This window comes from Belnapia sp., from assembly GCF_059504005.1.
The window spans coordinates 1-55,359 of the sequence record NZ_JCACHU010000166.1 but is presented as its reverse complement, the minus strand read 5'-3'; the positions used below and the strand labels follow the sequence as shown (position 1 = coordinate 55,359).

Here is a 55,359-nt window from a genome sequence, read left to right as displayed (position 1 = left end):
CGACCAGGCCGCCCGTCTCGGACAGGTACCGGACATAATGGTCCGCATCGCCGAACATCGCGTCGTTCACCGTCAGCCGCTTGAAGTAGTGGCCGGCGGCATATTCGATGGTCATGGCGATGCCGCCATGCAGCTGGATGCTCTGCTGCCCGACGAAGCGCGCCGAGCGGCCGATCTGCACCTTCACCGCCGCCATCGCCTTCCGCCGTTCCGCCGGGTTGCGCTCGGCCGCCGACATCGCGGCGAAATAGGACATGGACCGTGACTGCTCCAGCGCCACCAACATGTCGGCCGCGCGGTGCTGCAGCGCCTGGAAGCTGCCGATGGGCCGGCCGAATTGCTGCCGCGTCTTCATGTAGTCGATGGTCATGTCGTGCGCCGCCTGCATGGCGCCGACCGCCTCGCCCGCCAGCGCCGCGATGCACTCGTCGACCACCTGATCGACCAGCGGCAGCCCGTCCTCCGGATTGCCGAGCACGGCGATCGCCCGTGCGTCGGAGAATTCGATCTCCGCCGCCCGCTGCCCGTCGACGGTGCGGTAGCCGCGCCGCTCGACGCCCGGCCCCTTGGCATCGACGAGGAAGACGCCGATGCCCTTGAGGTCGCGCTGGCCGCCGGCGACGCGCGCGGTGACGATCAACCGGTCGGCGCTGTCGCCATGCACCACATAGCCCTTGCGGCCATTGATGACCCAGCCGCTGCCGTCCTTCTTCGCCGTGCTCGCCACGTCGAAGAGGTCGTAGCGCGACTGGCGCTCCACCTGGGCGAAGGCCAGCAGCATTTCGCCTGAGGCGACCTGCGGTACCAGCTCGCTCCTGAGCTCCTGCGAGGCGCCGTGACGGAGGAAGCCGCCGCCGATGACGACGGTGCTCATCCAGGGCTCGAGCGTGATGGCGCGCCCGACTTGCTCGGCGACGATCAGCGTCTCGACCGGCCCGCCGCCGAAGCCGCCCTCATCCTCGCCGAAGGGCAGGCCGAGCAGGCCGAGCTCGGCGAACTGCGCCCAGACCTCGCGGCTCCAGCCATCGGCCGACTTCATATAGGCCTTGCGCTGCTCGAAGCCGTATTTGTCGCCGAGCAGCCGCGCCACGCTGTCCTGCAGCAGGCGCTGCTCTTCCGTCAGGTCGAAGTCCATGTTCCCTCAGAGCCCCAAAAAGGCCTTGGCCATGATGTTGCGCTGGATCTCGTTCGACCCGCCATAGATGCTCTGCTTGCGCCAGTTGAAGTAGACGCCAGCCAGCCCGAAAGCCCAGTCGGGCGCCACGTCGACCTCGTTGCTGCCCTCCTCCTCGTCCGGGTCGCCATCGGCCCAGGCATAGGGGCCGGCCGCCTTCATCAGCAACTCGGAGCACATCTGCTGGATCTCGGTGCCCTTGATCTTGAGCACGGAGGTCGCAGGGTCGGGCTTCTTGTCCTTGCGCTTGGACTCGGTGGCGATGACGCGCATGACGGTCATCTCCAGCGCCTTCAGCTCGACCTCGATCTCCGTCACCTTGCGGCGGAAGTCGGGGTCCTGCATGAGCGGCTGCCCGCCATCCATGCTCTCCTGCGCGATCACCTTCAGCCGGCGGATGCGCTCGCGCGAGGCGCCGACGCGGGCCTGGCCGAAGCGCTCGTTGCCGAGCAGGAACTTGGCGCAGTCCCAGCCCTTGTTCTCCTCGCCGATCAGGTTCTCCGCCGGGATCTTCACGTCGTCGAAGAAGACCTCGTTCACCTCATGCCCGCCCTCGATGGTGATGATCGGGCGGACGGTGATCCCCGGCGTCTTCATGTCGCAGACGAGGAAGCTGATGCCCTCCTGCTTCTTCGCACTCGGGTCGGTGCGGACGAGGAGGAAGATCCAGTCGGCATGCTGGGCGAGCGTGGTCCAGGTCTTCTGCCCGTTGACGACGTAGTGGTCGCCCTCGCGCACCGCCCGGGTCTTGAGCCCGGCCAGGTCGGAGCCGGCGCCAGGCTCGGAGAAGCCCTGGCACCACCAGTCGTCGAGGTTCAGCATGCGCGGCAGGAAGCGCTGCTTCTGCTCCTCCGTGCCGAACTCGATGATGACCGGCCCGCACATGTTGATGTTGAAGCCGAGCGGGGACGGCGCCGGCGCCTGCTGCAGCTCCTCGCGGAAGATGTAGCGCTGCGCCAGCGTCCAGCCCGGCCCGCCATGCTCCTTCGGCCATTCCGGCGCCGCCCAGCCGCGGGCGTTCAGCTTCCGCTGCCAGTCCACCACCTGCTGCTTGGTGGGTGAGCGGCCGGCGGCCATGCGCTCGCGGGTCTCGGCCGGCAGCTCCCTGGCGATGAAATCGCGGACCTCCTGGCGGAAGGCGATTTCCTCATCGGTGAAGCGGAGGTCCATCGGGTCTCTCCTGTTGAAGGGGTCAGGCGGCGCGCTTGAGGGTGGCGAAGCTGCCGCCCTCGGCCGCGAGTTTCTCGATCAGGGCTGCGGGCTGCAGGTTGCGGTCGCCCGTCGCCTCGGCGTAATGCGCCAGCCGGTCGCGCACGGACTTCAGTCCCATACGATCGGCCCAGAACATGGGCCCGCCGCGGAAGGCCGGCCAGCCGAAGCCGTTGACGAAGATCACGTCGATATCGACTGGGCGGTAGGCGATGCCCTCCTCCAGGATGCGCGCGCCCTCGTTCACCATCGGCAGCAGCAGCCGCTCGAGGATCTCCTGGTCCTCGATCTTCCGCCGCCGCACCTGCATCTTCTCGGCGGTATCGAGGATGATCCGCTCGACCTCCGCCGACGGCATGCGCTTGCGGTTCTCGTCGTAGTCGTAATAGCCCTTGGAGGTCTTCTGGCCGAAGCGGCCCTGCGCCACCACGGCATCGGCGATCGGCGCCACCGTGCCGCGGGCCTTCCGCACCGCCGCGCCGATATCGAGGCCGGCGAGGTCGCCCGTCGCCAGCGGCCCCATCGCCATGCCATAGCCTTCCATGACGCGGTCGATGTCCTGCGGCAGGCAGCCCTCGAGCAGCAGCTTCTCGACCTGCGGGCCGCGCTTGCCGGTCATGCGGTTGCCGACGAAGCCGTCGCAATTGCCGACCAGCACCGGCAGCTTGCCGATCCGCTTGCCGACCTCGGTCGCTGTGGCGATCGCCGTCGCATTGGTCGCCGAGCCGCGCACATTCTCCAGTAGCCGCATAACATTGGCCGGGCTGAAGAAATGCATCCCGATCACCAGCTCGGGCCGCTGGGTAGCGGAGGCAATCCCGTCGATGTCGAGCGTCGAGGTGTTGGAGGCGAGTACCACGCCCGGCCTCGCCGCCTTGTCGAGCCGCGCGAAGACCTCTTTCTTCACCTCCATGTTCTCGAAGACGGCCTCGATGACGAGATCCGCCTCACCCACCGCCTTCTCGAACTCGGTGGTGCCGGAGAGCAGCGCCCGCCGCTTCTCATACTCGGCCTGAGACAGGCGGCCGCTCTTCACGGTGCGCTCCCAATTGGCCTCGCAGCGCTTCAACCCCTTGTCGAGCGCTTCCGCCGAAGTTTCGACGATGGTCACCGGCAGACCGAAATTCGCCGCCGACATGGCGATGCCGCCGCCCATCGTGCCGCCGCCGATCACGACCAGCTGCTCCACCGGCAGCGGCCTGGCATCCGCCGGCAGGTCCGGCACCCGCTGCGCCTCGCGCTCGCCGAAGAAGATATGGCGCAGCGCCTGGCTCTGCTCGCCGGCGACCAGGCGCTGGAACTGGTCGCGCTCGACCTTCAGCCCCTCCTCGAAGGGCATGGTGAAGGCGGCCCGCACCGCCTCGACGCAGCCGAGCGGGCTCTCCTGGCCGCGCGTCCGTGCCGTCAGCGCCTTGGCCGCGGCGTCGAAGGCGGCCGCGTCATAGCCGGCGATCTTGTCGCCGCGGTTCCGCGCCAGGGTGAAGCTGCGCCCGGCATTGGCCCGTGCCCATTCCACCGCGGCCTTCTCGAGCGGCCCCTCCACCACCGCATCGACGAAGCCGAGCGTCACCGCCTGCTCGGCGCTGACCGGCTCGCCGCCGACGATGATCTTCAATGACTCGGGCCCGATCAGCCGCGGCAGTCGCTGCGTGCCGCCGGCGCCGGGGACGAAGCCGCGCTTCACCTCCGGCAACCCGACCTGCGCGCCGGGTGCGGCGACGCGGGCATGGCAGGCGAGCGCCAGCTCCAGCCCGCCGCCCAGTGCGTTGCCGTGGATCGCCGCCACCACCGGCACCGGCGAGGCCTCGATGGCATCGAAGACATCGGTCAGCGAGGGCGGCACCCGTGGCTTGCCGAACTCGGTCATCTCGGCACCGGCGCTGAAATTGCGCCCCGAGCCGATGATGAGGACGGCCTTCGCCCCGGACGCGGACTTCAGCCCCTCGACCAGGCCGGCGCGCACCTCCGTCCGCAGCGTGTTCACTGGGGCATTGGCGATGCGCAGCACGAGCACATCGCCATCCCGGGCGTGCTCGACGAAACGGGGCGCTTCGGCCATGGGCGTTCCTCGTTCTTGGCAATGATTGGCCGCGCATCCTGTTGCCCGGCGCCATCCCCTGTCAACGGGGACCGATAGCAGGCTAACGGCCGATGGCGCCCGCCTGCTGCAAGACGACATAGAGCAGCGCCACCACCGCCATCACGGCATAGGGGCTGGCGCCCCGCAACAGGGCGATGGTGCAGGTAAGAAGCGTCGCCACCTCCATCCAGCCCGCACCGTCCGCCCGCAGCAGCGTATAGACGCCCGCGAAGATGAGCCCGACCGCGACCGGCGCCAGCCCACGCTCGATCACCCGCCGCACCGGGCTGTCGCCGCGCCTGCGCCACCAATGCCCGACCGCCAGCAGCAGGCAGGAGGAGGGCAAATAGAGCCCGAGCGCCCCCGCCAGCGCGCCCGCGAAGCCCGCCGCCTGCCAGCCGACCAGGGCGCAGATCAGGGAGCCGGGCCCCGGCGCCGCGCGGGAGATGGCGAATAGGTCGGTGAACTGCCCCGCCGACATCCAGCCATGCACCTCGACCGCCTGGCGCTGCATCTCGGCAAAGATCGATGGCCCGCCGCCGAGCGAGACCAGCGAGAGCGGCGCGAAGACCAGCAGCAGCGCGAAGAGCCGCTCAGCCACGCGCCCGGCCCTCCGCCCAGGCGAGGCCGATGCTGGCCGGGATCAGTACCGCGACCACCGGAATCATCGGCCAGCGCAGCAGCCCTATGGCGATGAAGGTGACGCCGACCACCGCCCAGGGCGAGGCCCCCTTCATCTGCCGCGCCGTGCGCAGCCCGGTCGTCAGCGAATTCGCCAGCCCCGCCGCCGCCACGCCCGCGAGCACCACGCCGAAGCCCGCCACCCCCATCCCCCAGCCATAGAGCAGCGCCAGGCCGAGGATGAGGAGGAAGGGCGGGCCGAGGATGCCGAGGAAGGCCATCGCTGCGCCCGGCGTGCCGCGCAGCTGCTGGCCGATATAGAGGGCGAGGTTCACGCTGTTCGCCCCCGGCAGCACCTGGCCGAGGGCGACACCGGTGAGGAAGGCCTCCTCGCCCATCCAGCGGCGGCGCTCGACGACCTCGCGGTGCATCCAGCCGGCGAGGCCGCCGCCGAAGCTCGCCAGCCCCATGGCCGCGAAGACGCGCAGGATATCGAGCAGCCTGGCCTGCGGCGGGTCCGGTTCGCGCACCACATCCCCCGATGGTTACACCGGGCAGTCTTCCGCCCTTCCCTGCCCGTGTCGAGGCCGCTGCCCCGGCTCTGCCATGCGGCCGCCACGCCCCGGCCTCATCTGCGACGGTTGATGCAGCCTTGCCGGCCGTCGCGCGTTGCGAAGGCGGATCGGAGGCAGGATGATCATGACACCGAAGCTTTGGCTGACGGCCCTGGCGGCGCTTTCCCTTTGCGGCTGCGTCGTGCAGCCTACCCCCTATTACGCGGCCCCGTCCTCCAGCACCGCGGCGGGGGCGGTGACCGGCGCCGCGGCGGGCGGGCTGCTCGGCGCCGCGCTCGGCCGCGGCGGCGGTTCGATCGTCGGCGGCGCCGCGGCAGGCGCGCTGGTCGGCGGGCTGATCGGCAATTCGGCGGACCGGCGGGATGAGGCGGCAGCGCAGGGCTACTACGCCCAGCCGCAATACCAGCAGCCCCAGTATCAGCAGCAGTACCAGCAGCCCTACGCCGACCCCTATGGCCGGCCCTATGCGGAGCAGCCGGCGGAAAGCTGGTAGCCGGCGCGCTTCCCTCGGCCGGCCGCCGCCGGCATGATCCCCGGCAAGACGATACCGGAGGATCGCCCATGCGCCGGCGCCACCTGTTGGCAACGGCCGCCGCCCTGCCCGTCCCGGCCGGGGCCCAGCCGGCTTGGCCCAACCGGCCGATCCGGCTGATCGTCCCCTTCCCGCCCGGCGGGCCGAACGACATCATCGCCCGGCTCTACGCCCAGCCGCTGACGGCGATGCTCGGCCAGCCGGTGGTGATCGACAGCCGCCCCGGCGCCGGCGGCGTCATCGGCGTCGACGCCGCGGCCAAGGCACCGCCCGACGGACACACGCTGGTGCTGACCAGCAGCGGCGCCCTAGTCATCATCCCGCATGTGACGAATACCGTGCCCTACCGGGTGCCGCAGGACCTCACCCCCATCAGCATCGTCACCCTGGTGCCGGAGGCGCTGGTCGCCGCGCCGAGCCTCGGCGTCACCGACCTCGCCGGGCTCCGGGCGCTGGCGAAGCGGCCCGGCTCGCGGCTGGCAATCGGTACCGCGGGGGCGGCCGGAATCTCCCATTTCGCCGCCGAGATGCTGCGGCTGCAGAGCGGGATGGAGCTCACCGTCGTTCCCTATCGCGGGGCGGCGCCGGCGGTGACGGACCTGCTCGGCGGGCAGATCCAGCTGCTCTTCGCCGACCTGCCGGTGGTGCTGCCGCATCTCAGGAGCGGAGCGCTGCGGGCCCTGGTCCTGGCCAGCACCCGGCGCAGCCCCATGCTCCCCGAACTGCCGACCACCGCCGAGGCCGGCCTACCGGAGGTGCTGGCCGACAACTGGTACAGCCTGCTCGGCCCGGCCGGCCTGCCCGCCGCGGTGGTCGATCGCCTCTCCTCCGCGCTCAAGGAGGCGAGCGGGACGCCCGCGGTGCGCGACGGCCTCCGCGAGCAGGGCGCGACGGCGCATTGGACCAGCCCCGCCGCCTTCGCCGCCACCATCGCCGAGGAATCCGCCCGCTGGCAGCGCGTCGCCGAGGCGGCGCAGATCAGGCTTGACTGAACAACCCCGGCCGGTGCAGCAGCAGCATCGCGCCGCCCGCCAGCAGCCCCCAGAAGGCACCACTGATGCCGAAGACCGAGAGGCCGGAGGCGGTGACGAGGAAGGTGATCACCGCCGCCTCCCGCTGCGCCGGCACCGCGACGGCGCCCTGGATCGCATTGCCGAAGGCGCCGAGCAGCGCCAGCCCGGCCACCGCCTGGATCAGCACCGGCGGCGCCGCCGCCATGAAGGCCACCGCCGCCCCCGCCAGCAGGCCGAAGCTGACATAGGCCAGGCCCGCCACCACCGCCGCCCACCAGCGCCGCGCCGGGTCCGGCTCCGCCTCTGGGCTCGCGCAGATGGCCGCGGTGATGGCGGCGAGGTTCACCGCATGCCCGCCGAGCGGCGCCCCGGCCAGCGTGAAGAGCCCGGTCATCGCGAAGAGCGGCCCCGCCTCCGGCTGGTAGCCGTTGGCGTTCAGCACCGCCATGCCGGGAATGTTCTGCGAGGCCATGGTGACGATGAAGAGCGGCACGCCGATGCCGATCGCCGCCGCCAGGCTCATGCGCGGCATGACCCAGACCGGCACCGGCCCCGCCGCCGCGAGGATGCCGGGCGGCAGCTCGATCGTCGCCAGGATCACCCCGACCGCCACCAGCAGCGCCGCCGGCACCGCCAGCAGGCGGTTGAACCGCCCGACCAGCGCCCAGGTTAGGATGATGGCGAGGCCCGCCACCGGCGCCTCCGCCAGCGCCCGCACCGGCGCCAGGCAGAGCCCGAGCAGCACCCCGGCCAGCATGGCATTGGCCAGCGGCGAGGGGATGGAGGCCACCGCCCGCCCGAAGGGCCGCCAGAGCCCCGCCAGCACCAGCAGCGCGCCGCTCACCAGGAAGGCCCCGATGGCCGTCGGGAAGCCGCCCTCCGGCGTCGCGGAGGCGGCCAGCAGCGCCGCCCCGGGCGTCGACCAGGCGACGCTGATCGGCATCCGCCGCCAGACGCTCAGCACGATGCCGCAGAGGCCCATGGCGATCGACAGCGCCATGAGCCCCGAGGCGGCCTCGGCCGGCCCGGCGCCCATGGCGCCGAGGCCCTGCAGGACGACGGCGAAGGAGGAGGCGAAGCCGACGAAGCCGGAGAGCAGCCCGGCCGCGAGGGCCGGCAGGGAAGGCATGCGGTCATGTCCCGGTCAGCGCTGGCGCTGCCGGTAAAGCATGCGAGCGGCGCCGGGACCAGAGCGCGTTCCGCCCGGCCTGGCTCACGGAAGGCGCTCCAGCCTGTGCTTGGCCAGGCACGTCACCCCGATCGGATGATCCCGTCCGACCGGAGTTTGGTCTAGCCGCCCCGCTTCGTCGCTTCGCCCGCTACCGCTCGCGGCGGCTGCGCCTGGCCGCCGAGTTCCCCCAGCGCCCTCGCCAGCATCGCCGCCCCCATCGGCGGGACGAAGATCTGGGTCATCGCCGCCGCGGCATGGCGGAATTGCAGCAGGATGCGGCCGTCGGCGGCGAGGCTCGCCATGCAGCCGGTGGTGTCGAGCGGTGGCCGGTCGGTCGGCACGATCGCGGTGCGCAGCCCATCGCCCCGCTCGATCCGCTGGCGATGCGCGTCATCCGTGCCCGAGCGCAGGACGAGCAGCAGCCGCTCCGCCATCAGGAGGGGAATGGTGAGGGCGAGCGGCCCACCTGCCGTCTCGAGGGTGATGCGGACCCCATCCGCATCGGCCATCACCTCGTCCGAGAGGCCGATGACTGGGTGGTCGCTCATGGTGATGTCCCGGGCCTTTGCTTTGGTTGGCCGGACAGGATGCGCTTCGACTCCCGCTCCGATCCAGCCTTAAAGCGGGGCGTAACGTCCGGGTTTCGGAAGGCCGAGGTTTGGTGAGCCGGGTGGGATTCGAACCCACGGCCACGAGATTAAAAGTCCCGTGCTCTACCAGCTGAGCTACCGGCTCACATGCGCAGGATGATGCGCGGGCGCCCCCCAAAACCCTGAGGACGCCCGCCTGTCAAGCCTCAAGCGGCAGCGGGGGCATCCGCCGCGATGCTCGCCTTGATCAGCTTGTCCGGCCCCTGGACCATGCCGTTGCCGCCGGAGCCGCGCTTGATCTTGTCCACCGCCTCCATGCCGGAGACGACGCGGCCCCAGATCGTGTACTGGCCGTCGAGGCTCGGCGCCGGCCCGAACATGATGAAGAACTGGCTGTTCGCGCTGTCCGGGTTGTTGGTCCGCGCCATGCCGCAGGTGCCGCGCACGAAGCGCGCCTTGGCCGGCGGCGAGAACTCGGCCGGCAGGTCGGCATGGCCGGCATCGCGGGCGCCGCCCGTGCCGGTGCCGGTCGGGTCGCCGCCCTGGGCCATGAAGCCCTCGATCACGCGGTGGAAGGGCGTGCCGTCGTAGAAGCCGGCGCGCACCAGCGTCTTGATCCGCTCCACATGCTGCGGCGCCAGGTCGGGCCGCAGCTCGATCGTCACCTTTCCGTCCTTCAGCTCGAGGATCAGCATGTTCTCCAGCGCCGGATCGGGCGTGGCGGCTGCAGGCGCCGCGGCGGCCTCGCCGATCGGGGGCTCGCCAGGAATCTCGGCGGGGCTGCCGGCTTCGTCGCTCATGTCTCTCTCCTTGAAATTCGGGTCAGGCGGTGACGATGCGGGCGCGGACCAGCTTGTCCGGGCTCTGCACGATCCCGTTGCCGCCGCTGCCCCGCTTGATCTTGTCGACCGCATCCATCCCGGCGACCACCCTGCCCCAGATCGTGTACTGGTTGTCGAGGCTCGGCGCCGGGGCGAACATGATGAAAAACTGGCTGTTCGCGCTGTTCGGGTTGCTGCTGCGCGCCATGCCGCAGGTGCCGCGCAGGAAGCGGTATTTGTTGGTAAACTCCGCCGGCAGGTCCGGCAGGTCCCGCGCGCCGCCCGTGCCGGTGCCGGTCGGGTCGCCGCCCTGGGCCATGAAGCCCTCGATCACGCGGTGGAAGGGCGTGCCGTCATAGAAACCGCGGCGGACCAGCAGCTTGATCCGCTCCACATGCTTCGGCGCCACGTCCGGCAGGAACTGGATGGTGACGGTGCCGTCCTTGAGGTCGAGCAGCAGCCGCTCCTCGGCCTGGGCGAGGGCGGGGGTTGCAAGGCTGCTGGTCGTGGCGAGGGCGGCAAGCCCGGCCAGGTCGCGTCGGCGCATAAGTCTCTCCCGATATGGGCCGGTCAGCCCTGCTGAGGCCCGCGGACCCGGGCCAGGGTCCGCTGCAGCGTGAGTTTCGGCACGAAGCTGCTGATGTCACCCCCCAGCCGGGCGATCTCCTTCACCAAACGCGAGGCGACGAATTGGTTCGTCTCACTGGCCAGGAGGAAGACCGTCTCGATGCCAGGATCCAGCCGGCGGTTCATCCCCGCCATCTGGTACTCGTAGTCGAAGTCGGTGACGGAACGCAGGCCGCGCAGGATCATCCCCGCCCCGACTTGGCGCGCGAAGTCGACCACCAGCCCCTCGAAGGGCAGCACCTCGATCCGGGCGCCGGTGAGTGCTGCGACCGGCGCGGCCTCGGCCCGCACCAGCTCCACCCGCTCCTCGAGCGGGAAGAGCGGGCCCTTGCCGGTATTGACCGCGACGCCGATCACCAGCCGGTCGAGCAGCCGTGCCCCCCGGCCGATGACGTCGAGATGCCCGTTGGTGATCGGGTCGAAGGTGCCGGCATAGAGGCCGACCCGCTCAGGCATCGGAGGGCGTCTCCGGCTCCGTCGCGGCCAGCGCGCCGGTCTGCGCGGCGCCGGAATCCGGCCCCGCCTCGCCCTGGTCGTCGACGACCGGGAAGCAGCTCGTCACCCGCTCCCCCTCGTTCAGCCGCAGCATCATCACGCCGAGGCCGCGGCGGCGCGTCAGGCGCACCTGGTCGGCCGGGAGGCGGATCAGCCGCCCGGTATCGGTGACGAGCATCACGTCGTCGCCCGGCCGCACCGGGAAGGTGGCCACCACCTCCCGCCCCGTGCGGCGGCTGAAGACCATGTTCTCCAGCCCCTGCCCGCCCCGGCCGGTGATGCGGTAGTCATAGGCGAGGCTGCGCTTGCCGAAGCCGCCATCGGTGATGGTGAGGATGATCTCCTCCGCCTCCTCCAGCTCCCGTGCCCGCTCGGGCGTGAGGGTGATCTCGGCGACGCCCTCCTCCTCGCCCTCCTCGCTGGCGGGGACCGGCGCCGCCTCCATCTCCTCGGCGCCGTTGCCATTGGTGCGGCGGCGCTGCGCGGCGTTGCGGATCGCCGCCTCGCGCTCGGCAGGACTGGCATCGACATGGCGCAGCACGGAGAGGGCGATCACCTCGTCGTCCTTGGCGAGGCGGATGCCGCGCACGCCGCTGCTGTCCCGGCTGGCGAAGACGCGGAGCACGTCCTCGGTCGCCTGGAAGCGGATGGCGCGCCCCTTCCGCGTGGCGAGCAGCACGTCGTCGCCCTCGCGGCAGGTCTGCACGCCGATCAGGTTGTCGCCGTCATCGAGCTTCATGGCGATGAGGCCGGCCGCCCGCACGTTGCGGAAATCCGACAGCCGGTTGCGCCGGACGCCGCCCGAGGCGGTGGCGAAGACGAGGTGCAGCCCGTCCCACAGGCTCTCATCCTGCGGCAGCGGCAGCACGGCGGTGATCTGCTCCCGCTCCTGCAGCTGCAGCACCTGGCGGAGGCTGCGCCCCTTGCCCTGCGCGCCGCCCTCGGGGAGCTGCCAGATCTTCTCGCGGAAGGCGATGCCGCGGCTGGTGAAGAACATCACCCACTGATGCGTATGCGCGATGAAGCTGCGCACCACCACGTCGTCCTGCCGCGTCCCCGCCGCGCTGCGCCCGCGCCCGCCGCGATTCTGCGCGCGGAAGACGTCGAGCGGCGTGCGCTTCACATAGCCGTCCCGCGTTAGGGTGACGACCATCATCCCTGGCTCGATCAGGCTCTCGTCGTCGAGGTCGGCGACATGGTCGACGATCTGGGTCATGCGCGGCGAGGCGATCTGGTCGCGCACCGCCCGCAGCTCTTCCGACATCACCTCCATGCGCCGCACATGGCTGCCGAGGATGTCGAGCAGCTCGCGGATGCGGCCGCCGACCTCCTCGAGCTCGGCCGTGATCTTCTCGCGCTCGAGACCGGTCAGCCGGTTCAGGGTGAGGGCCAGGATGCCGCGGGCCTGCGCCTCGGTCAGGCGCACCGTGCCCTCCGGCGTCACGACATTGCCGGCATCCTCGATCAGCGCTAGCAGCGCGCCGACATCTCCGGCTGGCCAGTCCCGCGTCATCAGGGCAAGGCGCGCCTCCGTCCCGTCGCGGCTGGCACGGATGACGCGGATGACCTCGTCGATATTGGCGACCGCGATGGCGAGGCCGATCAGCAGGTGCCCCCGCTCTCGCGCCTTGGCCAGGCGGTAGCGCGAGCGGCGGAGGATGACCTCCTCGCGGAAGGCGATGAAAGCCTTGAGCGCCTCGATCAGCCCCATCTGCCGTGGCCGGCCGTTGTCGAGGGCCAGGAAGTTGACCGCGAAGGAGGTCTGCAGCTGCGTCATGCGGTAGAGCTGGTTCAGCACCACTTCCGCCGTCGCGTCGCGCTTCAGCTCGATGACGACGCGCATGCCGTCGCGGTCGCTCTCGTCGCGCAGGTCCGAGATGCCCTCGATGGCCTTGGCGCGGACGAGCTCCGCGATCTTCTCGATCAGGTTGGCCTTGTTGACCTGGTAGGGGATCTCGGTGGCGACGATCGCCTGGCGGCCGCCGCGCATCTCCTCGATCTCGCACTTGGCGCGCAGCGGGATGGAGCCACGCCCGGTCTCGAAGGCGTTGCGGATGCCGCTGCGGCCGAGGATGAGCCCGCCGGTCGGGAAGTCCGGCCCAGGCATGATCTCCATCAGCTGCTGGAGCGAGGTATCCGGATCGGCGATCAGCGCCAGCGTCGCGTCGATCACCTCGCCCGGATTGTGCGTCGGGATGTTGGTCGCCATGCCGACCGCGATGCCCTGCGCGCCGTTGACCAACAGGTTCGGGAAGGCGGCGGGCAGGACCCGCGGCTCGCTCTCGCTCTCGTCGTAATTCGGCTGGTAGTCGACGGTATCCTCGTCGATCCCCTCCAGCAGCGCCGAGGCGGACTTGGCCAGCCGCACCTCGGTGTAGCGCATGGCCGCCGGCGGATCGCCATCGACCGAGCCGAAATTGCCCTGGCCATCGACCAGCGGCACCCGCATGGAGAAGGACTGCGCCATGCGGACCATGGCGTCGTAGATCGCGGAGTCGCCATGCGGATGGTACTTGCCCATGACGTCGCCGACGACGCGGGACGACTTGCGGTGCGGCTTGTCCGCCGTGTAGCCGCTTTCCTGCATCGCGTAGAGGATGCGGCGGTGCACCGGCTTCAGCCCGTCCCGCGCATCGGGCAGCGCACGGGAGACGATCACGCTCATGGCGTAATCGAGGTAGGAGCGGCGCATCTCCTCCTCGAGCGCCACCGGGGCGGTGTCGCCTGGCCCTCCGTCAGCGCCGTTCTGGGTTTCGCTCACGCGTCTCGGTTTCCTTGGGGCTCGGCCGGCCCCGCCGGAATGGCAATGGCCGGGCGCCCGGCGGGCCTCGGCCCGCGGGTTCCATCGGCTCCTTATATAGGTGCTGCGGGGCCGTAAGCCAAATCGCAGGCCGCATCCGGCCCGGCTTGCGGCCGAAAAATCGGGCCCGGCCTAGGGGCATCCAGGGCGCCTGCCCAGCCTCCGCCGCGGCAGCCGGTGCCGGGCCTGTGAGGGTCGGTTTGTTCTTGATTCGTTCGTTTTCCTCCGCCATCGTCCGCGGCGATGCGCTCTGCCGATTCTCCCGCCTCCGCCGCGCTCGACCAAGCGGCGATACTCGCCGCGCTGCGGGCCCGGCTGGAAAGGCTGGAGGGCGGCGGCCGGGCCGTGGCGGGGCTCGTCGCCATCCCCGGCCTGCCGGGCGGCGGGCTGGCGCGGGCGGCGCTGCATGAGGTGCTGGCCGCCGCCCCCGGCTGCGGCGCCGCCTTCGCCGCTGTGCTCCTCGGCCGCAGCGGCGGCACGGTGCTGTGGATCGCAAGCGCCGCGGATGGGCTGCAGGCCTGGCCGCCGGGCCTGGCCGGCTGCGGGCTCGACCCGGCCGACCTCACCCTGGTCCGGGCCGAGCGGCCGCAGGATGCGCTCTGGGCCATGGAGGAGGCGCTGCGCTGCCCGGCGGTGGCCGGGGTGGCGCTGGCGCTGGCCGGCGGCCTCCCGCTGACGGCGACGCGGCGGCTGCAGCTCGCCGCCGAGGCCGGCCGGGCGCTCGGCCTGCTGCTGCGGCCCGAGGCGATGGCCGCCGAGCCCAGCGCGGCCCTCACCCGCTGGCGGGTGGCGCCGCTGCCCGCCGCCGATTCGCCGCGCTGGCGGCTCGAGCTGCTGCGGGCCAAGGGCAGCGCCCCGGATGGTCCCTGGACCCTGGCCTGGCAGGCGGCGGCGCAGCGGCTGCGGATCGAGGGCCCCCCGGCCGCGCACCGGGCCGCCCGATGACGGGCCGCTTCCTCGCGCTCCACCTGCCGCATTTCGCCACCGACCGGATCCGTCGGGCGGAGCGCGGCCTGCCTGCCGGCCGGCCGCTCGCCGTCTGGGCCGCGCAGGGCAGCCGCCGCCTGCTCGCCGCGGTGGATGCGGCCGCCGCGGCAGCGGGGCTGCGGCCCGGCCAGCCGCTCGCCGATGCCCAGGCGATGCTGCCCGCGCTGCTGCTGCGCCAGTCCGACCCGGTCGGCGAGGCGCGGGCCCTGGCCGACCTCGCCCTCTGGGCCCGGCGCTACACCCCGCTGGCCGCCGCCGACCCGCCGGACGGGCTGCTGCTCGACATCACCGGCTGCGCCCATCTGCAGGGCGGCGAGGCGGCGCTGCTGGATGAGGCGCTGCGGCGGCTGCGCCGCGCCGGCATCGCGGCGCGCGGCGCCATCGCCGGGGCGGCCGCCACCGCGGGCGCCTTGGCCCGCGCCCGGGGCGACAACCCGATCGCCGTCTCCGGCACCGAGGCGGCCGTCGCCGGGCCGTTGCCGCTGGGCCTGGCGCTGCGCCTGCCCTCCGCCATGCTGGAGCGCCTCGCTTCGCTCGGGCTGCGGCATGTCCATGCGCTGGCCGACCTGCCGCGCGGCCCGCTGGCCCGCCGCTTCGGCCAGGACCTGCTCGACCGGCTGGATGCGGTGACCGGTCGGCGCCCCTCCCCCATCCAGCCCGCCCTGCCGCCGCCCGAGCTCGGCGCGGCACGGGAGATGCTGGAGCCGATCGTCACCCGCAGCGGCATCGACGCCGTGCTGGACCGGCTGCTCGACGAACTCTGTGACCGGCTGCGCGCCGCCGGGCTCGGGGCGCGGCAGCTTGCCCTGCTGGCCTGGCGGATCGACGGGGCGGTGCAGGAGGTAGCGATCGGCACCGGCCAGCCGATGCGGGAAGTGGCGCATCTCCGCCGCCTCTTCGCCGAGCGGCTGGATCGGCTGGAGCCCGGCCTCGGCTTCGAGCGGATGGCGCTCGAGGCGCGCGCCACCCAGCCCATGACGGCCGGGATGCAGCCCGGCCTCGCCATCGGCGGCAGGCGGGAGGAGGCGGATGCCGGCCTCGCCCTGGTGCAGCTGCTGGACCGGCTGGGGCAGCGCCTGCGGGTGCGCCGCGTGGCGCCCCGCGCCAGCCATTGGCCGGACTACGCCGTCGCCGCGCTCGACCCGCAGATCCGCCCGCCGCCGATGCCGGAGGGCTGGGCGGCCCCGGCCTGGCCGGTGCTGCGGCTGCGCCGGCCGCAGCCGCTCGAGGTGGCGGCCGCCCTGCCGGATGGCCTGCCCTCCCTCCTGCATTGGGGCGGCCGCACCCACCGGCTGCTGCGGCTGGAAGGGCCGCTGCGGCTGGAAGCCGAATGGTGGCGGCCGCAGCCGGGCCAGGCGCGGCGCGACTACTACCGCGTGGAGCTCGACTCCGGCCTGCGGCTCTGGCTCTGCCACGCCGAGGGCCGCTGGACGCTGCACGGCCACCTGCCATGAGCGGCTTCGCCGAGCTCGGGGCGCGGTCGAATTTCTCCTTCCTCGACGGCGCCTCGCACCCGCATGAGCTGGTGGAGCGTGCCGCCATGCTGGGCATGGCCGGCATCGGGATCTGCGACACCAACAGCCTCGCCGGGGTGGTGCGCGGCCATGTCGCCGCGCGGCAGGCGAAGCTGCGCTTCGCCGTCGGCTGCCGGCTGGTGCTGGCCGATGGCAGCGCCTGGCTCGCCTGGCCGACCGACCGCGCCGGCTACGGCCGGCTGACCGCGCTGCTATCCCAAGGCCGGATGACGGCGCCGAAGGGCGAGTGCCGGCTGCACCGGGCCGACCTGCTCGCCGCCGCCGAGGGCTGGGCGCTGGCCGCCATCCCGCCAGCCGGGGCGGATGCCGCCTTCGCCGAACGGCTGCACGCCGATGCCGCGGCGCTGCGCGGCCGGCTCGCCCTGCCGCTGCTGCTCGCGGCGTCCTGCCCCTTCCTCGGCGAGGACCAGCGCCGGCTCGACCGGCTGGCGGCGATGGCGGAGGCCGCCGGCGCCGGGCTGCTCGCCACCAACGACCCGCGCTTCCACGACCCGGCACGGCGGCCGCTCGCCGATGTGCTAACCGCCATCCGCCTCGGCACCACCGTCGATGCGCTCGGCTATGCGGCGGAGCCCAATGCCGAGCGGCACCTGAAATCGCCGGCGGCCATGGCGCGGCTCTTCGCCCGCCATCCGGAGGCGCTGGCCAATACGCTGCGCGTGCTGGAGGCGAGCGCGGGCTTCTCGCTCGACCAGCTTCGCTACGAATATCCTGAGGAGGTGCTGGAGCCCGGCCGCAGCGCGCAGGAGACGCTGGAGACACGCCTCGCGGAGGCGGCGACGCGGCGTTGGCCGGGCGGCGTGCCGGCGAAGATCGCCGCGCGCCTCGACCATGAGCTCCGGCTGATCGGCCGGCTCGGCTACGCACCCTATTTCCTGACGGTGCACGAGATCGTCCGCTTCGCCCGCGGCGAAGGGATCCTCTGCCAGGGCCGCGGCTCGGCAGCGAATTCGGTGGTCTGCTTCGTGCTCGGCATCACCGCCGTCGACCCGGCGAAGCATGACCTGCTCTTCGAGCGCTTCATTTCGGAAAGCCGGGGCGAACCGCCCGACATCGATATCGACTTCGAGCATGAGCGGCGCGAGCGGGTGATCCAGCACCTCTACGCGCGCTACGGACGGGACCGCGCGGCGATCTGCGCCACCGTCATCCGCTACCGCACGCGCAGCGCCATCCGCGAGGTGGGCAAGGCGATGGGGCTGAGCGAGGACGTCACCGCGCGCCTCGCCAAGGCGAGCTGGGGACCGGGGCGGGAGATGCCGCTGGCGGAGCTCGCCGCCTCGGTGGGGATCGAGCCGGGCGATGCGCGGCTCGGCCTGGCCCTGGAACTGGCCGAGGAGCTGCTCGACTTCCCCCGCCACACGGCAACGCATGTCGGCGGCTTCGCCATCACCCGCGGCAAGCTGACGGAACTCGCCGTGGTCGGCCGGGCGGCAATGGACGGGCGCACCGTCCTCGAATGGGACAAGGACGACATCGACGCGCTCGGCATCCTCAAGGTGGATGTGCTGGGGCTCGGCATGCTCTCTTGCCTCCGGCGCGGGCTCGAGCTGCTGCGGCGGCACCGGCTGCGGGATTTCAACGACCTCGCCGCGCTGCCGCAGGACTGCCCGCAGACCTATGGAATGCTGAGGCGGGCGGACAGCCTCGGCGTCTTCCAGGTCGAGAGCCGGGCGCAGATGAACATGCTGCCGCGGCTGAAGCCCGAGCAATTCTACGACCTCGTCGTGCAGGTGGCGATCGTCCGGCCGGGGCCGATCCAGGGCGACATGGTGCATCCTTACCTGCGGCGTCGGCAGGGGCTGGAGCAGGTTGCCTACCCCTCGCCCGACCCGGAGCATGGCGAGCCGGACGAGCTGAAGCAGGTGCTGGAGAAAACGCTCGGCGTGCCGCTCTTCCAGGAGCAGGCCATGCGCCTTGCCATCGTCGCCGCCCGCTTCACCCCGGAGGAGGCCGACCAGCTCCGCCGCTCCATGGCGACCTTCCGCATGACGGGCGGCGTCAACCGCTACCGCGACCGGCTGGTGGACGGCATGGTGCGGCGCGGCTATGCGTGGGACTTCGCCGAGCGGGTCTTCTCGCAGATCGACGGCTTCGGCAGCTACGGCTTCCCCGAAAGCCACGCGGCGAGCTTCGCCCTGCTCGTTTATGCCTCGAGCTGGATCAAGTGCCACCACCCGGGCGTCTTCGCCTGCGCCCTGCTGAACAGCCAGCCGATGGGCTTCTACGCCCCGGCGCAAATCGTCCGCGACGCGCGGGAGCACGGGGTGGAGGTGCGGCCCGTCGACGTGAATGCCAGCATCTGGGACTGCGCGCTGGAGCCGGCGGCGGCGGGGCCGGACCGGCTCGCCCTGCGGCTCGGCCTGCGGCTGGTGGCGGGGCTGGCGGAGGCGGAGGCGGAGGCAATCGTCGCAGCCCGCCTGGCGCGGAACGGGGCGCCCTTCGAAACAGTCGAGGACCTTGCCTGGCGCGGCGGCCTCGGGCGCCGGGCGATCGAGGCGCTGGCCGCGGCGGATGCCTTCGCCGGCACTGGGGTGCCGCGGCGGCAGGCGGCCTGGGCGGCGCGCGGCATCGCCAGCGGGCCGCAAGACCTGCCGCTCTTCGCCATCGCCCGGGATTCACCCGAAGCCGCCATGGCCGGCCGCGCCGGGCTGCTGCCGGAGCCCGAGGTCCCGCTCGCTGCCCCGGAAGAGGGGGAGACGGTGGTCTGGGACTACCAGTCGACCGGCCTCACCCTGCGGCGCCACCCCTTGGCCCTGCTGCGGCCGCGGCTGGAGGCGCTGCACCTGGCCGATACGCGCCAGCTCGGCACGGTGCGGGCCGGGACGGTGCTGCGCCTGCCGGGGCTGGTGCTGATGCGGCAGCGGCCGGGCTCGGCCAAGGGCATCGTCTTCCTGACCGTGGAGGACGAGTTCGGCACCGGCAACCTCGTCGTCTATCCCGACATCGTCGCGCGGGACCGGGCGGCGCTGGTCGCCGGCCGGCTGCTGGTGGCGGAGGGCAGGGTCGAGCGGGAGGCGGAGCGCGCCGAGGTGCCGATCATCCACCTGGTCGTCCGCCGGCTGGTCGACCGCTCCGACCTGCTGGATGGGCTGGTCAAGGCGGGAGACGCCGCCTGGGCGGAGCGCAATCTCGGCCATGCCGACGAGGTGCGCCGGCCGGAGCCGGGCAACCGCAGGCCGAAGGCGCCGCTGCCGGGCAGCCGCGACTTCCGCTGACGAGGCGCAGAATCAGAAGGGGATGTCGTCGTCGAGGTCGCTCGCCCCGCCCTTCGGCTTGTCCCAACCGCCACCGCCGCGCGAGGCACCGCCCCCGCCGGAACGCTCGTATCCGCCCGAGGACCGCCCGCCGCCGCCGAAGCCGCTGCCGCCGCCCTCGCCCATCTCGCCGCCGGCGCCGCCGCGGCCGTCGAGCAGGGTCAGCTCGCCGCGGAAGCGGCTGAGCACCACCTCGGTGACCTCGCGCTCATTGCCGTCCTTGTCGGTGTATTTCCGGCTCTCGAGCTGGCCTTCGAGATAGACCTTGCTGCCCTTCTTCAGGTACTTCTCGGCGATCTCGCCGAGCTTCTGATTGAAGATGGCGATCCGGTGCCACTGGGTCTTCTCCTTCCGCTCGCCCGAGGCGCGGTCGGCCCAGGACTCGCTGGTGGCGATGGAGAAACTCACCACCCGGTCGCCCGACTGCATGTTGCGGACCTCGGGGTCACGCCCCAGATTGCCCACGAGGATCACCTTGTTGACGCTGCCGGCCATGCCGTCCGAATCCCTGGAACCTGAAGGGGAAGGACCATGCCTGCCGAAAGCCCTTCCCGCCAGTCCCATATAATGTCATCACTGCCAGAACACAAGGCGAACGCGGGCCGCGCGCCCCGTGGAGCACCACCTCGCATGGTCACCCCCACCCCCCTCTCAGGCGCCGGCTCCCTCCGCATCCGCGGCGCACGCACGCACAACCTGAAGAATCTCGACCTCGACATCCCGCGCGGCACGCTGACGGTCATCACCGGCCTGTCCGGCTCCGGCAAATCCTCGCTCGCCTTCGATACGATCTATGCCGAGGGGCAGCGCCGCTATGTCGAGTCGCTGTCCGCCTATGCGCGGCAGTTCCTGCAGCTCATGCAGAAGCCGGACGTGGACAGCATTGAGGGGCTGAGCCCGGCCATTTCCATCGAGCAGAAGACGACGAGCCACAACCCGCGCTCGACCGTCGGCACCGTCACCGAGATCCACGACTACATGCGCCTGCTCTGGGCCCGCGTCGGCGTGCCCTACAGCCCGGCGACCGGATTGCCTATCGAGGCGCAGACCGTCTCCCAGATGGTCGACCGCGTCATGGCGATGCCCGAGGGTACGCGGCTGCTGCTGCTCGCCCCCGCCGTCCGCGGCAAGAAGGGCGAGTACAAGAAGGAGCTCGCCGAGTTCCAGCGCCGCGGCTTCGAGCGGGTAAAGGTCAACGGCACGCTCTACCAGATCGCCGAGGTGCCGGCGCTCAGCAAGAAGCTGAAGCACGACATCGAGGTGGTGGTGGACCGCATCGTGGTCCGCGAGGGCATCGCGCCGCGGCTCGCCGACAGCTTCGAGACCGCGCTCGCCCTCGCCGACGGCATCGCCTATGCCGAGAACGCGGATACCGCCGAGCGCACCGTCTTCAGCGCCAAATTCGCCTGCCCCGAATCTGGCTTCACCATCGAGGAGATCGAGCCGCGGCTCTTCTCCTTCAACAGCCCGCAGGGCGCTTGCCCGACTTGCGACGGGCTCGGCACCCAGACCTTCTTCGACCCCATGCTGGTCGTTCCCGACGATCTCCGCACGCTGGCCGAGGGCGCCGTCGCCCCCTGGTCCGGTGCGCAGTCGCCCTATTACGACCAGACGCTGGAAAGCCTCGCCCGCCACTACAAGGTCTCGACCGCGACGCCCTGGGGCGACCTGCCGGCCAAGATCCGCAACGCCATCCTGCACGGCACGGGCGAGGAAGTCGTCACGCTCCGCTACAAGGACGGCCTCCGCAGCTATGACGTGAAGAAGCCCTTCGAGGGCGTGCTGCCGAACCTCGAGCGCCGCTACCGCGAGACGGACAACCCCTGGGTCCGCGAGGACCTCTCGCGCTACCAGGCCGCCAAGCCCTGCCCCGCCTGCAACGGCTACCGGTTGAAGCCGGAAGCGCTCTCGGTCAAGGTCGCCGGCCGCCATATCGGCGAGGCGGCGCGGCTCTCCATCCGCGACTGCGAGCAGTGGTTCGGCACCGTCTTCGACACGCTGACGCCGCAGCGCCAGGAGATTGCCCGCCGTATCCTGAAGGAGATCGCGGAGCGGCTGAAATTCCTCGTCGATGTCGGGCTTGACTACCTCTCCCTCGGCCGCTCCTCGGCGACGCTCTCCGGCGGCGAGAGCCAGCGCATCCGCCTCGCCTCACAGATCGGCAGCGGCCTCACCGGCGTGCTCTACGTGCTGGACGAGCCGAGCATCGGCCTGCATCAGCGCGACAACGAGCGGCTGCTGACGACGCTTCGCCGCCTGCGCGACATCGGCAACACCGTCCTCGTCGTCGAGCACGACGAGGATGCGATCCGCGCCGCCGACCACCTGGTCGATATCGGTCCCGCCGCCGGCGCCGGCGGCGGCCGCGTCATCGCGCAGGGCACGCCCGCCGAGGTGGCCGCCAACCCTGCCAGCCTCACCGGCGACTACCTCGCCGGCCGGCGGCGGATCGAGGTGCCGGCGGCGCGCCGCAAGATCGACCGCAAGCGCGCGGTGAAGGTCGCCGGCGCGACCGGCAACAACCTGAAGAACGTCACGGCGGAATTCCCGCTCGGCACCTTCACCTGCATCACCGGCGTCTCCGGCGGCGGCAAGTCGACGCTGGTGATCGAGACGCTCTACAAGGCGGCTGCCCGCCGGCTGATGGGCGCCGGCACCGTCCCCGGCCCGCACGAGAAGATCGAGGGGCTGGAGCAGCTCGACAAGATCATCGACATCGACCAGTCGCCGATCGGCCGCACGCCGCGCTCCAACCCGGCGACCTATACCGGCCTCTTCGCCCCGATCCGCGACTGGTTCTCCGAGCTGCCGGAGAGCCGCGGCCGCGGCTACAAGCCCGGCCGCTTCAGCTTCAACGTGAAGGGCGGCCGCTGCGAGGCCTGCTGCGGCGACGGCCTCGTCAAGATCGAAATGCACTTCCTGCCGGATGTCTACGTCACCTGCGACGCCTGCAAGGGCAAGCGCTACAACCGCGAGACGCTGGAGGTGAAGTTCCGCGGCAAGTCCATCGCCGACGTGCTGGAGATGACGGTGGACGAGGGCTGCGAGTTCTTCTCCGCCGTCCCCGCCATCCATGAGAAGCTGAAGGTGCTGCGCGAGGTGGGCCTCGGCTACATCCATCTCGGCCAGCAGGCGACGACGCTGTCGGGCGGCGAGGCGCAGCGCATCAAGCTCTCGAAGGAGCTGTCGCGCCGCGCCACCGGCCGCACCCTCTACATCCTCGACGAACCGACCACGGGCCTGCATTTCGAGGATGTGCGGAAGCTGCTGGAGCTGCTGCACCAGCTGGTCGATGCCGGCAACACGGTGGTGGTGATCGAGCACAACCTCGAGGTCATCAAGACCGCCGACTGGCTGCTCGACCTCGGCCCCGAGGGCGGCGACGGCGGCGGCCGCATCGTCGCGGCCGGCACGCCGGAGGATGTGGCAGCGACGGAGGAGAGCCATACCGGCCGCTTCCTCGCGCCGCTGCTGGCGCAAGCCGCACCGGTGAAGAAGCGGAAGCGGGCCTAGCCGGGGAGCCTGCTCCGCTTCGCCCCCATCCCCCGCATGAACCGGTCGCGGATCTGCGGGGGATCGCGCTCCGTCTGCGTCACGGGCGGCTGGTCATCCAGCTTCACCGCGATGAAATGCGGTCCGTCGGTGGCGAGGCAATTCGCAACCTGCCGCTCGAAATCCGCCTCGTCCGCCGCCCAGGCCGCGCCGGCAAGGCCGCAGCCCCGGGCGATGGCAGCGAAATCCGCTCGCGCCGCCGGCGTCTCCTGCCCGCCAGTGATCTGGTACATCCCGTTGTCCAAAACGAGGATCGCCAGGTTCCTCGGCGCCAGCGTGGCGACGGTGGCGAGGCAGCCGAGCTGCATCAGCAGCGAGCCATCGCCCTCCAGGGCGAAGACCTTGCGCTGCGGCTGTGCCAGCGCCACGCCGAGGGCGATCGGCACGGCGAGCCCCATACTGCCCAGCATGTAGAAATTCTGCGCCCGGTGCCCGGCGGACCACAGGTCGAAATTGGTGTTGCCGATGCCGCCTATCACCGCTTCCTCGTGCTCCAGCCGGGCCACCAGCCGCTGCATGAGGTCGAAGCGGTACATCCGCTTGGCATTGTGCGCCGCAATCATGCCACCACCTGCCGCGTCACGGCCTTGCCGCCGGTCAGCAGCGGCGAGAGGATCAGCGCCGCCGGCATCTGCGTCAGATGCGCCTGGCGGATGGTGCGGTCCATGACGAACTCGCACTCGTCGAGTCGGGTGACCACGTGGTGCTCCATCGCCAGCGCCTCCAGCGTCGGCCGCATCGTCCGCCACACCGCCGCCTGGCCGAGGTTGAACTCGCCCATCGTCCCCCGCTCGCTGATCATCAGCAGCACCGGGATCTGGAAGGCGCAGGGCAGGCTCGCCAGCACATTGGCGAGCGTGGCGAAGCCGCTCGTCTGCATCAGCACCATGCCCCTGGTGCCCGCCATCCAGGCCCCGGCGACGATGCCCACCGCCTCCTCCTCCCGCGCCACGGTGAAGGCGTGGAAGAAAGGGTCGGCATGCAGCGCCGCGATCAGCGGCTTCAGCACATTGTCCGGCACATAGGGGATGAGGCGGACATCGTTCGCCTTCAGCACCTCGAGGGCGATCTGGTGCCAAGCCCGCTCCATGCCGCCTAAGCCGTCTCGCTCGGCGGGTAGTTGAGCTCCACCGCCACCCCATCCGGGTCGAAGAGGAAAAGCTGAGTCTGCCGGTCGCGCGGGATCACTCGTTCCTCATGCTCGATACCCCGGGCAGCCAGCCTCGCCTTCATCTCGGCAAGTCCCGTGCAGGAGAAGGCAATGTGGTCGAGCAGCCCTGTCGGCCCCGGCTCGCGCGCCAGATGTGCATCCCGCTCCCGCGGGCCGATGAGGTGGACGGTGGGCTCCCCGCCGCAATAGAGCCAGTAGCCCTCGAAGCCGAGCGGCGGCCGGTAGCCGATCTCGAGGCCGAGGACGTCCACGTAGAAATCCTTGGTCCGCTCCAGGTCGGTCGTCCGGATGGTGTAGTGGTTCAGCCCGTGCAGCGGCATGGCGCCCCTCCCTTGCCAGGCAGTCGGTCGTTCGACCATATCTCGATACCCGGCGCCGCCCCTGTCAAGGCGCGCCGGCGGAGCAGAGGGGCCGCGTTGACCGACAAGCCGAAGCCTGCCGACGCCGCCCCCAGCGCGCGGGAGCGGATCCTCGACCGAGCCCAGGCGCTCTTTGCCGAGCATGGCTATGCCGCTGCCTCCACCCGCGCCATCGCCCAGGCCGCGGGGGTGAACCTCGCCCAGCTCCACTACCATTTCGGCGCGAAGCGGGAGCTGTTCAAAGCCGCCTATCGCCGCGGCGCAGAGCAGGTCACCGAGGCCCGCCGCCGCGCCCTTGCCGAGGCCCGGGCGCAATACGGGCCGGCGCTGATCCCGCTGGAGGCGCTGGTCCGCAGCTTTGTCACCCCCTTCATGCTGAACGGCCGGACGCCGGAGGGCCGCGCCACCATGCGCATGCATGCCCGGCTGCACACCGAGCCGGACGACATCGCCAAGGAGGTGCTGAGCGCCGTCTATGACGAGACGACGCTCGCCTATGTGGCGGAGTTCGCCCGCATCCTGCCCCACCTGCCGCATGAGGTGCTGTGCTGGCGCCTCTACTTCATGATGGGCGCCTATCGCTACACCCTGCTCCGCACCGGCCGGCTCGAAGCCATGTCCGGCGGCGCCTGCGACAGCGGCGATTTCGAGCGCGCTGTGGCGGAAATCCTGCCCTTCCTCTGCGCGGGGCTGTCGGCGCCCGCCTAGGCGGCCTTCGCCTGCGCGACCACCTTCACCAGTGCCCCGAGCAACTCCTTCGCCACGCGGATGCGCTGCGGCAGCTCCATCTCCCGCAGCAGGGCCAGCTTGTGGTCCGGCCGCAGCTTCACCAGCCCCTTCTGCGCCGTCACCCAGGCGATCAGCCCGCCCGGGTTGCGGAACTGGTTGCGATGGAAGCTGAGCACCACGCCCTTCGGTCCCGCATCCAGCTTCTCGACGCCGGCGGCGCGGCAGAGCGACTTGATGGCGACCACCTGCAGCAGGTTCTCCACCTCCGCCGGCAGCGGCCCGAAGCGGTCGGCGAGCTCGGCCGCCATCGCCTCCACCTCCGCCTCGCCCGCCAGCGAGCCGATGCGCCGGTAGAGGCCGAGCCGCACCGGCAGGTCCCGCACATACTCCTCCGGGATCAGCACCGGCAGGCCGAGATTGATGTTCGGCGTGAACTCCCGGGCATAGTCGCCCTCGGACTTCTTCTTCCGCCCCTGCCCCGCCTTCAGGTCGGCGACGGCATCCTCCAGCATCTGCTGGTAGAGCTCGATGCCGACCTCGCGGATATGCCCGCTCTGCTCGTCGCCCAGCAGGTTGCCGGCGCCGCGGAGGTCGAGGTCGTGCGAGGCGAGGGTGAAGCCGGCGCCGAGGTTGTCGAGCGTCTGCATGACCTCCAGCCGCTTCTGCGCCGCGGCCGAGAGCCGGTGCGAGGGCGGCCAGGTGAGATAGGCATAGCCCCGCTGCTTGCCGCGCCCGACCCGCCCGCGCAGCTGGTAGAGCTGGCCGAGGCCGAACATGTCGGCCCGGTGGATGATCAGCGTGTTCACCGCCGGCATGTCGAGCCCGCTCTCGACGATATTGGTCGAGAGCAGGATGTCGTGCTTGCCGTCGCCGAACTCGGTCATCACCTGCTCGAGCCGGGTCGGCGCCATCTGCCCATGCGCCTCGACGATGCGCGCCTCGGGCACGATCTCCCGCATCCGGTCGGAGACCTTCGCCATGTCCTCGAGCCGCGGCACCACGCAAAAGATCTGCCCGCCGCGGAAGCGCTCGCGCTGGATCGCCTCGCGCAGCACCACGCCGTCCCAGGGCATGATGAAGGTGCGCACCGCCAGCCGGTCGACCGGCGGGGTGGCGATCAGGCTCATCTCCCGCACGCCGGTCAGCGCCAGCTGCAGGGTGCGCGGGATCGGCGTCGCCGACAGCGTCAGCACATGCACGTCGGTCTTGAGGTTCTTCAGCCGCTCCTTGTGGGCGACGCCGAAATGCTGCTCCTCGTCGACGATGACGAGGCCGAGATCGGCGAACTCCACCCCCTTGGCCAGCAGCGCATGGGTCCCGACGACGATGTTGATGGTGCCGTCCTGCAGCCCCTGTTTCACCTTCGCCGCCTCCTTCGCCGTCACCATGCGGGAGAGCTGCGCGACGTTCACCGGCAGCCCGGCAAAGCGGGCCGAGAAGCTGCGGTAGTGCTGCCGTGCCAGCAGCGTGGTCGGCACGACGATCGCGACCTGCACGCCCGACATGGCGACGACGAAGGCCGCCCGCAGCGCCACCTCGGTCTTGCCGAAGCCGACATCGCCGCAGATCAGCCGGTCCATCGGGCGGCCGGAGGCCAGGTCCTCCAGCACGTCGGCAATGGCGCGCTGCTGGTCCTCGGTCTCGGCGAAGGGGAAGCGGGCGCAGAATTCGTCGAAGCTGCCTTCCGGCGGCGTCGCCAGCACGCCCTCGCGCAGCTGCCGCTCGGCGGCGATGCGGATGAGCTGCCCGGCCATGTCCTGGATCCGCTGCTTGGCCTTCGCCTTGCGCGACTGCCAGGAGGAGCCGCCGAGCTTGTCGAGCGCAACCCCCGCCGTCTCCGTCCCGAAGCGCGACAGCACCTCGATGTTCTCGACCGGGACGAAAAGCTTGTCGCCGCCGTCGTAGAGCAGCCGCAGGCAGTCATGCGGCGCGCCGTTCACCTCGATGGTCGAGAGCCCGTCATACCGCCCGATGCCATGGTCCTGGTGGACGACGAGGTCGCCCTGCTCGATCCCCGTCGCATCGGCGATGAACTGGTCCGCGCGCTTCCGCCGCCGCGGCGGCCGGGCGATGCGCTCGCCGAGCAGATCCTGCTCGCCGACGACGGACAGGCCGAAGCCGAGGCCCGTCGCCTGCGGCGGCGCCAGGAAGCCCCGCTCCAGCCCGAGGACGGCAAGCCCCACCACGCCCTTCGGCAGCCTGCCCAGTTCCGCGAGGCTCTCCACCGGCTCGGCGGCGACGCCGTTCTCCCGCAGCAGGTTGCCCAGCCTCTCCCGCGAGCCCCGGGTCCAGGCCGCGACCACCGGCCGCCGGCCCTGCTTGACCATCGCCTCGGCGTGCTCGGCATAGGCGGCGAAGACGTTATGCCCCGCGGTGCGGGCCTCGGTGAAGAGCCGCCCCGGCCGCCCGCCGGCCTCGACCCCCTCGGAGCCGTCAGCCTGGCCGAAGGGCGAGAAGCGCAGGAGCGGCCCTTCGGCCAGCATCCCGTCCCAGCCGCGCCGGGTGAGGTAGAGCGTCCCCGGCGGCGCCGGCCGATAGGGCACCTCCCCTTCATGCGCCCTGACCGGCGCGCGCCGCGCCTCGTAATGGTCGGCGATCATCTCGAGCCGCGCCGCGAGCACATCCTCCGACTGGTGGTCGAGGCTGACCGAGGCGCCGGGCAGGTAGTCGAGCAGCGTCTCCATCCGCTCATGGAAGAGCCCGGCCCAGTGCTCCATGCCGGGGTGCTTCCGCCCCGCGCTCACCGAGACATAGAGCGGGTCCTCGGCGGCGGCATTGCCGAAGAGGTCGCGCCAGGCCGCGCGGAAGCGGCTGATCGAATCGGCGTCGAGGAAGACCTCGCCCACCGGCCGCAGCCAGAGCTCCGCCAGCGCCGCGCCGCTCCGCTGCGTGCCGGTGTCGAAGCGCCTCAGGCTGTCGATCTCGTCGCCGAACAGGTCGAGGCGGATCGGGTCCGCCTCGCCGGCCGGGAAGAGGTCGATGATCCCGCCGCGCACCGCATACTCGCCCGGCTCCATCACGGTGCCGGACCGGCCATAGCCGTTGGCCTCCAGGAAGGCGGTCAGCGCCTCGGGCTTCACCCGGCCACCCCTCCGCAGCAGCAGCGTCGCCCCGGAGAAGGCCGCCCGCGGCGGCACCTTCTGCACCAGCGCGTTGACCGTGCTGACGACGATCCGCGGCCGCTCCCCCGTCTCCAGCAGCCGGGTCAGGGTCGAGACCCGCTCGGCGACGATTTCCGGATTGGGCGAGACCCTGTCATAAGGCAGGCAGTCCCAGGCCGGGAAGCGCAGCACCTCGACATCCGGGGCGAAGAAGGCCAGCGCCTCGATCAGCCTCGCGGTGCGGGCGTCGTCGCGGCAGACATGCAGGATCGGCGCCTCGGACTCGGCCCGCCGCCGCGCCAGCAGCAGGGCGTCGAACCCCTCCGGGGCGCTATGGACGGTGAGGCCGCGGGTTGCCGTCTCCGCCTCGCTCATGGCCGGCGCAGGCCCGCCGGCAGGCCGGCGCCCGGGCTGGCGCATTCGACGGCCATGCGATCCAGCATCGGCGTCCGGCACTCCTCCGGGATCGGGCGGCGGCCGGTGAGCCAGTCCGACAGGTCGACATCGGGGTATTCGAGCACCGCCTCCAGCTCATCCAGCTCCGTCTCGGAGAAGCCGGCGACCAGACGCTCGACGAAGGCACCGATCATCAGGTCGGCCTCCTTCGTGCCGCGGTGGCGGGCGCGGAAGAGCAGCCGGCGGCGCCGGGGATCGAGCTCGGTCGGTACGGAGGCGGAGGGATCGCTGGGCATGTCGCTGTCTGGCCTGGGGGCTGGCATATAGAGGCGCATGGGAATCCTGTCAGCCCGACGCGGCAGCCGCATCAGCGGTTCCATGCGATGAATCCGGAAGAGCAAGACCTTACCCCGCTCCTCTCCCCCTTGGGCAGCCTGCCGGGCGTGGGTCCGCAGATCGCCAAGCGCATGGCTGAGGCGGTGGGCGGCGGCCGCGTGCTCGACCTCCTGTTCCATCTGCCGGAGCGCTACGCCACCCGCACCCGCATCGAGAGCCCGGCCGACGCCCCGCCCGACGCCGAGGTCATCCTCCCCGCCCTGGTCGTCGGCCACCGCGCCGCCCGGTCCCGCACCGGCCGGGGCTATGTGGAGGTCCGCGCCGAGGCCGGCGGCAAGCCGCTGCTGGTCCGCTTCATCAACGGCCGGCTCGAATGGCTCCGCCAGCTCATGCCGGCGGGCACGGAGCGCCTTCTAGCCGGGAAGGTGAAATCCGAGGCCGGCGCCTATTCGATGATCAATCCCCTTACCGCCACCGGCCCGGAGGGGCTACCGGAGCTCGAACCCGTATGGCCCCTCGTCCAGGGCCTGCGCACGGGCCAGGTCGCCAAGGCGATGGGCCCGGCCCTCGACCGCATCCCGCCCATGCCGGAATGGCACGACCCCGCCCTGCTCCGCCGCGAGGGCTGGCTCGGCTTCGCCCCGGCGCTGCGCGCCGTGCAGGCCCCGGAGAGCGCGCCGCCCCCCATCCACCGCACCCGCCTGGCCTATGACGAGGCCCTGGCCGGGCAGGTCGCCCTTGCCCTGGTCCGCCGCCGGGTCCGCCAGCGCCCCGGCCGCAAGCTGGAGGGCGACGGCCACCTCCGCAGCCAGGCGCTGGCCGCCTTCGGCCATCCCCTCACCCCCTCCCAGGCCCATGCGCTGCGCGAGATCGATGCGGACCTCGCCGCCCCGCACCGGATGCTTCGCCTGCTGCAGGGCGATGTCGGCGCCGGCAAGACGCTGGTGGCGGCGCTGGCCATGCTGCGCGCCGTCGAGGCCGGGACCCAGGCGGCGCTGATGGCCCCGACCGAGCTCCTCGCCCGCCAGCATGCCCGCACCCTCGGCCGCCTCTGCACCCCGGCCGGCGTTCGGGTGGAGCTGCTGGCCGGCAGCGTGAAGGGCGCCCAGCGCAGGCGCGTCCTCTCCGGCCTCGCCAGCGGCTCCGTCCAGATCGCCATCGGCACCCACGCCCTGTTCCAGGAGGGCGTCGCCTTCCGCGACCTCGGCCTCGCCGTGGTCGACGAGCAGCACCGCTTCGGCGTCGCCCAACGCCTGCTGCTGGCCGAGAAGGGCGGCGAGGCGGACATGCTGGTGATGACGGCGACGCCCATCCCCCGCACCCTGCTGCTGACGCAGTGGGGCGAGATGGCCGTCTCCCGCCTCGCCGGCAAGCCGGCCGGGCGCCAGCCCATCACCACCACCCTGCACGGCCTCCGCAGCCTGCCCGAGGTGGTCGCCGGCATTGGCCGGGCGATGGAGCGCGGCGCCCGGGTCTACTGGGTTGTCCCCCATGTCGCCGAATCGGAGCTGGTTGACATGGCCGCCGCCGAGACCCGCTTCGCCGAGTTGTCCGAGCGCTTCCCCGGCCAGGTCGGCCTCGCCCATGGCCGGCTCGACCCCGACATCCGCGAGCAGGCCATCCGCAACTTCGCCGCCGGCCGGACCAGGCTGCTGGTCGCCACCACCGTCATCGAGGTCGGCGTCGACGTGCCGGAGGCGACGGTGATGGTGGTGGAGCATGCCGACCATTTCGGCCTCGCCCAGCTTCACCAGCTGCGCGGCCGGGTCGGCCGCGGGGCCGAGGCCAGCTACTGCATGCTGCTCTATGATGAGGCGCTCGGCCTTGCCTCCCGCGAGCGGCTGCTGATCCTCCGCGACACGGAGGATGGCTTTGCCATTGCGGACGCCGATTTCCGCCTGCGCGGCGGCGGGGAGGCGCTTGGCACCCGCCAGTCCGGCGCCCCCGTCTTCCGCCTCGGCCTGCCGGAGGCGGAGGCGCAGGACGGCCTCGTGACCATGGCCAACCGCGACGCCGCCCTCCTCCTCGAAAAGGACCCAACGCTGACCGCCCCCCGCGGCCAAGCCGTCCGCCTCTTGCTTCGCCTCTTCGGCAAGGAGGCGGCGATGGAGACCTTGCGGGCAGGTTAAACCGCAGGGGTCTTGCAAAGCCGGTACATCCCGGTAAGTCCCGCCGCCGGGTGCATAGTGGGGGTTCCGCCTTGGCCGCGCTGATTGAGATCGAGCGCCTGACGAAACGCTTCGCCGGCTTCACCGCGGTGGACGACATCTCCTTCAGCGTCGAACGGGGCGAGGTGCTCGGCTTCCTCGGCCCGAACGGCGCCGGGAAATCGACCACCATGCGGATGCTGGCCGGCTTCATGCCCCCCACCGCCGGCACCGCCCGCATCTGCGGCGCCGATGTGGTGGACCAGCCCGTCCAGGCGAAGCGCAACCTGGGCTTCCTGCCCGAGGGCGCGCCGACCTATCCGGAGATGACGGTCGGGGGCTTCCTCGCCTTCACCGGCCGCATCCGTGGCTACCGGGGGGGCGAGCTCGCCGACCGGACCGCCCATGCCATGGCCCTCACCCAGCTCGAGGGCGTCCGCCTGCAGCCGATCGAGACCCTCTCCAAGGGCTTCAAGCGCCGCGTCGGCCTGGCCCAGGCCCTGCTGCACGACCCGCCCGTCCTGGTGCTGGATGAGCCGACCGACGGCCTCGACCCCAACCAGAAGCACGAGGTGCGCGCGCTGATCCGCCGCATGGCGCCTGAGAAGGCCATCGTCATCAGCACCCACATCTTGGAGGAGGTCGGCGCCGTCTGCACCCGCGCCATCATCATCGCCCGCGGCAGGCTGGTGGTGGACGCGCCGCCCTCCGTGCTGGAGGAGCGGGGACGCAGCCTCGACGACGTCTTCCGCCGCCTGACCCTCGGGCAGGAGGCCGCCTGATGCGCGCGGCCCTGATCGTCGCCCGGCGCGAGCTGGCCGGCTACTTCGCCACGCCCGTCGCCACCGTCTTCATCGTCATCTTCCTGGTCCTGGCCGGGGCGCTGACCTTCACGCTGGGGAATTTCTTCAACCGCGGCCAGGCCGACCTCATCCCCTTCTTCTCCTTCGTGCCCTGGCTCTTCCTCTTCCTCGTCCCGGCGCTGACCATGCGCCTCTGGGCGGAGGAGCGCCGCCTCGGCACTATTGAGCTGCTGCTGACGCTCCCCATGCCGCAATGGGCCGCCGTGCTCGGCAAGTTCCTCGCCGCTTGGGCCTTCTGCGGCATCGCGCTCGCCCTGACCTTCCCACTGGTGATCACGGTCAACCTCCTCGGCTCGCCCGACAATGGCGTGATCCTCTCGGGCTATGTCGGCTGCCTGCTGGTCGCCGGCGCCTACCTGGCACTCGGCGCCGCCATCTCGGCGCTGACGCGGAACCAGGTGATCGCCTTCGTCCTCGCTGTCGCCTTCTGCTTCGTCTTCGCCGCCGCCGGCAGCCCGGTCGTCACCGAATTCCTCGACAGCCGCCTGCCGGTGCTGGCCGAGATCGCCCGCGGCCTGTCGGTGGCCGATCGCTTCGGCGGCTTCACCCGCGGCATCATCGCGGCGCGGGACATCATCTACTTCGCCAGCTTCATCGGCTTCTTCCTGTTCCTGAACGCCGTCCTGCTCGACCACCGGAAGGCGGACTAGCACCATGAGCGAGACTACCCTGCCTGCCCCGCGCCGCGGCAGCCGCCGCCTCGGCACCTCCGCGCTCGGCCTTCTGGCCGCCGCCGTGCTGGCGATCGGCGTCAACATGCTGGCCGACCGGCTGCTGCCGCGCGCCCGCATCGACCTGACGAGCCAGGGCCTCTACACCCTCTCCGGCGGCACGAGGCAGATCCTCGCCGGCCTGCAGGACCCGATCACGCTGCGCCTCTTCTACTCGCGCCGCCTCGGGGCCGAGGTCCCGATGTACGGCGCCTATGCCGACCGGGTGCGGGAGATGCTGGCGGAATACGTCTCGCTCTCGAACGGCAAGGTGAAGCTCGAGGTCCTCGACCCCGAGCCCTTCTCCGAGACCGAGGACCGCGCCATGGCCTATGGCCTGCAGGGCGTCCCCGTCGACCAGTCCGGCGAGCAGGTCTATTTCGGCCTGGCCGGCACCAACCTCGTCGATGACGAGCGGGTGCTGGCCTTCTTCCAGCCTGACCGCGAGCGCTTCCTCGAGGCCGACCTGACGCGCCTGGTCTACGAGCTCTCCAACCCGCGTCGCCCGACCATGGGCGTCATGTCGCCCCTGCCGCTGAACGGCGACCCGCGCGCGCTGATGCTGCGCCAGCCCCAGCTCGCCCAGCCGGCCGCGGTGATGACGCAGCTCCGCCAGTACTTCACCGTGAAGGACATCCCGCTCGACACGCAGGTGATCGAGCCGGAGGTGCAGGTCCTTCTCCTCGCCCATCCGCAGGGGCTGGGCGATGCCGCGCAATACGCCGTCGACCAGTTCGTCATGCGCGGCGGCAAGCTCTTCCTGCTGGTCGACCCGCATTCCGAGAGCCAGGCCGCGCGCCCCGGCCCGACCGGCCAGCCGCCGGCCAACACCGCCTCCTCCCTCGACCGCCTGCTGAATGCCTGGGGCGTCGACGCGCCCTCCGACAAGGTGGTGCTCGACCTGCGCGGCGCCTGGCGCGTTCGCGCCGGCCCCGGTGACCGCGTCCAGGCCGTCGACTACCTCGCCTGGTACAACCTGCAGGGCGACAGCCTGAACCGCTCGGAGGTCTCGATCGCCCAGCTCGACCAGGTCACGGTCGCCTCCGCCGGCGAGCTGCGCAAGCGCGAGGGCAGCACGGTGGAGTTCACCCCGCTGCTCACCTCCTCCGCGCAGAGCATGGTGGTGGACGCCGCCCGCGTCAGCCAGGACCCGAGCCCGGCCCGCCTGCTGGCCGACTTCCGGGCCGATGGCACCCGCCACGTCATCGCCGCCCGGCTGCGCGGCGAGCTGCCCTCCGCCTTCCCGGACGGCCCGCCTGCGCCTGCCGAGGGCCAGCAGCGGCCGGAGGGCTTCCCCGCGCATCTCGCCCGCAGCCAGGGCGCGGCCAACCTCGTCGTCATCAACGACAGCGACATCCTGGAGGACCGCTTCTGGGTCCGCATGCAGGACTTCTTCGGCCAGCAAATGGCGACGCCCATCAGCGGCAACGGCGCGCTCGTCGCCAACATCGCCGACACGCTCGGCGGCTCCGACGCGCTGATCTCGCTGCGCTCCCGCGGCGAGAGCCTCCGGCCCTTCGAGCTGGTGGAGGACATCCGCCGCAACGCCGACGCCCAGTACCGCCAGACCGAGCGCCAGCTCACCCAGAAGCTGGAGGAGACGGAGCGCCGCCTGCGCGAGCTGCGCCAGGGCACGCCCACCGCCCCCGGCGCCGAGCGCAACGCCAACCAAGCCGTCATCACCCCCGAGCAGCGCGCCGAGATCGACCGCGCCCGCGAGGAGATCATCGCCACCCGCCGCCAGCTCCGCGCCGTGCAGCTCGAGCTGCGCCGCGACATCGAGGGGCTGGAGACGACGCTCCGCCTGGTCAACATCGCCCTGGTCCCGGCGCTGCTGACGGCCTTCGCCATCGGCCTCGCGGTGCTGCGGCAGCGCCGCCGCGCCGCGGCCCGGGCCTGAGGAGAGAGGCATGCAACGCCGGACCCTGCTGCTGCTCGGCGGCGGCGCCATCGTGACGGTGGGCGCCGCCCTGCTCCTCACCCCTCAAGCCCTCCGGCAGGAGGTCGCCCCGCCCGCCGCCAGCCTTGCCTTCCCCGACCTCGCCGCCCGGCTCGCGGAGGCGGCGAAGGTGGAGATCCGCAAGCAGGATACGGTGCTGACCCTGCTCCGCCAGGGCGAGGCCTGGGTGCTGCCCCAGAAGGGCAACTACCCCACCCGCCCCGAGCGCGTGCGCGAGCTTCTGGTCGGCCTGACCGAACTGCGCCTTGTCGAGCCCCGCACCGCCGATCCAGGCCAGCACGACCGCCTCGGCGTCGAGGACCCGGCCCGTCCCGGCAGCACGGCCCTGCTGCTGCGGGTGCTGGCCGCCAACGACAAGCCGATTGCCGAGCTGGTCATCGGCCGGCGCCGCGTCCGCACCCAGGGCAATGTGCCGGAAAGCGCCTATGTCCGCCGCCCCAACGAGAGCCAGGCCTGGCTCGCCGAGGGCCGCCTGCCCGCCGATGCCGATGCACAGCTCTGGCTCGACCGCGACATCGCCAACATCGCCGCCGACCGCATCCGCCGCGTCACCATCCGCCGGGGCGGTGAGCCGGCGCTGGTGCTCGCCCGCGGCGACGAGGCGGATGCGAAGCTTCGCCTCGAACAGCCCGAGGATCCGCGCCCGCTCGACGATGTCTCGCTCGACGAGGTGGCGCGGGGCTTCGAGTTCCTCACCTTCCTCGACGTGAAGCCTGCCGCCGAGGGCCCCGGCGCCGCATTGGGCGAGAGCCGCTTCGACCTCATCGACGGCATGGCCGTCACCATCGCCCCGAGCCATGACGGCGAGACCGTCTGGATTCGCCTCGCCGCGGAGGGCCCGGGCAGCGAGCCGCTCAATGCGCGCTGGCGGGACTGGGCCTACCAGGTCGGCGCCTGGAAGGAGAAGGCCTTCATCCCCCGGCTCGAGGACCTGCTGCCGCGTCCCGCGCCTTCCCCGCCGCCCGCCCGATGAGCGTCCGCGAATACCCGGATCGCCCCTGGGTCGGCATCGGCATCATCGTCTTCGACGGGGACCGTGTGCTGCTCGCCCGCCGCGGCAAGCCGCCGCGCGTCGGCAGCTGGTCCCTTCCCGGCGGCGCCCAGCATCTGGGCGAGCGGGCCGAGGCGGCCGCCCGCCGCGAGCTCTTCGAGGAGACCGGCATCGAGGCCGGCCCGCTGCAGCTGGCCGCCGTGGTCGATGCCATCACCACCGACCCGGGCGGCGCCACGCGCTACCACTACACCATCATCGATTTCTGCGGCCGCCGCGCCGGCGGCGAGGGCCGGCCGGGCGACGACGTCTCCGCCATCGCCTGGGCGCTGCCGGAGGAGCTTCCCGCCTACGACCTGACGCCGGACGTGCTCAGGGTTATCGCCGAGGCCCGCCAACGGCTGTAGCCTTCCGCCAAACAGGAGGCCACGCCATGCCGGGACGTCGCAGCATCCTCTCCGCAGGCGCCATGCTGGTCGCCGCCCCTGCCCTCGCCCAGCCCAATCCGGGCGGCCGCCCCTTGCGGCTGATCGTGCCCTTTCCGCCCGGTGGCGCCGTCGACATCCTCGGCCGGCTGCTGGCGGAGCGGCTCGGCCACGCCCTCGGCCAGGCCGTCATCGTCGAGAACCGCGGCGGCGCCGGCGGCAACATCGGCACCGATGCCCTGGCGAAATCTCCGGCCGACGGCTCCATCATCGGCCTGGTCGGCGCCTCCAACCTCTGCGCCGCGCCTTTCCTGTACAAGTCGCTGGCCTTCGACCCGCAGCGGGACCTGGCACCCATCTCCAACGTCACCACTGGCCCGGTGCTTTGCGTGGTGAATGCCGAGACGGCGGCGAAGCACGGTTGGAGCGACTTCGCCGCCCTCATCGCCTGGTCGAAGGCCAATCCGGACCGGGTAACCATGGGCTCCTCCGGCACCGGCACCACCAGCCACCTGACCATCGCCGCCGTGAACCAGGCGACCGGCGCGCGCATCACCCATGTCCCCTATCGCGGCGGCGGCCCGGCCATCTCCGACCTGCTCGCCGGCACCATCGACATGATGTTCGACGTGATGCCGGCGCTGATGCCGCATGTGGAGGCCGGCCGCTTCAAACCCCTCGCCGTCAGCAGCGCCGAGCGCCTGCCCTTCCTGCCCGACGTGCCGGGGATGAGGGACCTCTCTTCGCTCGGCCTCGGCGATGTCGACATCCAGAGCTGGAACGCCGTGATGGCCGCCGGCGGCACGCCCCCGCCGATCCTCCTGCGGTTGAACGAGGCGGTGCGGACGGTAGCCGCCGACCCGGCGCTGGTCGAGCGCCTCCGCCCGCTCGGCTACCGGGTGCTCACCAGCGAGACGCCGGAGGCGCTCGCCGCCCGAATCCGTGCCGAGACCCCGCGCTGGAAGCGCCTGGTCGAGATCTCGGGCGCCAGGCTCGACTAGGGCACCCTCCCATCCGGCCGATTCCCTGATGGAAGTGCTTTGCCCGCCTGAACGACAGGGCGAATCACCTCACGACCAAGCCACTAGCCCCAGAGCCGCTCCCGCTGCAGGCCGCCGTAAAGCCCAGCGACGAACTCGCCATAGCCGTTGAAGAGCTGCGTCGGCACCCGCTCGCCGGTGCCGAGCACCCGCTCGCTCGCCTGGCTCCAGCGCGGATGCGGCACCTCGGGATTGATATTGGCCCAAAAGCCGTATTCCTGCGGCTGGATCGCCTCCCAGAAGCTCTTCGGCCGCTCGGCGACGAGGCTGATCCGCGTCAGCGACTTGCCCGCCTTGAAGCCGTATTTCCAGGGCTGGTGGAAGCGGATCGGCCCGCCGTTCTGCGCCTGCAGCGCCTTGCCATAGGCGCCGACGACCAGGAAGGAGAGGTCGTTGCCCGCCTCCTCGATGGTGCAGCCCTCCACATAGGGCCAGGGGTACCAGGACTGCCGCAGCCCCGGCATCACCGCCGGCAGCGCCGCCGTCTCGAAGCGCACGTATTTCGCGCCCGACTGCACGCCGACCGCCGCGAGCAGCGCCGAGAGCGGGAAGCCCGTCCAGGGCACCACCATGGACCAGGCCTCGACGCATCGCAGCCGGTAGACCCGCTCCTCGACCGGCATGGCCTTGACCAGGTCCTCGACCGAGAATTCCCGCGGCCGGTCCACCAACCCATCCACCTTCACCGTCCAGGGCGAGAGCGGCAACTTCTGCGCCGCGCGGTAGATGCCCTTGTCGGTGCCGAACTCGTAGAAGTTGTTGTAGGTGGTGGCCTCGCGCTCGGCGGTGATGGCGCGCCCCGGCTCGTAGCGGGGATTGCGCGCGGCCGCCGGAACGTCCGCCGCCCGCGCCAAGCCGGGGAGCCCGATGGCGGCCAGGCCCGCCGCCCGAAGCGCCGCCCGCCGGCCGAAAACAAGCGCTTCCGGCGTCACTGCGCTGTCCGGGATCTCCCAGCCACGGCGCTTGTGAATGAACATCGTCATACTCCTGGTCCAGGGAAGGGCCCTGCTTGCCCCGCCGATCTGGCATCGCCCAGGTGTTTCGCCAGAGCCACAGCAAGGGTTACCGGTACACGCATCACGCGAATTGGATTGTATTCCATATCCTGCACACTATCCTGTGATCGCCAACGGCCTCCCAGACGACCCACCGGCGGAGCAGAGCATGCATATCCTTCTTGCCTCCCCTTCGGCCAATGCCGCGATCCTGGTCGCCGGCCTCGCCGATCTCGGCTTCCGCTGCGACGACATCGACGCCCTCGACGACCTGCCCTCCGCCCTCGCGCTGAGCGGCCCCTATGACGGCCTCGTCCTCCGCATCGACGGCCCGATGCGCGCGGCCCAGGCCGCGATCGCCGAGCTCCGCCGCCGTGGCCTCAACCTGCCCGTCGCCGTGCTTTGCGGCCGCACCCCACAGCCGGCCGAGGAGGAGGCGCTGCTGCATGCCGGCGCCGACGACGTGCTGGCCAACCCGATCCATCTCCGCGTGCTCGCCGCCCGCCTCCAGGCGCTGGCCCGGCGCGCCCGCGGCCATACCAGCGCACGCCTTGTCTGCGGCAACGTCACGCTCGACCAGGCGCAGCACGCCGCCGTCGTCGATGGCCGCCGCGTCAACTTGACGGCGCGCGAGTTCGACTTCCTCGAGACGCTGATGCTGCACAAGGGCGTCCTCCTGACCAAGGAGCGCTTCATGAGCAGCCTCTATGCCGACGGCATGGCGCCCGACTCCAAGATCGTTGACGTCTTCGTCTGCAAGCTCCGCCGCAAGCTCGCCGATTGCGGCGCGGCGGAGATGATCCGCACGGTCTGGGGCCGCGGCTACGTCGCCTTCGAGCCGAGCCAGGCCGCGGTCGAGACCGCCCGCAACGCCCGCCGCCCGGAAGCGGCGATCGACCCGGTGCCGCGGGGCTGGACGCGCCGCAGCCAGGTGCTGGCCACGGCCTGACGCAGCGAGGAGGGCGCCGCCCTCCTCACGCCCTCCCGCCACGGGCCGAAAGACCCCTGGGCCCCACAGCCGCCGGCGCCTTCCCCGGCCTGGCACGCCCCTTGCGCTGGCCTCTCCGCCGCCCGCACGCCGCGGGCCCGGGATGCCGAGCGATGCCCTGCCGCCTTCTGTTCCTCTGCGTAGTCCTGCTGCAGCCCCTCGCCTCCGTCGCGGCCGCGGGCCCGTGCGACGCCGCCGTCGCCGCGGCGGAGCGCGAGGCCGGCCTTCCGCCCCGCCTCCTCGCCGCCATCGCCCGCGTCGAGTCCGGCCGCCGCGACCCGGCCACCGGCTCCGTCGAGCCCTGGCCCTGGACCATCAATGCCGAGGGCCGCGGCAGCTTCTTCCCCGACAAGGCGGCAGCAATTGCCGCCGTCCGGTCGCTCCAGGCCCAGGGCGTGCGCTCCATCGACATCGGCGGCATGCAGATCAACCTGCGCCACCACCCGAACGCCTTCGCCAGCCTGGAGGAGGCCTTCGACCCGCTCGCCAATGCCCGCTACGCCGCCCGGTTCCTGACCGAGCTGAAATCCACCCGCGCCGACTGGATGGCGGCGGCGGCCGCCTACCACTCCCAGACGCCCGAATATGCCGAGCCCTACCGCGCCCGCATCGCCGCGGCCTGGTCGCAGGAGCAGGCGCGCCCGGCCGCGCCCGCGCCCCAGGTCGCGCTGCCCCTGTTCCGCCCGAGCCAGCCCGGCGGCGGATTCATGCTCTCGAACGGCGCCGACCGCGCCCCCGTCCTCGCCAATGCCGCGCCGGGCGGCGGCCGCGGCCGCGGCCTCTCGGCCTATCGCGCGGCGCCCATCCCGCTCGCCGGCCGGGTGGCGATGCTGCCCTCGCGCCTCTAGGGCAAGCTGCCAGGAGCTGAAATCGCCTGATGGCGCTGACATGCCCGCTTGAACGGCAGGCTGGGCGGCTTCCTCGCGCCAAGGCGAACGGAGGCCGACCTACTCCGCGGTGCCGAAGATCCGCTGGATTACCCGGTCGCCGACGCGCAGCCCCAGCCGCTCCGCCGTCCCCGCCGCCAGCTCGAGCGTCGCCCGCACCGGCCCGCGGCTGTCGATGGCGGCGAGCGAATAGGGCACCGTCCGCTCCGCGATGCGGTGGATCCTCCCGTCGGCCGTGATGAAGACCATGTCGAGCGAGGTGACGGTGTTGCGCATCCACATGCTGGACTCGCGCGGCCGGCCCCAGTCGAAGAGCATGCCCTCATCCGGCCCGACGCTCGGGCGGAACATCAGCCCGACCATCTGCTGCTCCATGGTCACGGCCATCTCCACCCGGAACTCGTGGCGCTTGCCGTCGCGGGTGACGATGACGAGCGGCTCCTCCGGCAGCCGCGGCTGCGGGTCGTTCTGCGCAAGGGCTGGCGTGGCGAGGAGGAGGCCTGCAAGGCCGAGCAGCGGGCGTCGAAGCATGGCCTCCAGCTTGGCACTGCCGCAGCGCGCCGACCATACTCCCCGGATGGACGTCCTCCGCACCCTCCGCACCTCGCGGCTCGAGATCGCCTATGGAGAGGCCGGCCCGCCCGATGGCCCGCCCGTCCTCCTCCTGCACGGCTTCCCCTATGCCCCGCAGGCCTATGCGGAGGTCGCTCCCCGCCTCGCCGCCGCCAGTCGGCGCTGCATCATCCCCTATCTGCGCGGCTACGGCCCGACCCGCTTCCTCTCGGCAGCGACGCCGCGCTCCGGCCAGCAGGCCGCGCTCGGCCAGGACCTGCTCGACCTGCTGGATGCGCTCGCCATCCCCCGTGCCACGCTGGCCGGCTATGACTGGGGCGGCCGCGCCGCCTGCATCGTCGCGGCGCTCTGGCCTGGGCGGGTCGCAGGCCTCGTCTCCTGCACCGGCTACAACATTCAGGACATCGCGGCCTCGGTCAGGCCCGCTCCGCCCGAGCAGGAGCACCGCCTCTGGTACCAGTACTACTTCCACACCGAGCGCGGCCGCGCCGGGCTGGAGGCCGACCGGCGCGGCATCGCCCGCCTGCTCTGGCGCCTGTGGTCGCCCGAATGGCGCTTCGACGAAGCCGGTTTCGCCGCCAGCGCCGCCGCCTTCGACAACCCGGACTTCGTCCCGGTGGTGATCCAATCCTACCGCCACCGCTTCGGCTATGCCGAGGGGGACCCGGCATTCGAACCGATCGAGGCCGCCCTCGCCCGCCAGCCCCGCATCACCGTGCCGACCATTGCCCCGCATGGCGGCGCCGATGGCGTCGGCCCCGCCGAGGCCTCTGCCAGCCATCACCGCTACTTCACCGGCCCTTACGAGCGCCGAGTCCTGCCGGGCATCGGCCACAACCTCCCGCAGGAGGCCCCGGAGGCCTTCGCCCGCGCCGTGCTCGACCTGCCCACGGCCTGAGCCGTCATCCCGCGGCGGCGAGAACCGGCCTTTCCTCGGCGACCAGCCGCAGCCGCTCCTCCAGCGCCGCGACGCCTTTCAGCTCGACATTGGCGAAGGCGATCCGCAGGTGCCGTTCCGTCCCGGCGAAGGCGGGGCCGGGCAACGCCATCAGCCCATGCTCGGTCGCCAGGTGCCGCACGACGTCCCAGGCCGAGGCCTCGCCGAAGGGATGCCGCACATAGGCGAAATAGGCGCCGAGCGCCTCGACCCGCCAGCCCGGCAGCCGGGTGAAGGCCTCCCGCACCGCGCGCACCCGCGCATCCAGCTCCGCCCGCTTCGCCTCGCGCCAGCCCGCCAGAGCCTCAATCCCCCAGGCCACCGCCGCCTGGGCCGGACGGTTGGCGCAGATCTGCACGCAGTCCATCACCTTGCCGAGCTGCGGCAGCAGCACCTCCGGCGCCGCCAGCGCGCCCAACCGGTGCCCTGGAATCGCGAAGGATTTGGAGAAGCTGTAGAGCTGGATGACGTTCTCCGGCCATTCCTCCCGCCCCAGCAGGCCATGCGGCGCGCCATGCCCTGGCGGCAGGAAGTCCCGGTAGGTTTCGTCCAGCACCAGCCAGATCCCCCGGCGCCGGCACAGGGCATGGAAGCGCGCGATCAGCTCCGGCGGATAGACCGCCCCGGTCGGGTTGTTCGGCGTCACCAGCACGATCGCCCGGACCCGCCCGTCGATCAGCGCCTCGGCCGCCTCGGGCTCCGGCAGGAAGCCCGGGCCGCAGGGCAGGCCGCGGGCCTCGATGCCCAGCATGTCGAGGGTCATGGCATGGTTGAAGTACCAGGGCGTCGGCACGATCACCGCGTCGCCCCGCCCGGCCAGCGCCATCATGGCGACGAAATAGGCCTGGTTGCAGCCGGCGGTGATGGCGACATGGCCCGCCGTGCAGCCCCCGCCATAGAGGCCGCGGAGATGCGCGGCATAGGCCTCCCGCAATGCCGTGTCGCCCTGGATCGGCCCGTAGGCGGCTGCCTCCGCGCTGCCCGCCGCGGCGGCAAGCCGCTCCAGCATCTCCGGCGGCGGCGGGTAGGCGGGCACCGCCTGGCAGAGATTGACCAGGGGCCCATGCCGCCCGTCATAGCGCCGGCCCCAGGCCTGGATTTCGGGAATCGGGGGACTACCGGTATCGATCAGACGGGGGTTGAGCCTCGGCATAAGGGATCCTGTTGCAGGGAACGGGCCCTCAACGTCCCGGCGGCGCGAAGGTGTCCAAGTCCCTGGTCACGGCTGCCGCAACCCGCTGCACCGCCGCCCGCACCACCCCCGGCCGCGGCGCATCCCGCAGCGTCGTGAACCAATGCTCCGGCGGACTCCGCCCCGCCGACCGCCCGAAGCGGAGGGCGCGCAGCACGTGCTCCGCCGCCGGCGGCAGCCGCTCCGGTATCGCGTCGCCGTTGAGGGTCGCCCATACCCCTGCCCAGCACCGCCCGACCGTCCAGGGATTGTACCCCCCACCCCCCAGCACCAGCAGCCGCGGCGCCAGCCCCATCAGCGCCCGCACCACGCCCCAATGCGCGTTGTTGGAGAGCGAGAGCTTCGAGAGCGGGTCCTCCTCCAGCGCATCCGCCCCGCATTGCAGCATGATCGCCTGCGGCCGCAGCCGCCGCGCGACCGGCAGGATCGCCTGGTGCAGGACCCAGAGCATCTCGGAATCGTTGAAGCCCGGCGGCACCGGCAGGTTGCGCGCCGCCCCGCCCGCCCGGTCCTCCACCGCCCCGGTCTGCGGCCATCGCCCGGCCTCATGCACCGAGAGGGTGAAGACCCTCGGATCGTCGTGGAAGGCGTCCTGCACCCCATCCCCATGATGCGCGTCGATGTCGACATAAAGGATGTTGTCCAGCCCGGCATCGAGCCAGGTCAGCAACCCGAGCACCGGGTCGTTGAGGTAGCAGAAGCCGCTCGCCCGATCCGGCCGCCCATGATGCGTCCCGCCGCCCGGGCAGTAGACCGCGCCGCCCCCCACCGTGAGCCGCGCGGCCAGCATGCAGCCCCCGGCGCTGGTTGCCGGCCGGGAGAAGACCTCCCGGTAGACCGGGTTGCCATGCGCGCCGATATGGTAGCGGGCCTGGTCCTCGGGCGTCGCCCGCTGCGTCGCCTCCGCCCGTTGCAACGCCGCGATGTAGTCCGGCGCATGGAAGCGTGCGAGCTCCGCCGGCGTCGCCATCGGCGCCTCGATCCAGCCGCCCGGCGGCTGCCAGCCCAGCGCCTCGATCAGGTCGAGGGCAGTCGAGACCCGGGGGATCGCCAGCGGATGCTTCGGCCCGTAGGAGGAGTGCCGGTAGATCTCCGAGCCGATGAGCAGCGGCGTCACGCGGCGCCTGGCACCCCCGCCGCGATGGCCAGGAAGTCCGCCGCGACCAGGCTCGCCCCGCCCACCAGCGCCCCGTCGACATGCGGCAGGGCGAGGATGCCCCTGGCATTCCCCGGCTTCACCGACCCGCCATAGAGGATGCGCAGCCCTGCCGCCCCGAACCGTGCCTCGAGATTGGCACGGATGCAGGCATGCATCGCCGCGATCTCCACCTCGGTCGGCGTCAGCCCGGTGCCGATGGCCCAGACCGGCTCATAGGCGACGACGCCGCCCGCCGCCGCGAAGCCTTCCGGCAGGCTGCCATCGAGCTGCAGGGTGACGACCGCCTCCGCCTCCCCCACCAGCCGCTGCGCCTCGCTCTCGCCCACGCAGACGATCGGCGTCAGCCCCGCCGCCAGCGCCGCCTCTGCCTTGGCCCGCACCACGGCGCTGGTCTCCCCGTGATCCGCCCGCCGCTCGGAATGGCCGAGGATCACGTAGCTCGCCCCGACATCCCGCAGCATGGCCGCCGCCACGTCGCCGGTATGGGCGCCCTTGGCGGCCGCATGGCAATCCTGCCCGCCGAGCGCGACGCCGCCGCGGAGGGCGGCGGCCACCGGCACCAGGTAGGGAAAGGGCGGGCAGACCAGCAGCTCCGCCTGCGTGCGCGCCGCGCCGGCCCGCACCGCTTCGGCCAGCGCCCCGGCCTCGCGCAGGGTGCCGTGCATCTTCCAGTTGCCGGCGATCAGCGGGCGCACTCCGGGGGTCATGGCGGTATCCTCTCTGTTGGCTGCAACCGGGTATCCGCGGCCAACAGGTTTGGCAACGGCCGGCGCCTCCGCTATTCACCCCGGCCGGATCACAGACGGACCATCATGCTCACCGCACTCCGCCGGCTCGCCTCGACCTGGGTCGCCAAGCTGCTCTTCGTCCTGCTCATCGGCTCCTTCGCCGTCTGGGGCATCGGCGACACCATCACCAGCTTCGGCCGGGACAACGCCGTGGCCCGGGTCAACGGGGCGCCGATCGAGATCGAGGAGGCGCAGGCCGCCATCCGCCGCGAGATGCAGCGCCTCTCGCGCCAGCTCGGCGGCCAGTTCGACAACGACCCGCGCATCCGCCGCGCCGTCGCCCAGCAGGCGATCGAGCAGCTGGTCCTCGACCGCGTCCTCCGCGCCGAGGCGGCCGATCTCGGCATCGCCGTGCCGGACTCCGCAGTGCGGGAGTTCATCTTCTCGATCCAGGGCTTCCGCGGCCTCAGCGGCCAGTTCGAGCGCCCGGTCTTCGAGAATTTCCTCCGCAGCAACGACCTGACGGAGGCCGGCTTCCTCGCCCTGGTCCGCGCCGACCTGGCCCGGCAGCAGCTGGTGCTGGCCGTCCGCGCCGGCGCCGCCATCCCCGACACCCTGGCCAACCCGCTGGTGCAATGGCAGCAGGAGCAGCGCAGCGCCAGCCTCGTCACCCTCCCCCTCGCCGCCGCGCCCGAGCCGCCGGCGCCTGAGGAGGCGCAGCTCCGCCGCTTCCACGAGAACAACCCGGACCGCTTCTCGAGCCCCGAATACCGCGAGGCGAGCGTCGCCGTGCTGACCGCCGAGCGCATCGGCCGCGAGGTCGAGGTCACCGACGTCGACCTCGCCGCCGCCTACGAGGCGCGCCGCGGCCAGTACGAGACGCCGGAACGCCGCAAGCTCGAGCAGGTCCTTGTCCAGGACGAGGAGAAGGCCAAGGCCATCGCCGCCGCCTGGTCCGGCGGGGCCGATTTCGCCGCGGTGACGCAGCAAACCGAGGCAGCCGGCGGCCAAGCGGTGGAGCTCGGCGCCATCGACCGGGCCGGCCTGCCCTTCCCGCAACTGGCCGAAGCCGCCTTCTCCGCCGCCCCCGGCACCGTCACCGCCCCGGTGAGGACCGATTTCGGCTGGCACATCCTCAAGGTCGAGTCCGTCGAGCCCGGCACCACCCGGCCGCTCGCCGAGGTGCGCGACCAGCTCCGGCAGGAGCTCGTCGCCGAGAAGGCCGCCGACCTCGCCTTCGAGCGCGCCAACCAGGTCGAGGACGCGCTGGCCGGCGGCGCGACGCTGGCCGAGGCGGCCCAGCGCTTCAACCTCGGCTTCGCCACCATCCGCACCGATGCTGATGGCCGCGACCCGGAGGGCAATGCGGTGGAGCTGCCCGTGATCGAGGCCTCCCGCGCCCCGCTGCTCCGCGCCATCTTCAACACCGAGAAGGGCGCCGCGCCCCGCCTGGCCGAGAGCGAGGCCGGGTTCGTCGCCGTCGACGTGAAGGAGATCACGCCCCCGGCCCTCCGCCCCTTCGAGAGCGTGGAGCCGCAGGTCCGCGAGGCCTTCATCGTCGAGGCGAAGCGCCGGGAGATCGAGGAGCGCGCCGCCGGCCTGCTCGCCGCGGTGAAAGGCGGCAAGAGCCTGGCCGATGCCGCCCGCGAGGCCGGCTTCGGCGCCCGCGAGGTCGGCGCCATCACCCGCGACCAGCGCGACGGGCCGGTGCCGGCCGAGATCCTCGCCCCGCTCTTCGAGCTGAAGGCGAACGAGCCCACCATGGCGCGGACGCGGGACGGCTTCGCCGTCGCCCAGCTTCTGGAGGTCACCCGCCCCGACCCCGCCGCCGACCCGGCCGCCGTCAACCGCCTCAAGACCGAGGCGAGCGTCGCCATGGCCGGCGATTTCGAGACGGAATACGTCGCCGCGCTGCGCAACCGGGCCGATGTGCGGATCAATGCCCGGCTGCTCGACTCCCTCGCCCAGCCCTGAACCCGGAGCACGCGCCATGCCCTCCCCCGATTTCGCTGCCTTCAGCGCTGGTCTTGCCGCCGGGCAGGCCCAGGTGCTGTGGCGGGAGCGGGTGGCGGACCTGGACACGCCGGTCGGGGTCTTCCTCAAGCTCGCCTCCGGCAAGCCGAACAGCTTCCTGCTCGAGAGCATCGAGGGCGGCGCCGCCCGCGGCCGCTATTCCGCGGTCGGGCTGGAGCCGGACCTGATCTGGCGCTGCCGGGGCGGCCAGGCGGAGCTGAACCGGCACGCCCTGGCCGCGCCGCACGCCTTCGAGCCCGCAGGCGAAGATGCGCTGGAGAGCCTCCGCGCCGCCATCGCCGCCGCGCAGATGACGCTGCCCCCGGGCCTGCCGCCCATCGCCGTCGGCCTCTTCGGCTATCTCGGCTACGACATGGTCCGCCTCATCGAGCGCCTGCCCGCGACGGCGCCCGATGTCCTCGGCATCCCCGAGGCGGTGCTGGTGCGCCCGACCCTAGTCGCCGTCTTCGACCATGTCCGCGATGCGCTGAGCCTCTTCACCACCGCCTGGCCGCAGCCGGGGCTCGACCCGCAATCCGCCTGGGACGCCGCGGAGGCCCGGCTCGACGAGGCCGAGGCCGCGCTCGACCGCCCGCTGCCGCGTCCGGCCGCCCCGGTCAGCCTGCCGCGGCTGCCCGAGCCCGCCAGCAACTTCACCCGCGAGGGCTTCGTCGCCGCGGTGGAGCGGGCGAAGGACTACATCCGCGCCGGCGACTGCTTCCAGGTCGTCCCCAGCCAGCGCTTCTCGGTGCCCTTCGCCCTGCCGCCCTTCGCCCTCTACCGGGCGCTCCGGCGGATCAACCCGGCGCCCTTCCTCTTCTTCTTCGACTTCGCCGGCTTCGCCGCCGTCGGCGCCTCGCCCGAGATCCTGGTGCGGCTGCGCGACGGCGAGGTGACGATCCGTCCGCTCGCCGGCACCCGCCGCCGCGGCGCGACGCCGGAGGAGGACAAGGCGCTCGAGGCCGAGCTGCTGGCCGACCCGAAGGAGCGCGCCGAGCACCTGATGCTGCTCGACCTCGGCCGCAACGATGTCGGCCGCGTCTCCGCCATCGGCACGGTCCGCGTCCCCAGCCAGTTCCAGATCGAGCGCTACTCGCAGGTGATGCATATCGGCTCCGAGGTCCGCGGCCGGCTGCGCCCCGGCCTCTCGGCGCTCGACGCGCTGGCCGGCGGCTTCCCGGCCGGCACGCTGACCGGCGCCCCCAAGGTCCGCGCCATGCAGATCATCGAGGAGCTGGAGCCCTCCCGGCGCGGCATCTATGCCGGCGGCTTCGGCTATTTCGGTGCCGATGGCGGCATGGACACCTGCATCGGCCTCCGCACCGCCCTGGTGAAGGACGGGGTGATGCATGTCCAGGCCGGCGCCGGCGTCGTCGCCGACAGCGACCCGGTCGCCGAGTATGAGGAGACGCAGCAGAAGGCCCGCGCCCTGTTCCGCGCGGCGGAGGAGGCGGTCCGCTTTGCCGCCGGCCGCCGCGGGTGACGCGCCCCTGCCCCGGCGCCCGCGCCGTCACCAGCCGCCCCCGCTGGCAGCCGCCGGCGGGCGCGACCGACTGCCACATGCACTTCTTCGGCCCCTACGCGCGCTACCCGCTCTCCTCGGGCCGCTCCTACACGCCGCCCGAGGCCTCGCTCGCCGCCTACCGGGCGATGGCCGCCACGATCGGCATCGAGCGCACCGTCATCGTCCAGCCGAGCGTCTACGGCACGGACAATGCCGTGACGCTTGATGCGGTGGACGCCCTCGGCCGCGACCGCACCCGCGCCGTCGTCGTCATCGACGAGGGCTTCGACTTCCCTGCGCTCCGCGCCATGGCGGCCCGCGGCGCCTGCGGCATGCGCATCAATGCGGTGAGCGGCAGCAACGCCCTGCTGGTCCGGCTCGAAGCGCTCGGCGCCCGCCTCGCCGAGCTTGGCTGGCACCTGCAGGTCTATGCCCACCCTGCCGAGCTGCTGGCGCTGGAGCCGGTGCTCGCCCGCCTGCCCTGCCCGCTGGTCCTCGACCATATGGGCGGCGTGAAGGCCGACCGGCAGGGCGTTGAGAACCCTGCCTTCCAGGCCCTGCTCCGCCTGCTGCGGGGCGGCGCCTGGGCCAAGCTCTGCGGCTACCGCTCCTCCATCGCCGGCGCGCCCTATGCGGATGTCGCCGCCATGGCCCGCGCCATGCTCGCGGCCGCGCCCGGGCGCTGCGTCTGGGGCACCGACTGGCCCCACCCTTCGCTCGCCTCGCCGGAGGAGGTGCCGGATGACGGCGTGCTGATGGACGCGCTCGGCGACTGGGCGCCGGAGGCGGCGCAGCGCCAGGCCATCCTCGTCGACAACCCGGCGCGGCTCTACGGCTTCTGATCGCGCTTGCACCGCGCGCCGCAGCATGGCACGACTTCGGCCATGGTGCAGCGCGCGATCCCCGCCACGCGATTTTGGTACCGCTGGTACGAACCGGCGGCCTAAGGATCAGCGCACCCTCGCAGACCTCAGAAGCCGCCACCCGCTGGCGGCTTTTGCGTCTCTGCACCTTCGCCAGCGGTGCCGGCCCCCACCCCGAAGGAGGCCCGACATGCAACGCAGCGATTTCGACTTCGACGTCATCAGCGGCCCGGCCCTGCCGCCGGTGCGCCCGCCCGCGCCCCCGGCCCCGCCGCCGCCCGCGCTTGACCCCGCCGCGAGCCGGCCCGAAAGTCCTAAGCCATGATCCTGCTGATCGACAACTACGACAGCTTCACCTTCAATCTCTATCACTTCCTTGGCGACCTTGGGATGGAGATCGAGGTACGGCGCAATGATGCGCTGACCAGCCAGGAAGCGCTGGCCATGCAGCCGGAGGCGATCCTGCTCTCCCCCGGCCCCTGCACGCCGAACGAGGCCGGCATCTGCCTGCCGCTGATCGGCGCCGCCGCCTCGGCCGGCATTCCGCTGATGGGCGTGTGCCTCGGCCACCAGGCGATCGGGCAGGCCTTCGGCGGCACCGTCATCCGCGCGCCCGATCCGGTCCATGGCAAGGTCTGGGACGTGCATCACCGCGGCTCCGACCTCTTCGCCGGCCTACCGAGCCCGGTCCGCGCGACGCGCTACCACTCCCTCGTCGTCCGCCGCGACGACCTGCCGCCCGAGCTCGAGGTCACCGCCTGGACCGAGGACGGCCTCGTCATGGGCCTCGCCCATCGCAGCCTGCCCATCTGGGGCGTGCAGTTCCACCCGGAGAGCATCGCCTCGCAGCACGGCCACGACCTGCTGCGGAACTTCCTGCTGCTCGCCAAGGCGCGGGTGCCGGCGTGAACACGCTGAAGCCGGTCCTCGCCCGCCTCGCCGCCGGCGAGCGCCTGGCGGAGAGCGAGGCGGAGGCCGCCTTCGGCATCATCATGGCGGGCGAGGCGACGCCGGCCCAGATCGCCGCCCTGCTCATGGCCATGCGCGTCCGCGGCGAGACGGTTGCCGAGATGACCGGCGCCGTCCGCGCCATGCGCGCCCGCATGACGGCGATCGACGCGCCGCACGGCGCCATCGACATCGTCGGCACCGGCGGGGACGCCTCTGGCAGCCTCAACATCTCGACGGCGACGGCGCTGGTCGTCGCCGGCTGCGGCGTGCCGGTGGCGAAGCACGGCAACCGCGCCCTCTCCTCCCGCTCCGGCGCCGCCGATGCGCTGGCTGCCCTCGGCATCGATCTCGACGTGCCGCTCGACCGGCTGGAGGCGGTGCTGCGGACGGCTGGCATGGTCTTCCTGATGGCGCCGCGCCACCACGCCGCGCTCCGCCACGCCGCCGGGCCCCGCGTCGAGCTCGGCACCCGCACCATCTTCAACCTGCTCGGCCCGCTGGCGAACCCGGCCCGGGTCCGCCGCCAGCTCACCGGCGCCTATGACGCCGCCTGGCTGCGCCCCATGGCGGAGACCCTCGCCCGCCTCGGCACCGAGGCCGCCTGGCTCGTCCATGGCCAGGGCCTCGACGAGATCGCCCTATCCGGCGAGACGCAGGTCGTCGCGCTCCAGGGCGGCGCGATCCGCGAATTCACCATCGCCCCGGAGGATGCCGGGCTCCGCCGCGCCCCGCCCGAGGCCATCCGCGGCGGCGAGCCGGCCGAGAACGCCATCGCCCTCACCGCGTTGCTGGAGGGCGCCCCGGGCCCCTACCGCGACATCGTGCTGCTGAATGCTGCCGCGGCCCTGGTCGTTGCGGGTCGCGATACCGATCTTGCATCCGGCGCGGCGCGGGCCGCGGCGGCCATCGACAGCGGGGCCGCTTCTGCCGTACTGGCCCGCCTGAAGGACGCCACTGCAGCATGAACGCCCCCCATATCATCATCCCCGAGCCCCAGGCCGTGTCGGGCACGCTTTCCCGCATCCTCGCCGACAAGTACGAGGAGGTCCGGGCCCGGTCCGCCGCCACCATGCTCAACGAGATGGAGCGCCAGGCCCGCGCCGCCGCGCCGCCCCGTAATTTCGTCACCTCCCTTTGCGAGGCCGTGGCCGAGGGCCGGGTCGGCCTCATCGCCGAGATCAAGCGCGCTTCCCCCTCGGGCGGGCTGATCCGCGACCCCTTCGAGCCGGCGCGCCTCGCCGAGGACTATGCCCGCGCCGGCGCGAGCTGCCTTTCGGTCCTGACCGACGCCCCCTATTTCCAGGGGCATGCCGACCACCTGAAGGCCGCCCGCGCCGCCTGCGCCCTGCCGGTGCTGCGCAAGGACTTCATGGTCCATCCCTGGCAGGTCTTCGAGGCCCGGGCGATGGGCGCCGACTGCATCCTGCTGATCATGGCCGCCCTCTCCGACCAGCAGGCCGAGGAGCTGGAGGACATCGCCCGCAGCCTCGACATGGGCGTCCTGGCCGAGGTGCACGACCATGCCGAGCTCGACCGGGCACTGGGCCTGCAGACCCGGCTGATCGGCATCAACAACCGCAACCTCAAGACATTGCAGACCGACCTTGCGACCTCGGACGAGTTGGCGCCGCTGGTCCCGGCCGACCGCCTGCCGATTGCCGAGAGCGGAATCCGAAGCCCCGCCGATGTCCGCCGCATGGCCGAGGCCGGGGCCCGCTGCATCCTGGTCGGCGAGAGCCTGCTGCGCCAGCCGGACCTCACCGCCGCCGCCGCCGCCCTCGTCCAGGCCCTTTGATGGTCGAGGCGCCGCCTCTCACCCATTTCGACGCGGAAGGCCGCGCCGCCATGGTCGATGTGGGCGGCAAGGCGGAGACGCAGCGCCAGGCCATCGCCCGCGGCCGCGTGGTGATGGACCCGGCCACCCTCGCCCGCATCGTCGAGGGCCAGATGGCCAAGGGCGACGTCCTCGCCGTCGCCCGCCTGGCCGGAATCATGGCGGCGAAGCGCACCGCCGACCTCATCCCCCTCTGCCACCCGCTGATGCTGACCAAGGTGGCCGTCGACCTCACCCCCGCCGCGCCCGATGCGGTGGAGATCGAGGCCACCGTCGCGCTGACCGGCCGCACCGGCGTGGAGATGGAGGCGCTGACCGCCGTTACCGTCGCGGCGCTGACCGTCTACGACATGTGCAAGGCGATCGACCGCGGCATGCGCATCGAGGCCGTGCGCCTGTCCCATAAATCCGGCGGCAAGTCCGGCATTTACGAGGCGGAGTGATGATCTCGGTCGAGGAAGCCCGGGCCCGTATCCTGGACGCCCTCGCCGCCACCCCGGCCGAGACCGTGCCGTTGCCGGCCGGCTGGGGCCGCGTCCTTGCCCGTCCCGTCCTCGCCCGCCTGACCCAGCCGCCGGCCGATGTCTCGGCGATGGACGGCTATGCGGTCCGCGCCGCCGAGGCCACCGAGGGTGCCCGCCTTGCCGTCATCGGCACGGCGCCGGCCGGCCATCCCTTCGCGGGCGAGGTCGGCGCGGGCCAGGCCGTCCGCATCTTCACCGGCGGCGTCGTCCCGCCCGGGGCCGATGCCATCCTCCTGCAGGAGGACGCCGTGGTCGCGGAGGGTGCCGTGCAGGTGCAGGAGGCTGTCCGCCCCAGGCGCTGGATCCGTCGGCGCGGCCTCGATTTCGCCGAGGGCGAGGAGGTGCTGCCTGCCGGCCGCCGCCTCACTGCCCGCGACATCGGCCTCGCCGCCGCCGCCAACACGCCCTGGCTCGCGGTTCATCGTGCGCCCCGCATCGGCATCCTGGCGACGGGCGACGAGATCGCCCTGCCCGGCGACCCGATCCCCGCCGGCGGCATCGTCAGCAGCAACGCCCATGCGCTCGCCGCGCTGGTCCGCGCCGGCGGCGGCGAGCCGCTGGTCCTGCCCATCGCCCCCGATGACAGCCAGGCCATCGCCGAGGCGGCACGCGCCGCCCGTGCCTGCGACCTGCTGGTGACGACCGGCGGCGCCAGCGTCGGCGATCACGACCTGGTGCAGAGCGCGCTCGGGCCGGAGGGCTTCACCCTCGACTTCTGGAAGATCGCCATGCGGCCCGGCAAGCCGCTGATCTGGGGCCGGCTCGGCCCAACGCCGGTGCTCGGCCTGCCTGGCAACCCGGTCTCGGCCCTGGTCTGCAGCGTGCTCTTCCTGATCCCTGCCCTCGACCGGCTCTCCGGCCTGCCTGGCGCCGCGCCGCGGACCATCCGCGCCCTGGCCGGCGCCGACCTTCCGGCGAATGACCGCCGCTTCGACCACCTCCGCGCCACCCTGCGACCTGGCCCCGAGGGCACCCCGCTCGCGACGCCCTTCGCGGTGCAGGACAGTTCCATGATGAAGACCCTGGCCCGCGCCGACGCCCTGATCCTCCGCGCCCCGGGCGCCCCGGCCGTGCCGGCCGGAGCGCCGGTCGAGGTCATCCCACTTGGTGCTCTCGGTCTTTGATTCGATACAGTTGACCGGATGATGGAACTTCCGTAGAACATCCGTGCGATTCGTGGTTTGTTCGCCAGCCACACGCAGGGCCAGCCCACGGAGGAGACGATGCTTACCCGCAAGCAGCATGAGCTGCTGATCTTCATCGACAAGCATTTGCGCGCGACCGGCTTCTCCCCGTCCTTCGAGGAGATGAAGGAGGCCCTGAAGCTCAAGTCGAAGTCCGGCATCCACCGCCTCATCACGGCACTCGAGGAGCGTGGCTTCCTGAAGCGGCGTGCCCACCGCGCCCGGGCGCTCGAGGTCATCCGCCTGCCGGAGAACATCGCCCCGCGGCGCGCGGCGGAGCCTGCGGCGGCCCCTGCCCCGGCGGCCCCGGCCTTCTCGCCCAATGTCATCCATGGCCGCTTCGCGCCGAACCTCCCCGGCGTCCAACGCGCAGCGAACGAGGCGGCGGCCGTCCAGCTCCCCCTGTATGGCCGCATCGCTGCCGGCCTGCCGATCGAGGCGCTGCGCGACAGCGGGAGCAGCGTCGAGGTCCCCGCCGCCCTCCTGACGAATGGCGAGCACTACGCGCTCGAGGTCGCTGGCGACTCCATGGTCGAGGCCGGCATCCTCGATGGCGACACCGTCATCATCCGCCGCGGCGACATCGCCGATAACGGCGCCATCGTCGTCGCCCTGGTCGATGAGAACGAGGTGACGCTGAAGCGCCTGCGCCGCAAGGGCAACTCCATCGCCCTCGAGCCGGCCAACCCGCGCTACGAGACCCGCATCTTCGGCCCGGACCGGGTGAAGGTTCAGGGCCGGCTGATCGGGCTGCTGCGCCGCTACTAGGCTATTCGGCCGCCGCCGCGGGCGCCGCCGAGGCGAGGCCCCGCGGCGCCGGCACCGGCGGCACCCAGGGCCGGTCGCCTCGCCAGGCCCGGTCGCTGATCACCCGGGCTCCGGTGCGGAGCAGCCAGATGGCATGCGGCCCGTCGCGCCAGAGGGCGAGGCGGTCCACCACCTGCGCGAGGCAGGCGCCGCGCAGCGGCACTGCCTCAGGCCCGGCCGGATCCGGCCGTAGCGCACAGGCCCCGGCCCGGCATCGGAGCGCGCCGTCTGCCGCCTCGCCCTCGCGCGGCAGGGCCTCGGTGCGGCCAGCCCCATGCATCCGCTGCCAATCCTCACGGACGAAGGCGGAGGCGCCGGACTGGCTCTGGAGGAACAGCGCCTCCCCCGCCCGCAGCGCGATGAGGCGGCCGTCGCCCGAGACCAGCAGATCCGGCGGCCGGTCCAACGCCCCGCTGAGCATCCCCATCGCCAGCAGGGATAGCCCCGCCAGCCGGCGGGGCATCCGCGTCGCCTGCCAGCTCGCCAGGGCGAAGCCGATCGCGACGGCGGCCGCGAGCCCGAGCAGCAGCCCGCCCACGGGCCGTCGCGCCCGAACCCAGAGCGCCAGGAGCGAGAGGGGGGGTGCGAGCCACCTCGCTGCCGGAGGGGGTTCCGACGGACAGGCGAAATAGACCAGCACGCCCGCACCGAGGGCCACGGTTAACCATAGGGCAAGCCGGGGGCGCTCGTCCGCAAGGAGGCTTTTCCACGCGGACATCGGCGCGAACCTGCCGGGCCATTGGAGGGCTGGCCGAGCAAAAGCGGATGGCATTTGTGCGAGGGATAGCACCCTCTCGCACCGCATATGCAACTATTACGCGAGCTTCTGAAGGTTGTGATACTTGAAGTTGTATCTCAACTTGTCAGATAGCGTAGACATACCGAAATGTTCGGTAATTTAAAGCGCAGTTCGACTTGGGTGTGGGGTGGCCACGGCAGACTGCACGCCGAGC

General features: G+C 72.1%; 50 protein-coding genes and 1 tRNA gene (1 of these 51 only partly in view). 27 read left to right on the top strand and 24 right to left on the bottom strand.

All coding sequences use genetic code 11. From position 1 onward, the window contains the following. From AC5JJ1_RS25840 to AC5JJ1_RS25820, 5 genes are all read right to left on the bottom strand, one after another. Window positions 1–1,135, bottom strand: partial view of an acyl-CoA dehydrogenase family protein gene (locus AC5JJ1_RS25840; RefSeq protein ID WP_495787995.1) — the 5' portion only. The gene continues 11 nt to the left of window position 1, outside the view; the window shows 1,135 of its 1,146 coding nt (coding positions 1–1,135); the start codon lies at window positions 1,133–1,135; the stop codon falls past the left edge of the window. Window positions 1,136–1,141: 6 nt separating this feature from the next. Then, window positions 1,142–2,344: an acyl-CoA dehydrogenase family protein gene (locus tag AC5JJ1_RS25835; RefSeq protein WP_495787994.1), complete on the bottom strand. Its 1,203-nt coding sequence runs from the start codon at window positions 2,342–2,344 to the stop codon at window positions 1,142–1,144. Window positions 2,345–2,366: 22 nt separating this feature from the next. Next, the gene (locus AC5JJ1_RS25830; protein WP_495787993.1) at window positions 2,367–4,442 is read right to left on the bottom strand and encodes a 3-hydroxyacyl-CoA dehydrogenase NAD-binding domain-containing protein; all 2,076 of its coding nucleotides are present in this window, start codon (window positions 4,440–4,442) and stop codon (window positions 2,367–2,369) included. A gap of 82 nt (window positions 4,443–4,524) precedes the next feature. Beyond that, window positions 4,525–5,064, bottom strand: coding sequence for a chromate transporter (locus AC5JJ1_RS25825; protein WP_495787992.1), 540 nt, complete (start codon window positions 5,062–5,064; stop codon window positions 4,525–4,527). After that, window positions 5,057–5,614, bottom strand: a complete 558-nt coding sequence (locus AC5JJ1_RS25820; RefSeq protein WP_495787991.1) for a chromate transporter — start codon at window positions 5,612–5,614, stop codon at window positions 5,057–5,059. Before AC5JJ1_RS25820 ends, AC5JJ1_RS25825 begins: the two co-directional genes overlap by 8 nt. A gap of 169 nt (window positions 5,615–5,783) precedes the next feature. Between AC5JJ1_RS25820 and AC5JJ1_RS25815 the strand changes: the two genes are divergently transcribed. After that, window positions 5,784–6,152: a YMGG-like glycine zipper-containing protein gene (locus AC5JJ1_RS25815; protein ID WP_495787990.1), complete on the top strand. Its 369-nt coding sequence runs from the start codon at window positions 5,784–5,786 to the stop codon at window positions 6,150–6,152. A 68-nt stretch (window positions 6,153–6,220) separates the two neighbouring features. Then, window positions 6,221–7,183, top strand: a complete 963-nt coding sequence (locus tag AC5JJ1_RS25810) for a Bug family tripartite tricarboxylate transporter substrate binding protein (RefSeq protein WP_495787989.1) — start codon at window positions 6,221–6,223, stop codon at window positions 7,181–7,183. On the opposite strand, the gene AC5JJ1_RS25805 is transcribed toward AC5JJ1_RS25810, so the two are convergent. The 7 genes from AC5JJ1_RS25805 to gyrA all read right to left on the bottom strand — a co-directional run bounded on the left by AC5JJ1_RS25805 (window position 7,170) and on the right by gyrA (window position 13,669). After that, window positions 7,170–8,333 carry a benzoate/H(+) symporter BenE family transporter gene (locus tag AC5JJ1_RS25805; protein WP_495787988.1) on the bottom strand — a complete coding sequence of 388 codons (1,164 nt, stop codon included), beginning with the start codon at window positions 8,331–8,333 and terminating at the stop codon, window positions 7,170–7,172. The genes AC5JJ1_RS25810 and AC5JJ1_RS25805 overlap by 14 nt on opposite strands. A 161-nt stretch (window positions 8,334–8,494) precedes the next feature. After that, the gene (locus AC5JJ1_RS25800; RefSeq protein ID WP_495787987.1) at window positions 8,495–8,923 is read right to left on the bottom strand and encodes a hypothetical protein; all 429 of its coding nucleotides are present in this window, start codon (window positions 8,921–8,923) and stop codon (window positions 8,495–8,497) included. Window positions 8,924–9,034: 111 nt separating this feature from the next. Continuing rightward, window positions 9,035–9,110 (bottom strand) — tRNA-Lys (locus AC5JJ1_RS25795). A gap of 61 nt (window positions 9,111–9,171) precedes the next feature. Beyond that, a complete protein-coding gene (locus AC5JJ1_RS25790; protein ID WP_495788147.1) occupies window positions 9,172–9,660 on the bottom strand; it encodes a peptidylprolyl isomerase in 489 nt (162 codons plus the stop codon). 127 nt (window positions 9,661–9,787) lie between these two features. After that, window positions 9,788–10,333 carry a peptidylprolyl isomerase gene (locus AC5JJ1_RS25785; RefSeq protein WP_495787986.1) on the bottom strand — a complete coding sequence of 182 codons (546 nt, stop codon included), beginning with the start codon at window positions 10,331–10,333 and terminating at the stop codon, window positions 9,788–9,790. A gap of 23 nt (window positions 10,334–10,356) precedes the next feature. Next, window positions 10,357–10,869 carry a pantetheine-phosphate adenylyltransferase gene (coaD, locus tag AC5JJ1_RS25780; protein WP_495787985.1) on the bottom strand — a complete coding sequence of 171 codons (513 nt, stop codon included), beginning with the start codon at window positions 10,867–10,869 and terminating at the stop codon, window positions 10,357–10,359. Beyond that, the gene (gene gyrA, locus AC5JJ1_RS25775; RefSeq protein ID WP_495787984.1) at window positions 10,862–13,669 is read right to left on the bottom strand and encodes a DNA gyrase subunit A; all 2,808 of its coding nucleotides are present in this window, start codon (window positions 13,667–13,669) and stop codon (window positions 10,862–10,864) included. Before gyrA ends, coaD begins: the two co-directional genes overlap by 8 nt. 282 nt (window positions 13,670–13,951) lie before the next feature. On the opposite strand from gyrA, the gene AC5JJ1_RS25770 reads away from it, so the two are divergent. Genes AC5JJ1_RS25770 through AC5JJ1_RS25760 form a run of 3 tightly spaced genes read left to right on the top strand, consistent with a single transcriptional unit; the run spans window position 13,952 to window position 19,448 of the window. Continuing rightward, window positions 13,952–14,653, top strand: coding sequence for an ImuA family protein (locus AC5JJ1_RS25770; protein WP_495787983.1), 702 nt, complete (start codon window positions 13,952–13,954; stop codon window positions 14,651–14,653). After that, window positions 14,650–16,149: a Y-family DNA polymerase gene (locus tag AC5JJ1_RS25765; protein ID WP_495787982.1), complete on the top strand. Its 1,500-nt coding sequence runs from the start codon at window positions 14,650–14,652 to the stop codon at window positions 16,147–16,149. The genes AC5JJ1_RS25770 and AC5JJ1_RS25765 overlap by 4 nt, the downstream gene beginning before the upstream one ends. Further along, the gene (locus AC5JJ1_RS25760; protein WP_495787981.1) at window positions 16,146–19,448 is read left to right on the top strand and encodes an error-prone DNA polymerase; all 3,303 of its coding nucleotides are present in this window, start codon (window positions 16,146–16,148) and stop codon (window positions 19,446–19,448) included. Before AC5JJ1_RS25765 ends, AC5JJ1_RS25760 begins: the two co-directional genes overlap by 4 nt. Window positions 19,449–19,460: 12 nt before the next feature. Here AC5JJ1_RS25760 and ssb read toward each other — a convergent pair whose 3' ends face one another. Next, window positions 19,461–19,982 carry a single-stranded DNA-binding protein gene (gene ssb, locus AC5JJ1_RS25755; protein WP_495787980.1) on the bottom strand — a complete coding sequence of 174 codons (522 nt, stop codon included), beginning with the start codon at window positions 19,980–19,982 and terminating at the stop codon, window positions 19,461–19,463. A 135-nt stretch (window positions 19,983–20,117) separates the two neighbouring features. Between ssb and uvrA the strand changes: the two genes are divergently transcribed. Then, window positions 20,118–23,000 (top strand): excinuclease ABC subunit UvrA, encoded by a 2,883-nt coding sequence (uvrA, locus tag AC5JJ1_RS25750; RefSeq protein WP_495787979.1) that lies wholly within the window; start codon window positions 20,118–20,120, stop codon window positions 22,998–23,000. On the opposite strand, the gene AC5JJ1_RS25745 is transcribed toward uvrA, so the two are convergent. The 3 genes from AC5JJ1_RS25745 to AC5JJ1_RS25735 are packed head-to-tail and all read right to left on the bottom strand — an operon-like array spanning window position 22,997 to window position 24,530. Next, complete coding sequence (locus AC5JJ1_RS25745) at window positions 22,997–23,602, bottom strand: thiamine pyrophosphate-dependent enzyme (RefSeq protein ID WP_495787978.1); 606 nt, start codon at window positions 23,600–23,602, stop codon at window positions 22,997–22,999. The two genes, uvrA and AC5JJ1_RS25745, sit on opposite strands and share 4 nt — an antisense overlap. After that, on the bottom strand, window positions 23,599–24,129 hold the full coding sequence (locus AC5JJ1_RS25740) for a thiamine pyrophosphate-binding protein (RefSeq protein ID WP_495787977.1): 531 nt from the start codon (window positions 24,127–24,129) through the stop codon (window positions 23,599–23,601). The genes AC5JJ1_RS25745 and AC5JJ1_RS25740 overlap by 4 nt, the downstream gene beginning before the upstream one ends. Before the next feature lie 5 nt (window positions 24,130–24,134). Continuing rightward, on the bottom strand, window positions 24,135–24,530 hold the full coding sequence (locus AC5JJ1_RS25735) for a VOC family protein (RefSeq protein WP_495787976.1): 396 nt from the start codon (window positions 24,528–24,530) through the stop codon (window positions 24,135–24,137). Between the two features lie 96 nt (window positions 24,531–24,626). On the opposite strand from AC5JJ1_RS25735, the gene AC5JJ1_RS25730 reads away from it, so the two are divergent. After that, entirely contained in the window at window positions 24,627–25,277 is a 651-nt protein-coding gene (locus AC5JJ1_RS25730) for a TetR/AcrR family transcriptional regulator (RefSeq protein ID WP_495787975.1), read from the top strand. Here the strand turns inward: AC5JJ1_RS25730 and mfd are convergent. Continuing rightward, on the bottom strand, window positions 25,274–28,774 hold the full coding sequence (mfd, locus tag AC5JJ1_RS25725; RefSeq protein WP_495787974.1) for a transcription-repair coupling factor: 3,501 nt from the start codon (window positions 28,772–28,774) through the stop codon (window positions 25,274–25,276). The two genes, AC5JJ1_RS25730 and mfd, sit on opposite strands and share 4 nt — an antisense overlap. Beyond that, the gene (locus AC5JJ1_RS25720) at window positions 28,771–29,091 is read right to left on the bottom strand and encodes an FAD assembly factor SdhE (protein ID WP_495787973.1); all 321 of its coding nucleotides are present in this window, start codon (window positions 29,089–29,091) and stop codon (window positions 28,771–28,773) included. Before AC5JJ1_RS25720 ends, mfd begins: the two co-directional genes overlap by 4 nt. An 87-nt stretch (window positions 29,092–29,178) precedes the next feature. Between AC5JJ1_RS25720 and recG the strand changes: the two genes are divergently transcribed. The 7 genes from recG (at window position 29,179) to AC5JJ1_RS25685 (ending at window position 37,228) form a co-directional block, all read left to right on the top strand. Then, on the top strand, window positions 29,179–31,260 hold the full coding sequence (recG, locus tag AC5JJ1_RS25715; RefSeq protein ID WP_495787972.1) for an ATP-dependent DNA helicase RecG: 2,082 nt from the start codon (window positions 29,179–29,181) through the stop codon (window positions 31,258–31,260). A 71-nt stretch (window positions 31,261–31,331) separates the two neighbouring features. Further along, window positions 31,332–32,060, top strand: a complete 729-nt coding sequence (locus tag AC5JJ1_RS25710; protein ID WP_495787971.1) for an ABC transporter ATP-binding protein — start codon at window positions 31,332–31,334, stop codon at window positions 32,058–32,060. Next, window positions 32,060–32,791 (top strand): ABC transporter permease, encoded by a 732-nt coding sequence (locus AC5JJ1_RS25705; RefSeq protein WP_495787970.1) that lies wholly within the window; start codon window positions 32,060–32,062, stop codon window positions 32,789–32,791. The genes AC5JJ1_RS25710 and AC5JJ1_RS25705 overlap by 1 nt, the downstream gene beginning before the upstream one ends. A 4-nt stretch (window positions 32,792–32,795) precedes the next feature. Continuing rightward, window positions 32,796–34,751, top strand: coding sequence for a GldG family protein (locus AC5JJ1_RS25700; RefSeq protein WP_495787969.1), 1,956 nt, complete (start codon window positions 32,796–32,798; stop codon window positions 34,749–34,751). 10 nt (window positions 34,752–34,761) lie between these two features. Then, complete coding sequence (locus AC5JJ1_RS25695; RefSeq protein WP_495787968.1) at window positions 34,762–35,784, top strand: DUF4340 domain-containing protein; 1,023 nt, start codon at window positions 34,762–34,764, stop codon at window positions 35,782–35,784. Further along, a complete protein-coding gene (locus AC5JJ1_RS25690) occupies window positions 35,781–36,209 on the top strand; it encodes an NUDIX hydrolase (protein WP_495787967.1) in 429 nt (142 codons plus the stop codon). Before AC5JJ1_RS25695 ends, AC5JJ1_RS25690 begins: the two co-directional genes overlap by 4 nt. A gap of 26 nt (window positions 36,210–36,235) precedes the next feature. Then, on the top strand, window positions 36,236–37,228 hold the full coding sequence (locus AC5JJ1_RS25685) for a Bug family tripartite tricarboxylate transporter substrate binding protein (protein WP_495787966.1): 993 nt from the start codon (window positions 36,236–36,238) through the stop codon (window positions 37,226–37,228). A gap of 83 nt (window positions 37,229–37,311) precedes the next feature. Here the strand turns inward: AC5JJ1_RS25685 and msrP are convergent, their stop codons facing one another. Beyond that, entirely contained in the window at window positions 37,312–38,244 is a 933-nt protein-coding gene (gene msrP / locus AC5JJ1_RS25680) for a protein-methionine-sulfoxide reductase catalytic subunit MsrP (protein WP_495787965.1), read from the bottom strand. Window positions 38,245–38,431: 187 nt separating this feature from the next. Here msrP and AC5JJ1_RS25675 point away from each other — a divergent pair, with 187 nt between their 5' ends. Continuing rightward, entirely contained in the window at window positions 38,432–39,211 is a 780-nt protein-coding gene (locus AC5JJ1_RS25675; protein ID WP_495787964.1) for a response regulator transcription factor, read from the top strand. 152 nt (window positions 39,212–39,363) lie between these two features. Beyond that, complete coding sequence (locus AC5JJ1_RS25670; RefSeq protein WP_495787963.1) at window positions 39,364–40,098, top strand: transglycosylase SLT domain-containing protein; 735 nt, start codon at window positions 39,364–39,366, stop codon at window positions 40,096–40,098. A gap of 99 nt (window positions 40,099–40,197) precedes the next feature. On the opposite strand, the gene AC5JJ1_RS25665 is transcribed toward AC5JJ1_RS25670, so the two are convergent. Further along, window positions 40,198–40,668, bottom strand: a complete 471-nt coding sequence (locus AC5JJ1_RS25665; RefSeq protein ID WP_495787962.1) for a DUF192 domain-containing protein — start codon at window positions 40,666–40,668, stop codon at window positions 40,198–40,200. A 46-nt stretch (window positions 40,669–40,714) separates the two neighbouring features. Here AC5JJ1_RS25665 and AC5JJ1_RS25660 point away from each other — a divergent pair, with 46 nt between their 5' ends. Next, complete coding sequence (locus AC5JJ1_RS25660) at window positions 40,715–41,608, top strand: alpha/beta fold hydrolase (protein WP_495787961.1); 894 nt, start codon at window positions 40,715–40,717, stop codon at window positions 41,606–41,608. A 4-nt stretch (window positions 41,609–41,612) separates the two neighbouring features. Here AC5JJ1_RS25660 and AC5JJ1_RS25655 read toward each other — a convergent pair whose 3' ends face one another. Genes AC5JJ1_RS25655 through tpiA form a run of 3 tightly spaced genes read right to left on the bottom strand, consistent with a single transcriptional unit; the run spans window position 41,613 to window position 44,693 of the window. Then, complete coding sequence (locus tag AC5JJ1_RS25655; protein WP_495787960.1) at window positions 41,613–42,800, bottom strand: aminotransferase; 1,188 nt, start codon at window positions 42,798–42,800, stop codon at window positions 41,613–41,615. A 28-nt stretch (window positions 42,801–42,828) separates the two neighbouring features. Next, window positions 42,829–43,956 carry an acetoin utilization protein AcuC gene (locus tag AC5JJ1_RS25650; protein ID WP_495787959.1) on the bottom strand — a complete coding sequence of 376 codons (1,128 nt, stop codon included), beginning with the start codon at window positions 43,954–43,956 and terminating at the stop codon, window positions 42,829–42,831. After that, on the bottom strand, window positions 43,953–44,693 hold the full coding sequence (tpiA, locus tag AC5JJ1_RS25645; RefSeq protein ID WP_495788146.1) for a triose-phosphate isomerase: 741 nt from the start codon (window positions 44,691–44,693) through the stop codon (window positions 43,953–43,955). Before tpiA ends, AC5JJ1_RS25650 begins: the two co-directional genes overlap by 4 nt. A gap of 117 nt (window positions 44,694–44,810) precedes the next feature. On the opposite strand from tpiA, the gene AC5JJ1_RS25640 reads away from it, so the two are divergent. The 10 genes from AC5JJ1_RS25640 to lexA all read left to right on the top strand — a co-directional run bounded on the left by AC5JJ1_RS25640 (window position 44,811) and on the right by lexA (window position 54,367). Next, complete coding sequence (locus AC5JJ1_RS25640) at window positions 44,811–46,700, top strand: SurA N-terminal domain-containing protein (protein WP_495787958.1); 1,890 nt, start codon at window positions 44,811–44,813, stop codon at window positions 46,698–46,700. Window positions 46,701–46,716: 16 nt separating this feature from the next. Further along, window positions 46,717–48,222: an anthranilate synthase component I gene (gene trpE, locus AC5JJ1_RS25635; protein ID WP_495787957.1), complete on the top strand. Its 1,506-nt coding sequence runs from the start codon at window positions 46,717–46,719 to the stop codon at window positions 48,220–48,222. Further along, entirely contained in the window at window positions 48,219–49,085 is an 867-nt protein-coding gene (locus AC5JJ1_RS25630) for an amidohydrolase family protein (protein WP_495787956.1), read from the top strand. Before trpE ends, AC5JJ1_RS25630 begins: the two co-directional genes overlap by 4 nt. A 211-nt stretch (window positions 49,086–49,296) precedes the next feature. Beyond that, window positions 49,297–49,431: a hypothetical protein gene (locus tag AC5JJ1_RS25625; protein WP_495787955.1), complete on the top strand. Its 135-nt coding sequence runs from the start codon at window positions 49,297–49,299 to the stop codon at window positions 49,429–49,431. Beyond that, on the top strand, window positions 49,428–50,015 hold the full coding sequence (locus tag AC5JJ1_RS25620; protein ID WP_495787954.1) for an anthranilate synthase component II: 588 nt from the start codon (window positions 49,428–49,430) through the stop codon (window positions 50,013–50,015). The genes AC5JJ1_RS25625 and AC5JJ1_RS25620 overlap by 4 nt, the downstream gene beginning before the upstream one ends. Next, window positions 50,012–51,022 (top strand): anthranilate phosphoribosyltransferase, encoded by a 1,011-nt coding sequence (gene trpD / locus AC5JJ1_RS25615; RefSeq protein ID WP_495787953.1) that lies wholly within the window; start codon window positions 50,012–50,014, stop codon window positions 51,020–51,022. Before AC5JJ1_RS25620 ends, trpD begins: the two co-directional genes overlap by 4 nt. Then, complete coding sequence (gene trpC / locus AC5JJ1_RS25610) at window positions 51,019–51,852, top strand: indole-3-glycerol phosphate synthase TrpC (RefSeq protein ID WP_495787952.1); 834 nt, start codon at window positions 51,019–51,021, stop codon at window positions 51,850–51,852. Before trpD ends, trpC begins: the two co-directional genes overlap by 4 nt. After that, window positions 51,852–52,334, top strand: a complete 483-nt coding sequence (moaC, locus tag AC5JJ1_RS25605) for a cyclic pyranopterin monophosphate synthase MoaC (protein ID WP_495787951.1) — start codon at window positions 51,852–51,854, stop codon at window positions 52,332–52,334. The genes trpC and moaC overlap by 1 nt, the downstream gene beginning before the upstream one ends. Continuing rightward, on the top strand, window positions 52,334–53,539 hold the full coding sequence (locus tag AC5JJ1_RS25600; protein WP_495787950.1) for a molybdopterin molybdotransferase MoeA: 1,206 nt from the start codon (window positions 52,334–52,336) through the stop codon (window positions 53,537–53,539). The genes moaC and AC5JJ1_RS25600 overlap by 1 nt, the downstream gene beginning before the upstream one ends. 99 nt (window positions 53,540–53,638) lie before the next feature. After that, window positions 53,639–54,367, top strand: coding sequence for a transcriptional repressor LexA (gene lexA, locus AC5JJ1_RS25595; protein WP_495787949.1), 729 nt, complete (start codon window positions 53,639–53,641; stop codon window positions 54,365–54,367). Window position 54,368: 1 nt separating this feature from the next. Here the strand turns inward: lexA and AC5JJ1_RS25590 are convergent, their stop codons facing one another. After that, on the bottom strand, window positions 54,369–55,064 hold the full coding sequence (locus tag AC5JJ1_RS25590; protein WP_495787948.1) for a hypothetical protein: 696 nt from the start codon (window positions 55,062–55,064) through the stop codon (window positions 54,369–54,371). Window positions 55,065–55,359: the final 295 nt, after the last annotated feature.

Coding starts and splice junctions, on each gene's coding strand:
- AC5JJ1_RS25835 (WP_495787994.1), bottom strand. CDS start 2,344: ATGGACCTCCGCTTCACCGATGAGGAAATCGCCTTCCGCCAGGAGGTC.
- AC5JJ1_RS25670 (WP_495787963.1), top strand. CDS start 39,364: ATGCCCTGCCGCCTTCTGTTCCTCTGCGTAGTCCTGCTGCAGCCCCTC.
- AC5JJ1_RS25620 (WP_495787954.1), top strand. CDS start 49,428: ATGATCCTGCTGATCGACAACTACGACAGCTTCACCTTCAATCTCTAT.
- AC5JJ1_RS25700 (WP_495787969.1), top strand. CDS start 32,796: ATGAGCGAGACTACCCTGCCTGCCCCGCGCCGCGGCAGCCGCCGCCTC.
- mfd (WP_495787974.1), bottom strand. CDS start 28,774: ATGAGCGAGGCGGAGACGGCAACCCGCGGCCTCACCGTCCATAGCGCC.
- AC5JJ1_RS25760 (WP_495787981.1), top strand. CDS start 16,146: ATGAGCGGCTTCGCCGAGCTCGGGGCGCGGTCGAATTTCTCCTTCCTC.
- AC5JJ1_RS25695 (WP_495787968.1), top strand. CDS start 34,762: ATGCAACGCCGGACCCTGCTGCTGCTCGGCGGCGGCGCCATCGTGACG.
- AC5JJ1_RS25810 (WP_495787989.1), top strand. CDS start 6,221: ATGCGCCGGCGCCACCTGTTGGCAACGGCCGCCGCCCTGCCCGTCCCG.
- AC5JJ1_RS25805 (WP_495787988.1), bottom strand. CDS start 8,333: ATGCCTTCCCTGCCGGCCCTCGCGGCCGGGCTGCTCTCCGGCTTCGTC.
- AC5JJ1_RS25815 (WP_495787990.1), top strand. CDS start 5,784: ATGACACCGAAGCTTTGGCTGACGGCCCTGGCGGCGCTTTCCCTTTGC.
- AC5JJ1_RS25830 (WP_495787993.1), bottom strand. CDS start 4,442: ATGGCCGAAGCGCCCCGTTTCGTCGAGCACGCCCGGGATGGCGATGTG.
- trpE (WP_495787957.1), top strand. CDS start 46,717: ATGCCCTCCCCCGATTTCGCTGCCTTCAGCGCTGGTCTTGCCGCCGGG.
- AC5JJ1_RS25690 (WP_495787967.1), top strand. CDS start 35,781: ATGAGCGTCCGCGAATACCCGGATCGCCCCTGGGTCGGCATCGGCATC.
- msrP (WP_495787965.1), bottom strand. CDS start 38,244: ATGTTCATTCACAAGCGCCGTGGCTGGGAGATCCCGGACAGCGCAGTG.
- AC5JJ1_RS25685 (WP_495787966.1), top strand. CDS start 36,236: ATGCCGGGACGTCGCAGCATCCTCTCCGCAGGCGCCATGCTGGTCGCC.
- trpC (WP_495787952.1), top strand. CDS start 51,019: ATGAACGCCCCCCATATCATCATCCCCGAGCCCCAGGCCGTGTCGGGC.
- uvrA (WP_495787979.1), top strand. CDS start 20,118: ATGGTCACCCCCACCCCCCTCTCAGGCGCCGGCTCCCTCCGCATCCGC.
- AC5JJ1_RS25720 (WP_495787973.1), bottom strand. CDS start 29,091: ATGCCCAGCGATCCCTCCGCCTCCGTACCGACCGAGCTCGATCCCCGG.
- AC5JJ1_RS25660 (WP_495787961.1), top strand. CDS start 40,715: ATGGACGTCCTCCGCACCCTCCGCACCTCGCGGCTCGAGATCGCCTAT.
- AC5JJ1_RS25665 (WP_495787962.1), bottom strand. CDS start 40,668: ATGCTTCGACGCCCGCTGCTCGGCCTTGCAGGCCTCCTCCTCGCCACG.
- AC5JJ1_RS25800 (WP_495787987.1), bottom strand. CDS start 8,923: ATGAGCGACCACCCAGTCATCGGCCTCTCGGACGAGGTGATGGCCGAT.
- AC5JJ1_RS25675 (WP_495787964.1), top strand. CDS start 38,432: ATGCATATCCTTCTTGCCTCCCCTTCGGCCAATGCCGCGATCCTGGTC.
- AC5JJ1_RS25785 (WP_495787986.1), bottom strand. CDS start 10,333: ATGCGCCGACGCGACCTGGCCGGGCTTGCCGCCCTCGCCACGACCAGC.
- AC5JJ1_RS25625 (WP_495787955.1), top strand. CDS start 49,297: ATGCAACGCAGCGATTTCGACTTCGACGTCATCAGCGGCCCGGCCCTG.
- recG (WP_495787972.1), top strand. CDS start 29,179: ATGAATCCGGAAGAGCAAGACCTTACCCCGCTCCTCTCCCCCTTGGGC.
- lexA (WP_495787949.1), top strand. CDS start 53,639: ATGCTTACCCGCAAGCAGCATGAGCTGCTGATCTTCATCGACAAGCAT.
- coaD (WP_495787985.1), bottom strand. CDS start 10,869: ATGCCTGAGCGGGTCGGCCTCTATGCCGGCACCTTCGACCCGATCACC.
- AC5JJ1_RS25600 (WP_495787950.1), top strand. CDS start 52,334: ATGATCTCGGTCGAGGAAGCCCGGGCCCGTATCCTGGACGCCCTCGCC.
- AC5JJ1_RS25735 (WP_495787976.1), bottom strand. CDS start 24,530: ATGCCGCTGCACGGGCTGAACCACTACACCATCCGGACGACCGACCTG.
- AC5JJ1_RS25640 (WP_495787958.1), top strand. CDS start 44,811: ATGCTCACCGCACTCCGCCGGCTCGCCTCGACCTGGGTCGCCAAGCTG.
- AC5JJ1_RS25705 (WP_495787970.1), top strand. CDS start 32,060: ATGCGCGCGGCCCTGATCGTCGCCCGGCGCGAGCTGGCCGGCTACTTC.
- ssb (WP_495787980.1), bottom strand. CDS start 19,982: ATGGCCGGCAGCGTCAACAAGGTGATCCTCGTGGGCAATCTGGGGCGT.
- AC5JJ1_RS25740 (WP_495787977.1), bottom strand. CDS start 24,129: ATGGAGCGGGCTTGGCACCAGATCGCCCTCGAGGTGCTGAAGGCGAAC.
- AC5JJ1_RS25655 (WP_495787960.1), bottom strand. CDS start 42,800: ATGCCGAGGCTCAACCCCCGTCTGATCGATACCGGTAGTCCCCCGATT.
- AC5JJ1_RS25765 (WP_495787982.1), top strand. CDS start 14,650: ATGACGGGCCGCTTCCTCGCGCTCCACCTGCCGCATTTCGCCACCGAC.
- AC5JJ1_RS25790 (WP_495788147.1), bottom strand. CDS start 9,660: ATGCTGATCCTCGAGCTGAAGGACGGAAAGGTGACGATCGAGCTGCGG.
- AC5JJ1_RS25745 (WP_495787978.1), bottom strand. CDS start 23,602: ATGATTGCGGCGCACAATGCCAAGCGGATGTACCGCTTCGACCTCATG.
- AC5JJ1_RS25770 (WP_495787983.1), top strand. CDS start 13,952: ATGCGCTCTGCCGATTCTCCCGCCTCCGCCGCGCTCGACCAAGCGGCG.
- moaC (WP_495787951.1), top strand. CDS start 51,852: ATGGTCGAGGCGCCGCCTCTCACCCATTTCGACGCGGAAGGCCGCGCC.